The sequence below is a fragment of the Lysinibacillus composti genome (assembly GCF_016908465.1).
GTDB classification, from domain to species: domain Bacteria; phylum Bacillota; class Bacilli; order Bacillales_A; family Planococcaceae; genus Ureibacillus; species Ureibacillus composti_A.
On the sequence record NZ_JAFBDY010000006.1, the window covers coordinates 115344 to 173014 of the forward strand.

Annotated in this window: 48 protein-coding genes, 2 tRNA genes and 3 pseudogenes (2 of these 53 cut by a window edge); 12 read left to right on the forward strand and 41 right to left on the reverse strand. The window is 34.6% G+C overall.

Annotation, left to right across the window (positions count from 1 at the left end):
• A protein-coding gene (purU, locus tag JOD29_RS08780; protein WP_124764246.1) for a formyltetrahydrofolate deformylase crosses the window boundary here: on the reverse strand, window positions 1-154 show its 5' end (the start). Its footprint begins 740 nt before the window's first position; 154 of the gene's 894 nt are visible here — the first part of the coding sequence; it begins with the start codon at window positions 152-154; its stop codon lies beyond the left edge, outside the window.
• Between the two features lie 197 nt (window positions 155-351).
• Between purU and JOD29_RS08785 the strand changes: the two genes are divergently transcribed.
• Window positions 352-424, forward strand: a tRNA-Val gene (locus JOD29_RS08785).
• A gap of 491 nt (window positions 425-915) precedes the next feature.
• Here the strand turns inward: JOD29_RS08785 and JOD29_RS08790 are convergent.
• From JOD29_RS08790 to JOD29_RS08845, 12 genes and pseudogenes are all read right to left on the reverse strand, one after another.
• Window positions 916-1875: a C-terminal binding protein gene (locus JOD29_RS08790; protein WP_124764247.1), complete on the reverse strand. Its 960-nt coding sequence runs from the start codon at window positions 1873-1875 to the stop codon at window positions 916-918.
• A 217-nt stretch (window positions 1876-2092) separates the two neighbouring features.
• Window positions 2093-2306: pseudogene (locus JOD29_RS08795) on the reverse strand (aldehyde dehydrogenase family protein); the annotation flags it as partial.
• Window positions 2307-2406: 100 nt separating this feature from the next.
• Window positions 2407-3306, reverse strand: a complete 900-nt coding sequence (locus JOD29_RS08800; protein WP_124764248.1) for a fumarylacetoacetate hydrolase family protein — start codon at window positions 3304-3306, stop codon at window positions 2407-2409.
• 81 nt (window positions 3307-3387) lie between these two features.
• Window positions 3388-4386 (reverse strand): ABC transporter permease, encoded by a 999-nt coding sequence (locus JOD29_RS08805; protein WP_124764249.1) that lies wholly within the window; start codon window positions 4384-4386, stop codon window positions 3388-3390.
• Entirely contained in the window at window positions 4383-5900 is a 1518-nt protein-coding gene (locus tag JOD29_RS08810; RefSeq protein WP_124764250.1) for a sugar ABC transporter ATP-binding protein, read from the reverse strand. Before JOD29_RS08810 ends, JOD29_RS08805 begins: the two co-directional genes overlap by 4 nt.
• 59 nt (window positions 5901-5959) lie before the next feature.
• Window positions 5960-7093, reverse strand: a complete 1134-nt coding sequence (locus JOD29_RS08815; protein ID WP_124764251.1) for a sugar ABC transporter substrate-binding protein — start codon at window positions 7091-7093, stop codon at window positions 5960-5962.
• A 67-nt stretch (window positions 7094-7160) separates the two neighbouring features.
• On the reverse strand, window positions 7161-8573 hold the full coding sequence (locus tag JOD29_RS08820) for an aldehyde dehydrogenase family protein (protein ID WP_124764252.1): 1413 nt from the start codon (window positions 8571-8573) through the stop codon (window positions 7161-7163).
• Between the two features lie 47 nt (window positions 8574-8620).
• Window positions 8621-9802 carry a zinc-binding dehydrogenase gene (locus JOD29_RS08825; protein ID WP_124764253.1) on the reverse strand — a complete coding sequence of 394 codons (1182 nt, stop codon included), beginning with the start codon at window positions 9800-9802 and terminating at the stop codon, window positions 8621-8623.
• A 21-nt stretch (window positions 9803-9823) separates the two neighbouring features.
• The gene (locus JOD29_RS08830; protein WP_158610545.1) at window positions 9824-10900 is read right to left on the reverse strand and encodes a zinc-dependent alcohol dehydrogenase; all 1077 of its coding nucleotides are present in this window, start codon (window positions 10898-10900) and stop codon (window positions 9824-9826) included.
• Window positions 10901-11167: 267 nt separating this feature from the next.
• On the reverse strand, window positions 11168-12703 hold the full coding sequence (locus tag JOD29_RS08835; protein WP_158610546.1) for a response regulator transcription factor: 1536 nt from the start codon (window positions 12701-12703) through the stop codon (window positions 11168-11170).
• Window positions 12693-14474 (reverse strand): sensor histidine kinase, encoded by a 1782-nt coding sequence (locus JOD29_RS08840; protein ID WP_124764256.1) that lies wholly within the window; start codon window positions 14472-14474, stop codon window positions 12693-12695. Before JOD29_RS08840 ends, JOD29_RS08835 begins: the two co-directional genes overlap by 11 nt.
• 18 nt (window positions 14475-14492) lie before the next feature.
• Window positions 14493-15617 (reverse strand): sugar ABC transporter substrate-binding protein, encoded by a 1125-nt coding sequence (locus JOD29_RS08845; RefSeq protein WP_124764257.1) that lies wholly within the window; start codon window positions 15615-15617, stop codon window positions 14493-14495.
• Window positions 15618-15926: 309 nt separating this feature from the next.
• On the opposite strand from JOD29_RS08845, the gene JOD29_RS08850 reads away from it, so the two are divergent.
• Window positions 15927-16088: a hypothetical protein gene (locus tag JOD29_RS08850; protein WP_205101649.1), complete on the forward strand. Its 162-nt coding sequence runs from the start codon at window positions 15927-15929 to the stop codon at window positions 16086-16088.
• 1202 nt (window positions 16089-17290) lie between these two features.
• Complete coding sequence (locus JOD29_RS08855; RefSeq protein ID WP_124764320.1) at window positions 17291-18448, forward strand: pyridoxal-phosphate-dependent aminotransferase family protein; 1158 nt, start codon at window positions 17291-17293, stop codon at window positions 18446-18448.
• A gap of 1169 nt (window positions 18449-19617) precedes the next feature.
• Here the strand turns inward: JOD29_RS08855 and JOD29_RS08860 are convergent.
• Together JOD29_RS08860 and JOD29_RS20805 are read right to left on the reverse strand one after the other, a co-directional pair.
• Window positions 19618-20286, reverse strand: a complete 669-nt coding sequence (locus JOD29_RS08860) for a MerR family transcriptional regulator (RefSeq protein ID WP_124764258.1) — start codon at window positions 20284-20286, stop codon at window positions 19618-19620.
• A gap of 566 nt (window positions 20287-20852) precedes the next feature.
• Window positions 20853-20927, reverse strand: a pseudogene (locus JOD29_RS20805) (BBE domain-containing protein); the annotation flags it as partial.
• A gap of 208 nt (window positions 20928-21135) precedes the next feature.
• Between JOD29_RS20805 and JOD29_RS08870 the strand changes: the two are divergent.
• Window positions 21136-21360 carry an ABC transporter gene (locus tag JOD29_RS08870; RefSeq protein ID WP_124764259.1) on the forward strand — a complete coding sequence of 75 codons (225 nt, stop codon included), beginning with the start codon at window positions 21136-21138 and terminating at the stop codon, window positions 21358-21360.
• 381 nt (window positions 21361-21741) lie between these two features.
• Here JOD29_RS08870 and JOD29_RS08875 read toward each other — a convergent pair.
• Together JOD29_RS08875 and JOD29_RS08880 are read right to left on the reverse strand one after the other, a co-directional pair.
• Window positions 21742-21815 (reverse strand) — tRNA-Arg (locus JOD29_RS08875).
• A 189-nt stretch (window positions 21816-22004) separates the two neighbouring features.
• Window positions 22005-22910 (reverse strand): LysR family transcriptional regulator, encoded by a 906-nt coding sequence (locus JOD29_RS08880; protein ID WP_124764260.1) that lies wholly within the window; start codon window positions 22908-22910, stop codon window positions 22005-22007.
• A 129-nt stretch (window positions 22911-23039) separates the two neighbouring features.
• On the opposite strand from JOD29_RS08880, the gene JOD29_RS08885 reads away from it, so the two are divergent.
• The 3 genes from JOD29_RS08885 (at window position 23040) to JOD29_RS08895 (ending at window position 25512) form a co-directional block, all read left to right on the forward strand.
• Window positions 23040-24080, forward strand: a complete 1041-nt coding sequence (locus JOD29_RS08885; protein ID WP_124764261.1) for a YeiH family protein — start codon at window positions 23040-23042, stop codon at window positions 24078-24080.
• A gap of 237 nt (window positions 24081-24317) precedes the next feature.
• Window positions 24318-24833: a PadR family transcriptional regulator gene (locus JOD29_RS08890; protein ID WP_124764262.1), complete on the forward strand. Its 516-nt coding sequence runs from the start codon at window positions 24318-24320 to the stop codon at window positions 24831-24833.
• Between the two features lie 358 nt (window positions 24834-25191).
• Complete coding sequence (locus JOD29_RS08895) at window positions 25192-25512, forward strand: heme oxygenase (RefSeq protein WP_124764263.1); 321 nt, start codon at window positions 25192-25194, stop codon at window positions 25510-25512.
• A gap of 142 nt (window positions 25513-25654) precedes the next feature.
• Here the strand turns inward: JOD29_RS08895 and JOD29_RS08900 are convergent, their stop codons facing one another.
• The 4 genes from JOD29_RS08900 to JOD29_RS08915 all read right to left on the reverse strand — a co-directional run bounded on the left by JOD29_RS08900 (window position 25655) and on the right by JOD29_RS08915 (window position 28828).
• Window positions 25655-26233 carry a dienelactone hydrolase family protein gene (locus JOD29_RS08900; protein ID WP_124764264.1) on the reverse strand — a complete coding sequence of 193 codons (579 nt, stop codon included), beginning with the start codon at window positions 26231-26233 and terminating at the stop codon, window positions 25655-25657.
• Between the two features lie 338 nt (window positions 26234-26571).
• The gene (locus JOD29_RS08905) at window positions 26572-27294 is read right to left on the reverse strand and encodes an amino acid ABC transporter ATP-binding protein (protein ID WP_124764265.1); all 723 of its coding nucleotides are present in this window, start codon (window positions 27292-27294) and stop codon (window positions 26572-26574) included.
• Complete coding sequence (locus JOD29_RS08910) at window positions 27291-27998, reverse strand: amino acid ABC transporter permease (RefSeq protein ID WP_124764266.1); 708 nt, start codon at window positions 27996-27998, stop codon at window positions 27291-27293. The genes JOD29_RS08905 and JOD29_RS08910 overlap by 4 nt, the downstream gene beginning before the upstream one ends.
• 20 nt (window positions 27999-28018) lie before the next feature.
• Window positions 28019-28828, reverse strand: coding sequence for a basic amino acid ABC transporter substrate-binding protein (locus JOD29_RS08915; RefSeq protein WP_124764267.1), 810 nt, complete (start codon window positions 28826-28828; stop codon window positions 28019-28021).
• A gap of 483 nt (window positions 28829-29311) precedes the next feature.
• Between JOD29_RS08915 and JOD29_RS08920 the strand changes: the two genes are divergently transcribed.
• Window positions 29312-29689 carry a PH domain-containing protein gene (locus tag JOD29_RS08920; RefSeq protein ID WP_124764268.1) on the forward strand — a complete coding sequence of 126 codons (378 nt, stop codon included), beginning with the start codon at window positions 29312-29314 and terminating at the stop codon, window positions 29687-29689.
• 138 nt (window positions 29690-29827) lie between these two features.
• Here the strand turns inward: JOD29_RS08920 and JOD29_RS08925 are convergent, their stop codons facing one another.
• The 15 genes and pseudogenes from JOD29_RS08925 to JOD29_RS08995 all read right to left on the reverse strand — a co-directional run bounded on the left by JOD29_RS08925 (window position 29828) and on the right by JOD29_RS08995 (window position 48667).
• A complete protein-coding gene (locus JOD29_RS08925; protein ID WP_124764269.1) occupies window positions 29828-30022 on the reverse strand; it encodes a Fur-regulated basic protein FbpA in 195 nt (64 codons plus the stop codon).
• A 128-nt stretch (window positions 30023-30150) separates the two neighbouring features.
• A complete protein-coding gene (locus tag JOD29_RS08930; protein ID WP_124764270.1) occupies window positions 30151-31338 on the reverse strand; it encodes an acyl-CoA dehydrogenase family protein in 1188 nt (395 codons plus the stop codon).
• Window positions 31335-32678, reverse strand: a complete 1344-nt coding sequence (locus JOD29_RS08935) for an LLM class flavin-dependent oxidoreductase (protein ID WP_124764271.1) — start codon at window positions 32676-32678, stop codon at window positions 31335-31337. The genes JOD29_RS08930 and JOD29_RS08935 overlap by 4 nt, the downstream gene beginning before the upstream one ends.
• Before the next feature lie 37 nt (window positions 32679-32715).
• Window positions 32716-33572, reverse strand: a pseudogene (locus JOD29_RS08940) (MetQ/NlpA family ABC transporter substrate-binding protein).
• Between the two features lie 16 nt (window positions 33573-33588).
• Window positions 33589-34242, reverse strand: coding sequence for a methionine ABC transporter permease (locus JOD29_RS08945; protein WP_124764272.1), 654 nt, complete (start codon window positions 34240-34242; stop codon window positions 33589-33591).
• Window positions 34184-35263, reverse strand: a complete 1080-nt coding sequence (locus JOD29_RS08950; RefSeq protein WP_124764273.1) for a methionine ABC transporter ATP-binding protein — start codon at window positions 35261-35263, stop codon at window positions 34184-34186. The genes JOD29_RS08945 and JOD29_RS08950 overlap by 59 nt, the downstream gene beginning before the upstream one ends.
• Window positions 35264-35287: 24 nt before the next feature.
• Complete coding sequence (locus JOD29_RS08955) at window positions 35288-36127, reverse strand: MetQ/NlpA family ABC transporter substrate-binding protein (RefSeq protein ID WP_124764274.1); 840 nt, start codon at window positions 36125-36127, stop codon at window positions 35288-35290.
• 170 nt (window positions 36128-36297) lie between these two features.
• Window positions 36298-37296 (reverse strand): PLP-dependent cysteine synthase family protein, encoded by a 999-nt coding sequence (locus JOD29_RS08960; RefSeq protein ID WP_124764275.1) that lies wholly within the window; start codon window positions 37294-37296, stop codon window positions 36298-36300.
• Between the two features lie 286 nt (window positions 37297-37582).
• Window positions 37583-38104, reverse strand: a complete 522-nt coding sequence (locus JOD29_RS08965; protein WP_124764276.1) for a GNAT family N-acetyltransferase — start codon at window positions 38102-38104, stop codon at window positions 37583-37585.
• A 392-nt stretch (window positions 38105-38496) separates the two neighbouring features.
• Complete coding sequence (locus JOD29_RS08970; RefSeq protein WP_124764277.1) at window positions 38497-39066, reverse strand: M15 family metallopeptidase; 570 nt, start codon at window positions 39064-39066, stop codon at window positions 38497-38499.
• A gap of 66 nt (window positions 39067-39132) precedes the next feature.
• Window positions 39133-42342 carry a DEAD/DEAH box helicase gene (locus JOD29_RS08975; protein WP_124764278.1) on the reverse strand — a complete coding sequence of 1070 codons (3210 nt, stop codon included), beginning with the start codon at window positions 42340-42342 and terminating at the stop codon, window positions 39133-39135.
• 253 nt (window positions 42343-42595) lie between these two features.
• Window positions 42596-43810, reverse strand: coding sequence for a CaiB/BaiF CoA transferase family protein (locus JOD29_RS08980; RefSeq protein ID WP_124764279.1), 1215 nt, complete (start codon window positions 43808-43810; stop codon window positions 42596-42598).
• A 43-nt stretch (window positions 43811-43853) separates the two neighbouring features.
• A complete protein-coding gene (locus JOD29_RS08985; RefSeq protein ID WP_124764280.1) occupies window positions 43854-44762 on the reverse strand; it encodes a hydroxymethylglutaryl-CoA lyase in 909 nt (302 codons plus the stop codon).
• A 79-nt stretch (window positions 44763-44841) separates the two neighbouring features.
• Window positions 44842-46140 (reverse strand): CitMHS family transporter, encoded by a 1299-nt coding sequence (locus JOD29_RS08990; RefSeq protein ID WP_124764281.1) that lies wholly within the window; start codon window positions 46138-46140, stop codon window positions 44842-44844.
• A gap of 367 nt (window positions 46141-46507) precedes the next feature.
• Entirely contained in the window at window positions 46508-48667 is a 2160-nt protein-coding gene (locus JOD29_RS08995) for a YhgE/Pip domain-containing protein (RefSeq protein WP_124764282.1), read from the reverse strand.
• Window positions 48668-48706: 39 nt separating this feature from the next.
• Between JOD29_RS08995 and JOD29_RS09000 the strand changes: the two genes are divergently transcribed.
• A complete protein-coding gene (locus JOD29_RS09000) occupies window positions 48707-48850 on the forward strand; it encodes a hypothetical protein (protein WP_205101652.1) in 144 nt (47 codons plus the stop codon).
• A 109-nt stretch (window positions 48851-48959) separates the two neighbouring features.
• Here JOD29_RS09000 and JOD29_RS09005 read toward each other — a convergent pair whose 3' ends face one another.
• From JOD29_RS09005 to JOD29_RS09015, 3 genes are all read right to left on the reverse strand, one after another.
• The gene (locus JOD29_RS09005; RefSeq protein ID WP_124764283.1) at window positions 48960-50225 is read right to left on the reverse strand and encodes a murein hydrolase activator EnvC family protein; all 1266 of its coding nucleotides are present in this window, start codon (window positions 50223-50225) and stop codon (window positions 48960-48962) included.
• Window positions 50226-50737: 512 nt separating this feature from the next.
• A complete protein-coding gene (locus tag JOD29_RS09010) occupies window positions 50738-51256 on the reverse strand; it encodes a VanZ family protein (RefSeq protein ID WP_124764284.1) in 519 nt (172 codons plus the stop codon).
• A gap of 78 nt (window positions 51257-51334) precedes the next feature.
• Window positions 51335-51952 (reverse strand): FMN-binding negative transcriptional regulator, encoded by a 618-nt coding sequence (locus JOD29_RS09015; RefSeq protein WP_124764285.1) that lies wholly within the window; start codon window positions 51950-51952, stop codon window positions 51335-51337.
• Between the two features lie 108 nt (window positions 51953-52060).
• Here JOD29_RS09015 and pdxR point away from each other — a divergent pair, with 108 nt between their 5' ends.
• Window positions 52061-53440 carry a MocR-like pyridoxine biosynthesis transcription factor PdxR gene (pdxR, locus tag JOD29_RS09020; protein WP_124764286.1) on the forward strand — a complete coding sequence of 460 codons (1380 nt, stop codon included), beginning with the start codon at window positions 52061-52063 and terminating at the stop codon, window positions 53438-53440.
• A gap of 269 nt (window positions 53441-53709) precedes the next feature.
• Here pdxR and JOD29_RS09025 read toward each other — a convergent pair whose 3' ends face one another.
• Together JOD29_RS09025 and JOD29_RS09030 are read right to left on the reverse strand one after the other, a co-directional pair.
• Window positions 53710-55290, reverse strand: coding sequence for an FAD-dependent oxidoreductase (locus tag JOD29_RS09025; RefSeq protein WP_124764287.1), 1581 nt, complete (start codon window positions 55288-55290; stop codon window positions 53710-53712).
• Window positions 55291-55488: 198 nt separating this feature from the next.
• Entirely contained in the window at window positions 55489-56262 is a 774-nt protein-coding gene (locus JOD29_RS09030) for a TSUP family transporter (protein ID WP_124764322.1), read from the reverse strand.
• 121 nt (window positions 56263-56383) lie between these two features.
• Between JOD29_RS09030 and JOD29_RS09035 the strand changes: the two genes are divergently transcribed.
• Both JOD29_RS09035 and JOD29_RS09040 read left to right on the forward strand, forming a co-directional pair.
• Window positions 56384-57181: a TrmB family transcriptional regulator gene (locus JOD29_RS09035; protein WP_124764288.1), complete on the forward strand. Its 798-nt coding sequence runs from the start codon at window positions 56384-56386 to the stop codon at window positions 57179-57181.
• 429 nt (window positions 57182-57610) lie between these two features.
• Window positions 57611-57671 carry the 5' end (the start) of a TerC family protein gene (locus tag JOD29_RS09040; RefSeq protein ID WP_124764289.1) on the forward strand. The gene runs 740 nt beyond the window's last position, so only the first 61 of its 801 coding nucleotides appear in the window; it begins with the start codon at window positions 57611-57613; its stop codon lies beyond the right edge, outside the window.

Here is a 57671-nt window from a genome sequence, read left to right on the forward strand (position 1 = left end):
TGGAATATTGGCTAGACTCAAGTATATTCGCTTCATATTTAAATAAAAATGTCGATAACACCGACACAATCCCCGGTTTATCGGGACATTTCACTAATAAGCGGGCCCGATTTTGTAAATTCACATTCTGCTCTTTTGGTAAAGTTTTTAACATCTTATGTACTCCCCTACTTTATTCTCTTGGTCTACCATTATCTAATATTTCGAAATAATCAGCAAGTAGTTTAAGGAAATTAACATAGATGAGTGGAGAATATTTAAATTACTATTTTTAGTAAAATCAAAAAAATTATGCAGAAACCGCTTCCATTTTTACCTTATTTATGGTAATCTTAATTTAAGAATTATCACGGTCTTGTAGCTCAGCTGGGAGAGCATCACGTCGACAACGTGGGGGTCGCAGGTTCGAGCCCTGTCGAGACCATACATTTAAAAAGTCTAGAAACATTTATATATTAATGTTTCTAGACTTTTTTCTATTGTTCGATTTATATATCAATTTATCCGTTTGTCCTCAATAAAATTTCCAATTATCTATCGCTTTTTTGAATATCATGATGGAAAATAACAGCAATTTCATTATCACTATTCTGCAGTTTATGTGCATAAACTTCTATAGTGATTCTAGAATTAGCATTACCTAAATGTTTCGAAATTATAACAATATCTACACCTTCGTCAATCAGAATGGACGCATGTGTGTGACAAAACTTCTTTTTACGCTATTAGAAAGCGTTCAATTTTTTCCATATTAATGGATACTTGATCTTTAATAAGTTCCTCCATGTACCTAAAAAATAAATTCTTAAATTTTGATTACTTGGATTAACTAAACAAAACTTGTGTACATAATTGACTACGAAAAGATATAAGTTTCATTTTTTACTTTCAAACTTTCTATAACTGTTTTTAAATTTATGTTAAGGCGTATGGAGTAACTTCTCCTTTTAAAACTTGAGTAATATTTGAAGCAGCCTTAGTTCTCAACTCAATCATTGCTTCTTCCGAATACCATGCACTATGAGGTGTTATTATCACATTGTCCATTTCTAATAATCGACTAGTGTTCTTAATAGGCTCTTCCTCTACTACATCAAGTGCTGCCCCAGCAATCTTTCCTTTCGAAAGGGCATCTGCTAGTGCAGGCTCATCAACGATTGGCCCCCGTGCAGTATTAATGATAACTGCATTAGATTTCATTTTGGCCAGACGCTCTTCATTGATTAAGTGGTAAGTATCTTTAATAAGAGGAACATGAATAGAAAGAAAATCAGCAACCTGAATAATTTCTTCTAGATCCATTTTTTGTACCCCTTCTTTTTCCATATCTTTTTCTGAAACAAATGGGTCATAAGCGGCAATTTTAAAACCTAGTGGACGTGCTTTTTCAATTAAACGACGAGGAATTCGGCCAAATCCTAGTACTCCTAAAGTTTGATTATTGAATCGATGAATTGGAACTCCTGCTTTAAAGTCCCAGTTTCCTTTTTTCACTTCATTATTTAATAATGTTACTTTTCGGGCACAGGATAATAGAAGTGCTAATGCATGATTAGAAACTTCCTCCATTCCATAATCAGGTACATTTGCGACAATAATTCCTTTCTCTTTTGCAGCATCTAAATCAACCGTATTAACACCTACACCATAACGAGAAATAACTTTACATTTTGTTAATGAATCAATTACTCGTCTGCTAAGTGGTGCATATTGATTTAATATGGCATCCACATCTTTGGCACGTTTAATAACTTCATCTTCAGATTTGCACTGAGCTTTTATAAAATCAATAGAAATCCCTGATTCTTCAAACACTTTTTCCTCGTACTCTAAATGTTCAAATTCATAGTCTGTAAGTAAAACTTTAAATTCCATCAGTTTTCTCCCCCCTGTTTGATTCTACAATGATTTAATTATCTTAAAATCGTAATTATCTTCTAATAGATGTTGCTGATACATTTGGAATTCTAAGTCCTGATGCACCTAATTTAATTCTCGAGATTCATTCATTAAATATCCCCTGCATTTAATTGATTTTTATACCCTATCAAATAGGGGGAGTCTAAACCAAGTTCTCCCCCATCTAATCGTATTAACCTTTAATAAAGACTGTTTTAATAGCGGTATAGAATTCCTTAGCTGCTTCACCTTGTTCTCTACCACCAGTACTTGATGCCTTCATTCCACCTAATGGCGCTTGTAATTCCACTCCTGCACTCTCGAAGTCCAATGCATGGACCAAATATTTCCTCTTGAGCGATTGTCATTTTAGAATTCCCATCTTCAAAAATTGTTGGTGTAACATATTAACCATGGTCATATTACCTACCAGTCAGTTCTTAACCGCCAAAGACAAGGGAAGCTCCCTCTTTTTACCAATTTCAATTTAGTTTTTTATTCAGTTCATTAATTTCCACTTACTACTGCTGTTTTTTGAGCCATTACAGGGTTATTTAATACACCAATTCCAGGTATCTCAATTTCAATTCGATCATTATGTGCAAGGGTAAAATCATTTGGAGGAACAACACACGTTCCTGTTAATAATACGGTACCATCAAAAATTTCATTATCACGAGTTAAAAACGAAACAAGTTCATCTAACTTTCGTTTTAATTGACTAACTTTTGCATTTCCTTCAAAAAACTTCTCTTCATTTCTAAAAATTCTGCAAGTAATTTCAAGTTCATAAGGATTTTCTACCGCATCAGCTAGAAGAATTGCTGGTCCAATTGAGCAAGAGTTTTTCCATACCTTTGCCTGAGGTAAGTAAAGCGGGTTTTCCCCTTCAATATCACGACAACTCATATCGTTACCAGCAATATAACCGAGTACAGTTCCTTCTGAATCAATGACTAATCCAAGTTCTGGTTCAGGAATTTGCCAATTTGAATCGGAGCGTAAATATACAGGATCATTAGGACCAACTGTTCTAGCAGCTGTTGACTTCAAGAAGATTTCTGGACGTTCAGCATCGTAAACTTTATCGTAGAAGGTTTTACTATCTAATTTTCCTTGTGTCGCTTCATAGTTACGAGCTTCTTTACTTTTTTCGTAAGTGACACCAGCTGCCCAAACTTCAGGTGCATCGATTGGAGTAGTAAGCGTTAATTGCTCCAATTGTTGTTCATTTTTATTTTCACTGACAATGTCGGAAACAACTTGTAATGCCGTTTTCCCCTGTTGTTGAGCATGTTCGATTAGTGAGAGAAAGTTATCAAAAGGTAAATCAAATGCTTTGTTTTCATTTGTAACAGCAGCTAATAGTTTTTGGTTTTGAATATCAATATAACGAATAATTCTCATGGTTTTTTTCCTCCTAAAATATCAAATCTTAATTCTATGAATTTTTAATATTCTAAAAATAAAAATATAGATTTGTTTAAATTAATATTTTAAATATCTTGTTTTCGTAGCATCAATCATAACTGCAATAAAAATCATTGCTCCTCCAGCCATCGTGACAAAATATGATGAAATTCCAAGAACTTGTAATCCGATTTGAATAACAGTTAGTAGCAATACGCCCCCAAGAACTCCAGAAATATTTCCACGACCCCCTGATAAACTAACCCCACCAATAACTGCGGCTGCTAAAGTGTACATTAAAAGATCTGACCCAAATGTCATTGTTACAGCACCCATATATGCTGATAATAAGTATCCAGAAAAACCAGCTAGGGCTCCAGAAACTGCAAATGCATATATTTTAATGCGATCTACATTAATTCCACTAACATGAGCGCTTGTTGGATTTCCTCCAGTGGCAAATAAACTTCTACCAAAAATAGTCTTCTTCCAGATAAAATAAATAACTAAATAAACGAGTAAAAATGGTATAGGTAGTACAGGGATGCCAAAAATTGACCCCTTTCCTATCCATGTAAATGCATCTGGGAAATTTATAATTGAGCGTCCTTGTGTTAATGCCATTAATGCTCCCTCTAAAATTAAGCCCATTGCTAAAGTTTCAATTAAAGCTGCAGCCTTAAATTTAGCTATTAAAATACCATTAATAATCCCGATTAATAATCCAAATAAAACAATAATGATTATCGCTAAAAACCAATTAAGACCTCTATTCATCAAGAACGTACCTATACCAGCACTAAAAGCTAATACACCTGTAATTGATAAATCGATTTCACCTATAATAAGAACATGTGCCAAACCAGCAGTTAAAACACCTAGCACAGCTGTCTGAACTAGAATATTTTGTAAAATTGAAGGTGAAAAGAAAATAGGATTTACAATCCCCATAATTAAGATTGCTAATATCAAAAGTAACCAAACAATATTATTTGATAGTAAACTTACTATATTGCTACTTTTTAATGATTGTTTTGTTTTTGGGGTTGATGTTTCTAAGTTTACTTTTGTGCTCAATTTAATACACCTTCCTTCAAATCTTTCAAGTCTCTAATTTGCATAACATCCTCAGCTGTTAATCCGTCATTTACCTTATCCACGATTAATTTTCCATCTTCAAAAAAGAGTAAACGATCTGAAATTCTCAAGAGTTCATTAAAATCATTCGTTAAATATAAGACGCTAAGTCCTCGTTCCTTTGTCAAATGATCTATTAAGGCAAGGATTTCTTCACGGCTCTTTATATCAATCCCAACAGTAGGTTCATCCAAAATAAGTACTTCGGGAAGGGCACTTAAGGCTTTAGATATAACTACTTTTTGTTGGTTACCACCACTTAAGTTACCAACAGATTCATTAATTGAACTTGCACGGACAGCTAAGGTTTTAAAATATTCATTTGCGTTTTCTATTTCTTTTGTTTTGTTTATGAAACCAAACATTTTTTTTAGCCTGCTTGTTAGTATTGACATACTAATATTTTCTTTAATTGATAGTAGTTGAACGACGCCCTCTTTATGTCGATCGAAAGAGACATAAATAATTTTTTGATTTACTGCTGTTTTTGGATCTTTAGGTATAGAAAATTCTCTACCATTTAATGTGATTTGCCCTTTTGAGATTGTATTTAACCCACTCAAAGCTCTGCATATTTCTCTTGCCCCCGATCCAGGGAAGCCAACTACACCTAATACCTCTCCCCGCCCCAGTGTAAATGAGATATTATCCATTCCCTTTCCTGAGACCCCGTTCACCTCGAGTGAAACCTTTTTGGTCTTTAATTTTTCCTCTGAGGAACGTTCCAACAATTTTACACTTTCCCCAACAATTAATTTTGATAGCGTTGCTTCATCTATTTCACCTTTTTTATAACCTGTGTAGCTACGCCCGTCTCGATTAACGGTAATGGTATCGCATAATCTCAATATCTCTTCTAAATAATGAGAGATTAGTATAAAGCTAGTGCCCTGTTGACGTTGTGCTTCTATAAATTTAAATAAACTGTCCCTTTCTTCTGATGATAATGCAGTTGTTGGCTCATCAAGGATTACTAATTTTGCTTTACTGAATAGTGCTCTTACTACATTAAGCTTTCTTTGATTTACTAATGATAAATCTCTTACTTTCATTCTTGGATCAAAATCCAACCCATAGTCATGAAGAACCTTTTCAGCATTTTCATATATTTTCTTCCAATCAACCATGCCCAGTGTATCTTTTGGCCATGTTCCTAAAATTATATTTTCTGCAACTGTGAATTCCGGAATTATTGCAGCATGCTGAGGTACAACATAAATACCAACATTTTGTCTTTCTATAACTGATAACTTATTAATGTTTTTATCTTCGAAGATAATATCTCCTTCATAGTCATCAATTACGCCCGAAATAATCCTAACCAATGTTGTTTTACCTGCTCCATTCATGCCAACTAACGCATGAATTTCACTTTTTCCAACTTCCAGATTATTGTCTGTTAATACAATTTTACTTCCAAAACTTTTATTTACGTTTGAAACTTTTAATAACATAGTTTCACACCCCTATTATAAAAGGTAAGGAGACTCTCCCCTTACCTCCTTAAATAAAATCAATAACGTAGACCATATTCGTCCCAAGCAATGTTTGCCCAGTGCGATGGATCATCATAGTTGCTTGCATCAATTACATATGGATCAATAACCATTTGTGGACCAACGTCACCTTCTATAATTTCAGCTGTTTTCCAATAGTATTTATCATTTTCGTAGGTTGTTCCAACCGGAATTTCTTTCCCTTGTAATGTATACTTAGCCAACATTTCTACAAGAATTTCACCATATGCTACTCCATCTTGGCTAATAGTTGCATCATAATAACCTTCTTCAATACGTTGGAGTGCAATTGGTTCAGCATCAATTGTTACAAAGATAACATGGCCTTCTTCCCCAACCTTTTTAAGGCTATCTTTCTGTTTCAATGCTTCGTATAGCCCCATAGCTGGGCTATCACTTGGTGCATGAACTGCATCAATAAACTTATGTTTAGATAGTGCGTTAAGTAAAGCATCTTGTGTTAAACGCATGTCGCCTTCTCCAGGCATATCGATATATTCAATATTAGGGTACTTTTTCATTACAGCTTCAAAACCTTCTTTACGGTCTCTCCATGCGGAACTAGACATGGCACCGTAAGCATTTAAAACTTTGCCTTTTGGCTCGCCATACTTTTCTTCAAGACGTTTTATAATTTCTTGTGCAGCCATTTCGCCCGCTTTATAGTTATCGAAGGAAACTGTAAAGCCAACATCCCCACCCGTTGTCGGAGTATCCATAACACCAACCGGGATACCTGCATTTGTTGCATTGTCAATTGCAGTAACAAGTCCCTCACTATCATTAGGGTCTGTAATAATTGCTAATGGTTTTTTTGCAATAAAGTTTGTAAACTGATTCATTTGTTTAGAAGAGTCAAAATCAGCTACCGCAGACTCAAAATCCCACCCAAACTCTTCGGTCTTTTTCTTAGCTGCTTCTTGCATAGCAACAAAAATATAATAGTCTAAGCTCTTATGGGCTAATGCAATTGTGCCTTCACTTGGTAATGTTCCTTCAGTCTGATTAGTCTTTTCAGAACTAGAAGATGTATTAACGGTACTAGTGCCTTCACTGCTACAAGCAGCTAATATAACTGATAATGTCAATAGGAAAAATAAAATTGACGTTAACTTCTTTGATTTATTCATTATCTAGTCTCCTTTTGAGTTTTTAGAAAAAGAGTGATTTGAAAACTTCAAACCACTCTTTTTCTTCTTAATTCATTACTCCACGTAATACGATACTTTTAATTTGCGTTAATTCTTCTAACGTGTAATTTGTTCCTTCACGGCCAATTCCACTCTTTTTGTAACCACCAAATGCACTGCACACTGGGCGATAACATGTACCACCATTAAGAGAAACAATACCTGCTTGAATACGATTACCAGCTTGTATTGCCTTATTCATATCACTAGTAAATATTGATGAATTTAGTCCGTAGATTGTGTTGTTTACTAGTTCAATACCTTCTTCAAATGTTTCAAATGAAATGATTGGGAAGACTGGACCAAATACTTCCATATCTTTAGCAATATCCATATCCTTTGTTACATTTGTTAGGACTGTTGGCTCCATAAATGCCTCATTTCGCTTTCCTCCGAAAGCTAATTTGGCTCCTTGATTGACTGTGTGCTTAATTTGTTCCTCTACATGAATAGCTGCCTCTACATTCACCAATGGTCCTACATCTGTACCTTCTTCAAGTTGATTTCCTACTTTTTTCTGAGATAGTTTTTCAATTAATTTAGTTTTAAATTCTTCGTAAACGGATGATTGAACAATCAGTCTTTTATTTGCACAGCATACTTGACCATTTGCTAGCAAACGCCCATCAATAGCATGGTCCACCGCCATCTCAATATCTCCATCTTCACATACCATTAAGGCATCATTAGCTCCAAGTTCAAGGAATACTCGTGATAAGTTTTTAGCTCCACTTTGATAAATTGACGTACCTGTTTCAGTACTACCTGTAAAGCTAATAGCATCTACCAATGGACTACTTGTTAAATAAGCACCAACATCTTCGCCATATCCCGGTAAAACTTGGATTACATTTTTAGGAACTCCTGCATTATGGAGCAATTCAACCAATTTAATAATTGTTAATGGATCATCCTCTGGTGGCTTAACAACTATCGCATTTCCAGCTGCTAAAGCAGCACCAGCCTTTTGTGCAAATAACTCAACTGGAAAGTTAAAAGGGAGAATACCTACGATAACTCCTAGAGGTTCTCTTTTAGTAATCATCAAATCAGACTCTAAACCTTCTTGAATGTCTAACGGAATTGTTTGACCAAAAAGACGCTTTGATTCTTGTGCAAATTCAGTGAATATCTTAGCTGCAACTTCTATTTCTCCAAGACCTTGAGCTAAGATTTTCCCATTTTCGGCACTTAGTAATTTTCCAAGTTCCTCATTATTTTCTCGCAAAGATTTTACAAAGTTTTCAAGAATCTCCACACGTTTATATGTTGGAGTTGCTGCCCAAACTTTTGCCCCTTCTCGTGCATTCTCTAATGCACGTTTAGCATCTTCAACAGTTGCAGCAGGAATTGTTTCAATGATCTCCATCGTAGCCATGTTACGTACCTCAATAACCTTATTTACTGTAGCTTGTGTCATAAGAAATTCCTCCTTAAAATTTTGATTATTTTTCAAAATAGCTGAAATCACTCAAAGTCTTTCCATGGATCAATTGCAATTTTAATGACTTGTTCTTGACCGTCTAAAGTGTAGCCTTTTTGACTCATGGAACGAATTGCATCTTCAATTCTATTTAAAGGGAGCTTGTGTGATATAAGCTCTTCATAAGGAAGTTCCATATTTTCTAAGATTGATAGAGTCATTTGCATATGTTCAACATCGCTTCCCCAAACTCCACGAATGTTTGCATTTTTTCTGAGGATATGCCAATGTGGGTTCATTTCAACACTACCAACATCAGTGAAATGTCCTAATTCAACGTATTCCCCGCTATCTGAAAGATAAGTTAAGCCTTCTGGTAAGGCCCCTGGGAAACCAGCACATTCTACTACCATATCAGGACCACGGCCACCTTTTGTTTCTGCTTTGACCAATTTGATTCTTTCCTCAGGATCTCTAACTTCCTCAATATCAATAACTATATCTGCACCCATTTTCTGCGCTAATTCAAGTCTCCGTTTTGGACCACCTACAGCGATTACTTTTGCTGCACCCGAACGTTTTGCAAATGCAATAGCACCTAGACCAATAGCTCCAGTTCCTTGAACAAGCACTGTACTTCCAAACCTCACTCCACCAGCGCGTTGGAAGCCATGTATACAAATGGAAAGAGGTTCAGTTAAAACTGCAATTTCCGGATCAAGGTCTGTTTTGAAAAATGCTGTATTTTTATTTTTAATATGAACATATTGGCTAAATCCACCGGATAATAAATATGGATCTTTATTTGGTAAGAATCCATAAGCTTTAGTATTTGTGCAGCGAGTCGGTGTTTTAGCAATTTGACAATAGTAACACTCTCCACAGCTAGCACCAGGGACGATAACAACACGGTCGCCTTTTTTCACAGCGACCCCGTTGCTGTCATACAATTTTTCGGAGCCTAATTTTTCAATGATTCCACAAAATTCATGTCCTAGAACAATAGGGTATTCAATTGTATCTAGATGACCGTGATAGATATGAACATCTGTTCCACAGACCCCAGCATATTCAGTTCGTAAAATGAATTCGCCTTCCTTCGGTTCAGGAACTTCAAATTCAACAATGTTGAATTTACCTTCTACCCCATCAAGTACTGCTGCTTTTGAAATTAGTTTCTTATCAGAACTTTCAACTACTTGTCTAGACGATGAAGTTAATGCCATACAAATTACCTCCAATTGATTTTAAATTTTTATAGCCACTTTTATTGCATTTTCTGTTCGATTTGCAGAGTAACTTAATGCCAGCTCTACCTCATCTAAAGAAAATTCATGTGTAATCATTTTTTCGATTGGGAATTGACCGTTCGCAATAATGTTAATTGCTCCCTGATAGGACCATGCGCTTAAGAAAGAGGTGTAAACTTTTAATTCTTTGAAAGTCATTTGTAGGTCTGTTTCAATCTGAACGGTTTTATTCCCTGTTAGCCCTACAAAGTTTACTTTCCCACCTACTCGGGCATAGTCCATACTATCTCTTTGTGCTTTTGGTGTTCCGGCGGTTTCGAATACAATATTCGCTCCTCGTCCTTGTGTTATGCTAAGGACTCCTTCAAGAACGTTTTCACTGCGATAATCAATCACATAGTCTGCACCAAATTCCTTACCTAAGGATAATCTTTCTTCTCTGGATCCCACCAATATTATTGGGTAAGCCCCTGCTGATTTGGCAGCAACAACCGTTAGCAATCCAATCGGTCCTGCTCCTACTATTACAATGCTATCTCCCAAATTTGGTTTAGTATTATTAACTGCTCGTACAGCTACAGCTAATGGTTCTGTAAGTACAGCTCTCTTCAATGGAACATGTTCTGGTATACGATGAACAAGTGCATTTTTTGGTACGTATAAATACTCAGACCAACCTCCAAAAAGAGTACCCTCTCGATTAGAACTTATGTTACATCCATATTGTCTACCTTCATCTCTATCCTTTTCACATAAGTTATATAGACCTGATCTACATGAATAACATTCACCACAAGGCAAAATCATTTCTACGGCTACGCGATCACCCAGATTTACATTATGGATTAATGATGCATTTGACCCTAACGCCTCAACCCTTCCAATGAATTCATGTCCCGGGATAAGAGGATAAGGTTCGCCCCAATCACCCTGATAGATATGTAGATCAGATCCACAAACACCACACATTTCAACTTTCACTAATAGATCTTTATCTCCAATTTCAGGTATTGGAAGGGCTTTCATTTCAATTTTTAATTTGTCCGTAATTACTGCTACCTTAGCTTTACTCATCCCAACCTCCTTAAGGTAATATTGAAGATGTACTTCAGTGTACATTTCAATATTAAGGCAATTCAGAATATAAAGAGTTGGTTATTTTTTTCTGAATGGTGGATTATTTTTTCAATTTTGTTATCTTTATTTTAGGAGATTATAATTATGGTGGATTATTTTTAAATATGGTGGAATATTTTTGAAATAGTTGAATTCTTAAAGGGAAAATAAAAAATCTTACCCGTAAGGATTCTCAGGTAAGATTTTTGTTAAAATATTTAAAAGTCAATTAACTTTATAAGCATTTGGTGATATCCCAGTAATTCGCTTAAATTGCTTACTGAAATATTTTGGATCATTAAATCCAACCTTGTTAGCAACTTCGAAAACTTTTAAATTTGAGGTATTTAAAAGTTGTTTCGCCTTTTCTATTCGTAAATCATTTAAATATTCGATAAAACTTTTTCCTGTTACTTTTTTAAAGATAGTACTTAAATAACTTTGACTTAGGCCTACTTCAGCAGATAAATCATCCAATGTTATTTCCTTAAAATAATTCGTTTCAATGAAGGAAACCGCTTGTATGACCACTTGATTCATTCCGCCCATAAATAAAACACGGTTTTGCTCTAAATCTTCTATTCCTTGATAAAACCATTCCTTTAAATCTTTGAAAAATAATATTCTGTTAACTTTTTCTTTATAGTCGATACTGTTTTTGCCCCAACTTGAACTAAATAGATTGCTATTAGACTGTAGGGAAATCATTATTGTTTCAACCATTGTAATAACATTTAATTTTACGGTTTCTGGATCGAGACAGATTGATTTATATGTCTCAAAATTTTCATCACATGCTTTTTTTACCTTTTCCCAATTCCTAAGAATTGTTAATTCATTTAACTGCCTAATATTAATTGGGGAGTTTTGAGGATGAGGATTCAAAGAAAGTTGGTCAATATTCAGGATCGCCCCATAACCATAATAAAACCAATGTCTATTTGAATTACCTGTTAATAACTCATTTTTAGAATAAAGGGAATCAATATTATCACACCTAGAGTAATAAATACTTAGTTCTTTTGAAACTTCTTTCAGTTTAGGCGATATCTGATTTATAACTAACTCCTGCCATTGTAGTACCAACATCTGACTAGTTTTCTTTGGAATTGAGATTATAGTATATAATGCTTGTGATTCTAATTGAAAGGTAAGTGATAATTCATCCTTAAAGGTAGTATTAAAATATTCCTTTAGACTGTTAATTTGGCAATCTAATTGGCTAACTTTAATCTTTATAAGTAAAAAGGGTTTATTTAACCATTTTAATTCATTATCAATTAATATTTCTTCAGGTGGGGTTCCATTTAATATTGAAGACACTTGATTTTCTTGAATTAATAAGGCAGATTTCTTTGCATTTATCTCAAGTTTTTTATAGGATTCTAGATTTATCCTTTCATTTTTAATTTCATTTGAAATTTTTAATAGTTGCTTCTCTAAGTTACCATCTTCTAAATCTGTTTTTAATAGATAACCGGACGCCCCCAATTGAAGAGCCTCTTGCACAAACTCAAAATCATTATAACAAGTTAATAAGACAACTTTTATCTGTTGAAAACTCTCCTTCACCTTTCTTGTCAATTCAATCCCATCCATCAACGGCATACGAATATCCGTAATTAAAACATCAATATTATGATTGTTTACGATATTAAATGCATCTTCTCCATTAGTTGCTTCGAAAGCAACATCCATATCGTAGTCCTCCCAATTAATTAATGCTTTTAGTCCTTTACGAACTATTAATTCATCGTCCACTATTAACACCTTTAGCAAGATCTTCATCATCCTCCCCTTGTTCAAAGGTAATCGGTAAATTAATAAAAATAGTTGTTCCTTTTCCCTCTTCACTTGAGATATGAAGTCCATAAATTGAGCCAAAATATAATTTGATTTTATCTTCAACATTCTGAATCCCTATTCCACTTGAAGTCTTTCTTTTGCTATCATTTTCTTTCTTTAGAACGGACTCCATCGTTGGAGCTTTGATACCCCTACCATCATCTTGAACTGCAATTTGCATAAAATTATCTTTACTAGAAGCTTCTATAGAAATTTCTCCTTTCCCATCTGCGAAAGCATGGAAAAATATATTTTCTACTAATGGCTGCAAAATAAATCGAGGGACTCTAGCGGAAAGCAATTGATTATCTATTTTATATTTGACTTGAAAGCAATCAGGATAACGTTGATTTTGTATTTTTAAATAAAAATCTAATATTTCTAGTTCCTGTTCTAACGTGTGTAAAGTATTTATGGAACTTAAACTTGCCCTTAATAATTTTATTAAACTTGTTAACATTTCGCTTATATCAGGGACTCTATGAATTTTAGCTATCCATTGGACTGAATTTAGAGTATTGTACAAAAAATGCGGATTAATTTGGTATTGTAATGATTGCATTTCTATTTGTTTTTTCTTTTTTTCATTTTCTGAAATCCGTTCCATTAGTCTTTTAATTTCTTCAACCATTTTGTTAAAACTTAATCCTATTTTACCGATTTCATCAATTGAACCCACATTTGGACTTAAATTAAAGTTACCTTTCTCAACGTTCATAATATCTCGCTGAAGTTTTTTTAGTGGCTTGAAGATTGAGTTCGATAAAAGCAAAGCCATTACGAATGAAATCACTATAAATATACCTAATAACCAAAATACAATTTCTTTGATATCACTAAAACTTTCATTAATTTTACTCTCGGGAATAAGTGCTGCTATTTTCCATCCACTAATAAAATTTATATCGTAAATAAAATGGTTATTTTCTTTTAATTTTTCGATTATTACATTATTGCTAACATATGCCTTATTAAGGCTATATTGATTTTTAGACTCCCGAAATAAAGATTCATCCGTGCTATATATAATTTCTCCAAATTTGTCTATAACAAGGAGAGTACCTAATCTTGTAAGGTCAGGTCTTGCAAAGAGCTTTTCGAATTCTTCTTTTTTCATATCAATTAAAATCACTATTTTTTCTTTATTATTAATTTCAAACGGGTAAACTAATGAAATAACTCCTTTAGTTTGACTTGTGCTAATATAATCATTTAAATGTGGCCCAACCCATGTGCTTTCACCAGAATAGTTTAGTGCATCATTAAACCAATCTTTTGAAAGGAGAACATTCCAATCTATATTTTCCACTGTTGAAATGGTATGATTTTCCATATGCACAGAAATATTTTCGATAAACGGCCGATTTGCTTTCTGCTTTATAATAAATTGCCTAATTTCTTCAATATCAAGATTTACTCTCTTAACATTCATCTCTGTGATTTGGTAATAAATGGTGTCATTTAAAAGATCCATATCTTTCATATAATAATTAATATTTTGATTTACCTGGTTAACAACGCTTTGTGATAATTCAAGCATTTGTCCTTCAACTGTTGTCTTGGTTTGATAATATGGTATATATCCCACTAATATTAACGGCAACATGCTGGTAAGAAGGAAGTAAAAAAGCAATCGTACTTTGATACTTTTTTTAAAAAATAAAGTAAAAGCTTTAATTTGTGACATCCCTTTCAAGCTTTTGTATTAAAGGTGTTTTAGACCCCATTCATAATAAGCAACATTTGCCCAATGCCTATCATCATCTACATTATTTTTATCTATTATAAAAGGAGGTATCATTAATTTAGCTCCAACATTGGTACTTTTGTATTTTGCATTATTCCAGTAATATCGCTTATTAGAATAGTTCTCTGTTGGAAATGGTTTATTGTTTAATACATAATCAACAAGAATTTCAACACATATTTCCCCATATGCTATTGGATCTTGTGAAATACTTGCATCTAGAATTCCTTCTTTAATCCATTTATGTGCAATTGGTTCCCCATCAATAGTCACAAAAATGATATGATTAGGACTACCAACTGGTTCTAATTTTTGGTTTGCTATTAAAGCTTCATAAATACCACGTGCAGGAGTTTCGGATGGGGCATGGATAGCATCAAGTTGAGGATAGTTTAAGATTACTTCATTTGTAACATCATACATTTTTGTAATATCACCGTTTGTTCCCTTACTTATCAATTTGATTTTCTTGTACTTCTGTATCAGATCCTCGAATCCTTCCTTTCGTAATCTCCATGCTTCACTATTTAAATCTGCGTAACAGTTTAAAATGACCCCACGTGGCTCTCCATATTTTTTAGTTAATAACTTTACTATTTTTTTTGCAGCTAATTCTCCTCCTAAATAATTATCAAACACAACTGAAATGGGAACGCTTCCATTTTCTAATGGCGTATCAATTACTCCAATAGGAATTTTCTGATTCCATCGAGAGTCTAATAATTCAGAAAGATTAAGGTGACTTGAAACAGGATCACATATAATTGCCGTTGGTTTATTTCTAATAGAAGCAAACTGCTTACTTTGTTTAGTAGAATTCATGTTTGCAATTTCAAAAATAAACTCGTAGCCCCTTTCTTTTACAGCTCTTTGTACAGCCTCTTGTTGTACTACAAAAAAGGAATAACCAAGACTTTTACCCGAAAAAAAAATAAGTCCATTTGTAGGTTTTATTTGCTTTTTTTCAAACTGATAATGTTCACATGAAGTTAGAATATTATTACCTAAAATAAACAAAGCACCCAGCAGACTTAGTTTTGAAACCTTTTTCAAAAACTCTCTTCGAGTAACTTTTTCGTCCATAATCCCCCTCCAAACATTCAAATAGAAATTGGAATATTACTAGTTTTGAAATAACTTAATACTATTACTTTTATTACAAAGAATTCTCTTATTCTGAAAATTCTAATTCTTGGTAATATTATAGGGAATTATTAATACTATTTCAATAACTATCGAATCTTGTTTAACTTTTAAAGAAACCTTAGAAAGTACGCTTCGAAAATAAGTTCTTTATTGCAAAAGCATAATTATGAGTAAAACAAAAAATTCTGTTGGCCATCGTGTTTTTTTAAATAAGTTATAGAACTATATAAATAAAAAAGCCTATCGTTGTCATTAGATCAAGCTGCAGCAAAGAAGCTTCTTGAATCTGATATAGACAATATAAAAGGTTTAGCAGATATATCGTATATATCAAATGTTGAATATACTAAGCTTTTAGAGGAAGTTAAAAAACAACAGACGGAATTTAATCTAGGACAAATCCAGTAATTACTAGAGCAACTGCAACAAAAAATATAAAAAACAGCATCTAGAAATGAAATAATACACTTTAAAATTACTTTAAAAGAATCGATGTGGAAACACGGAATTCTTAACTCTTTTACCTGTTTACTACAGATGTAACAGAAAAAAAAAGAGTAAAACAGACTACCTGTTTACTCTTTTGTCCGCAGAATTATTTTTTTAGTATTGAACTTATTTAAACTGAGCTGATTTTCGCCATTCTAAAAAACCCTATTTAATCAGTCTTATCTATCCTATTTGAACTCATTTAAACTCAAATTATTTATTACAATAAATTCGACAACGTGGGGGTCGCAGGTTCGAGCCCTGTCGAGACCATACATTTAAAAAGTCTAGAAACATTTATATATTAATGTTTCTAGACTTTTTTCTATTGTTCGATTTATCTTGTATTGCGCTCGTTGCTGAATAAGCTAAAATTCAGTACAGAGGTATCTCATTTGTGATCTGTAATTGTACCTAATTTTCTCCCCATTTATGCATGGTAAGATTGGAAAGTGTAAGTTCTATAGTAGGATTTCCGAAATATCTATCGTTACCTCTGTATCATTTAGAATTAAATACAATCCGAAGTCATCCCCATCAGAATAATTAAGTACAGAAGTACCAGATTCGTAAACTTTAAAAGTATGGCCACGGTAAGTTGCATAAGCATTAGCTTTAAAATTGTAAGTAAAACCACCCTGAACGCGTTTATGCTCAGTTGCAGAACTAACGTTGCGACATGCAAATTATATTTTCCACTTGTTCGAAAATACACTTGATATTGAGTAGTATCTCGAACAATCACATCAAATACATACATCTGATTATCTCCATCATCGTAAAGAACTTTTCCTTCGTTACTTCTAAGATCACTTAAATCAATCGTTACGAAATATTCACCGTTTATACGTTCTAATTCAAGGTAATAATCATCAACGTTATGATCAATATCTCTAAGATCATAAAACCATAAATTAATAGAGCCAGTAATCCAACACAGAAGTATGACGAATGGAATGCCTAATAATATCGTTTTTAAAACTTATCAGCTAATTTTCACAATAGTTTAGGTATTCTCAAATTATACCGATAACTTATTAGATTTATTTATGTGCGAAAGTTGCGAAAATTAAGATATAATGAAACTGTGTTATGAAATACTAATAAATGGAGGGAATCGTATGTATCCAAATATTCTAAGACATCCCGGACCAACTCCAATTCCTAAAAAAGTGCAGCTAGCTATGGCCCAGGATATGATTAGCCATCGCACAGAAGAGTTTGTTCGCTTATATCAAGAAACAATACAACGTGTAAAACCTATTTTCGGTACAAAACAAGATATTTTGCTTCTGCCCTCAGGTGGTACGGCTGCATTAGAAGCAGCAGCGGTCAATACGGTTTCATCGGGAGAAGAAGTAGTGGTTATCACAGTAGGGGCTTTTGGCGATTATTTCGTTTCCATTTGTGAGAAGTATGGCTTCATTGTACATAAGCTTGAAAAGAAATGGGGCGAGGCTTGTACAGAGGAAGACTTGATTGAATTTCTGAAACCTTTATCCAATATTAAGGCCGTTTTTGCTACTTATAATGAAACATCAACTGGAATCCTAAACCCTATCGACAAATTGGCAAATGTGGTGCGTACATATACAAATGCTCTCTTCGTCGTCGATGGGGTGAGCTGTATTGGTGGAGCTCCTGCTGAAATGGACGAATGGGGCATTGATATTTTAGTTACTGGGTCACAAAAAGCTATGATGTTACCTCCGGGTCTTTCACTGTTAAGCGTCAGCGAAAGAGCTTGGGAAGTGATAGAAACGAATCGTACACCTGCCTACTATTTAAATTTATTAAGCTATCGGGAGTGGGCTACAAAAGGAATGACACCAAACACGCCGACGATTTCTCTGATCATGGGACTGTCAGCTGTATGTGATTTAATTGATGAGGAAGGCGGATTCTCCAAAACGGTTGAACGGCATCAATTAATGAAAAATATGGTTCGTGAAGCCATGAAGGCACTTTCTATTGGGTTGTTGACAAGTGATGAATATGCCTCGCCAACGATTACCGCTATTCGCACACCTGAAGGATTGGAGCTTTCCGCCTTTTTGCCACATTTAAAGAAGAAATATCACCTTGATCTTGCCGGTGGTCTCGGTCATCTGCAGGGAAATATTTTCCGATTTGGGCATATGGGCTATTGCTTCCCTAGTGATATCCTCCAAGCGGTTTCTTTAATCGAAGCAGGTTTACAGGATTTTGCCTATCCATTTGAACCAGGGGCAGGAGTAAAAGCAGCACAAAACGTTTTCCTGTCTGACCTAAGAAAATAAGAGTAGTACGTGGAGTTAGATTGCTTCTAGTCAATTGAACGTGACAATAATTGATTAAAAAATGAACAATTTCTTGTGACAATGAATCCATCTAAGCCCTACAGGCAAAGATGGATTCATTGTCTGGTTCTGGTGTAAGAAAAGCAAAAGCGCCTTGCTAAGGCTAAGCAAAGAGCAAATAAACTGTACTACTCCACTTTTTCGACTTATTATAAGGAAAGAAATTCAATATTAATAAACAGCATGTATAATATAAAAAAAAACTTGCCCTCTTCCTAAAGCTACTTTATGGAACAAATGAGTTACGTTCCGTTTACGTCAAACTTTAAGTGAAACACTTCATTTCTTGATATATAAAAAAAGAAATATCAACAATCGGGTTATTCTGAGTACTAGCAATTGGAGGATTAGGGGTAAGATTAAATTCAGAAAAAGAACACGCTGAAGCGGCTACAACAAAATATGTTTATTCTTAGGCTAATTTGCTATCGATTAGCGAAAATTCAACTGTAGCTTACGAAGAATATAATTTTACCTACCAATGAATCAAAGCACGACCATTCTGGTGAAGTTGTGCCATATACAAGAACAAGCTTGTCAGGGCGAGCCAGAAGAAGTCGTCAACTTGTAAAGCCACTTTGAAACGTGATACTTGGAGAAATGGTCAAGGGGATGGCAAAACATATTATTCAACTATTGACATTACAGTTGACTTTAAAATTAGCCCAGAAGTTGGTATCAGATTACTTACACGTATAAAGTAGGCTGTGTAGATTACGCAGCTGTGGAATTCGACGAAAAAAAGTAATAGAACGAGAACTTGAGTAAGTAATTTTTTTAAAGAAACGGCTCTATTCGAGTCGTTTTTATTTTTGCATTCTTGTGTGCTTCACCGTCTCATCTTACAATTAAATGAATTATAAATTAGGAGATGATTATATTAAAGATTAATTACTAAACATCACTAAAACCACTAGCTTGGTCACTGGCGTAATCTTGTTATATGGATCGATATTTTATATGTATTTGTTCAAGTGTTCCCTTATGGCGAATAGTTGCATGAACAGACGAGGATAGCCCGAGAGAATGCTGAGATACGAAAGGAACTACTGAAAGAACTTGGATTGGTAGAAGATTGAAAGGTCCACCAATGCTCTTTAATGGTCTTACTATTTTTTTAGAAAAGAGAAAAGTCCTTTTTCCTTTTCCTTCTTTTGTTCTTCATATTCTGTAATTTGTTGTTCGTGTTGTCGAAAGTTAATTCGATTAAGCGTATTCATAATGGCATTGTTTTGTTGTTCTACACGGTCTAGTTGTCGAGTGGAAAGTGATACAGGTTCATTTGCCTTTTCAATAAGATAACTCATCATATTCCCAAGCTCATTCTTTAATGTTTCATTTTGTTCCATTAATAATTCATTTTGTTTTCGTTGTGCTTGGATCAGTTCTAGTAATTGTGTATTTTGCTGTTCAATTCCAGCGACATGTGTAACTAATATTTCCATCGAGTTTGCTAATTCATTATATTTTCCTTGGTCGACTACTCGAGGAGTTAGGGTTTCTGTAGGTTGCCAATCATTTGTAACGGTCTCTACTTCAAATCCTGGAGATGTCAACAGTTGTGCTGCTTCATTTAATTTGACACCACGATTTTTATTTAATAAGATTAATGCTTTAATTATTTCAATATCTCGGTCTGAATATTCACGATGACTCCGAGCATTTCGTTTAACTTTATATCCATTTTTCTCCAAAACAGATATATAATAGTTTATCTTTTGTTTGCTGATACCAACCTGTTGTGCAACCGCTGCAGTTGCATATGTATTACTAGCCATACACTTTGATGCTCCTTTACCTTGCTGTATATGTATTTGTATCAAGTATATCACTATTTCCCCATAATTGTTCTACTCTAACAGAATTTTCAAGCATATAATGATCATCAATATACTTACCGGCCATCCATTCGTTACATCAATTCTTAAACTATTGATGTCAGTTAAAATTCCTCTCTTTCCAGTGAGTATGCATACAATATACCCTCCAACAACTACTGTACCTACAACACTGGTAACGACTAATTTTATACTCCTTTTTAATAAATATAATCCTAATCTTAAAGTCAATTAGCCCTCAGCATTATTACTGTGTTGGAACCAGTCCCAATAGGATTCATAAACCGCGTCATGTAAAAATCCTACATTTAAAAAGTCTAGAAACATTTATATAATCAATGTTTCTAGACTTTTTCTATTGTTCAAATTTAGAGTAATTTCTTCAATTTCTCCGTTTGACCGCAATAAAATTTCCAATTATTTATCACTTTTTTGAATATCATGATAGAAAATATCATCAATTAAAACTTTTAGTGGAGTTCACCATTCCAATACTAGTAAAAACATCATTCGGTCGCTTCAATTGTATGGTTATTTCGAAATGTATTAGTTGGGGCATATTGCTTTTTCACTTGCATTAGACGATCTAGATATACCTCTCAACTATTTCTGAATAGGACCATTGTAATATATTTTTGTCTATTCCGAACAAATCAATGTCTGTTATTTCATTGTCATCAATTTCACCATGACTATAATTAGCCTTAAATTTTTCCGTAAAGAACCTAACAATATTTCATTCATCTGCATACTATATCATTGAACACTCTTTGAAATGGAGGTGTTTCTATGAGTTTTCAATTTGGCATTTCTGGAATTTTCCTTGGATTTCTCACAGGTGTGATATGGCTGCTGCTAGCATTATCGGGGTTCATTACTGAGTTTTTTGGATTACTCGGTATAGGAGGAGTTCTTGCTAATATTCTAAACATCCTAGTTGCGTTAATTGGCTTCCTAGCTTTTGTTTTGTTTGGATTATACCTATTCAAGAAAGCGTGGCACTATTGCAAGTAGGTATAAAGTAAGTGGGAGGCTAATGAATCATTATAGTCTTGGCAACAATCATCTTGTTGAGGTCTTGCTCACAGTCTTTGAATAGCACCCGAAACCTGTTCAACTAAAAAGTTGAACAGGTTTTTCTTTATTTTCAAAATAGAATTTCCAAAGCTGCGTTTGGTAATCTTTTATTAAAGTATATTTTTCAACAATATTATAGTGAGTATGATCTACTTCATTTATCTCTGCAGAAATAATTCATCAAGATTCATTTGCCCCCCCTATCCTTTTGTTAATCGACATTCCTTCTTTACCTTTTCTATCTTTTACTAGTCTGCTATAAACAAAAAAATACCTCAACCCTAAATGGATTTGAGGTATTTCTTCTTTAAATATATACGTCCCAGGAGGGATTCGAACCCCCGACCGTACGCTTAGAAGGCGTATGCTCTATCCAGCTGAGCTACTGAGACAACAACGTTTCTTTGAATTTAAGTATTCGATCGATAACATACTTAGACCGAAATTATCTTCGAGCTATATAATAACACTTATTGCGCCTTTTTTAAATAGTAGATTTATAACTTATTCACATTTCCCAGTCATAGTAAGTTGTTTATTTCGCCTATCTCTCGATTTAGTTGAATTGAATACTGGAATTCTTATAGTTTTCTTAACAAATCAGAAATTACATCATGTTCCTTCAATAGTTCTAAAAATACGCTTAACGCTTTCGTTTGGAACGGAGATCTTAAGACAATTGAAAATTTCCTTTTCATAGGAAGTTGTTCTATTTTAATAACTTTTAAAGTCCCTATTGAACACTCTTTTCGAACCGCCCAGTAAGATAGCAGACTAATACCAAGACCTGCTTCTACAGATTCTTTAATTAGTTGTGTACTTCCAAACTCCAATTTTCTTTTTGGAGTGAATCCACACAACCTGAACATTTTTTCAGTTACTTCTCTCGTTCCAGAGCCGTTTTCCCTAACAATCCACATCTCATCCTCTAATTCAGATAGGTTAATTTCGCCATTTTTTTGCACTAATCTATGTTTTGGGGAAGCGACCAGATACAAAGAATCTTCTGCAAATGGTTCAATTGATAAATTTTTATCATGGAATTCCCCTTCTATAATTCCTACATCTAGTTGGTGCCCCAAAACTAAATTTGCTATCTCTTTTGTGTTTCCAATCATAATAGTTGGTGTAATCATTGGATATTCTCCCTGCATTTTTGCAATAACATGCGGCAATACATATTCTCCAAATGTATAACTGGCACCAATTGAAAGAGGTCCACTCGTCTTGTTGGTAAGATCATCTATCAAGTAATGCATTTTTGAATGCAGACTTAATATCTCCTTTGCATGATGATAGACAATCTCTCCAGCTTGAGTTAAGCATACAAATTTATTGTTACGCTCCAACAACTTGATTCCCATAGCCCCTTCAAAAGATTGAATATATTGGCTAACAGCAGGTTGAGTCATATGTAGTTTTTCTGCTGCACGTGAAAAGTTTCCCAACTCTGCTACCGTTACAAAGACATTTAACTGTTGGTCCATTTTTATCAATCTCCTTAAAGTTCATTTTTACTATAAGTAATTACTTATTATAAGTATTATAAATAATTATTTTTCTTATGGATAAAAAAGGTTTAGTCTGAGATTGTAATATATAAAGATGGTGTTGGGATGGAAGCGCAATATGTAAATAAAGAACCTAGCCAATTCCCCAAAAAATCCTCATCTTTGGGATTATGGATTGGTGGAATTGGCTTTACCTTTTTGATTGCCTTACTGGGATATTTATTAGCAAAAGTACCTGTATTTGGTAATATCGGCCAATTAGCATCGGCAATTCTAATTGCTGTCTTGTATCGACAGTTTTTAGGTTATCCTGAACTCTTACGTTCTGGCATAACATTTTCTTCAAAAAAATTATTACGCTTCGCCATTATTTTGTATGGACTAAAACTCAATATAGATACCGTCTTGCAGGATGGTTTGGGCTTACTTGTTCGGGATATGGGGGTAATTATCTTTGCAATCTTGGTAACGATTTGGCTAGCCCGAAAATTTAAAGCAGATAAAAATATATCGCTTCTTTTGGGAATAGGTACAGGGGTTTGTGGTGCAGCAGCCATAGCAGCGGTTGCTCCAATTATTAAATCAAAAGATGAAGATACCGCCATTAGTGTTGGGATTATTGCTCTTGTTGGTACGATTTTTTCGATAACTTATACAATATTACGTCCTCTTTTACCGTTATCAGATATAGAATATGGCACATGGTCAGGAATTAGTTTACATGAAATTGCTCATGTAGCACTAGCTACAGCACCAGGCGGACAAGATGCATTAGCATTTGGTTTACTTGCAAAATTGGGTCGAGTGTTTTTACTTGTTCCACTGTGCTTTCTTTTAATGTATATCATGAAAAGAAAAGGATCTAGGGACGAAGGTTCAGAAGCAAAGGTTGAATTTCCTTGGTTTTTAATAGGATTCATTATCATGAGTATTATTGGAAGCTATGTGATTGGTGAAACCATTCCAGTATCAATCGAATTTATGAATGGAATTTCCCAACTCACTACATGGTGTTTAACAGCGGCAATGGTCGGACTCGGATTAAATATAAGCCTTCGGGAACTCCATTCAAAAGCATTAAAACCATTAATTGCAATGGGGATTACATCAATCTTACTTTCTGTCTTGGCCTATTTTATTGTATAAAAAATAAATGAATTATTATCCAAATTGGATAAAAAAGTAAAGCAGGTACCCTATCTAAGAGTACCTGCTTTCTATAAGTATAAATTAAATGCCCCTGCCAAGGATGTTAATTATAACATATTAATTAGATAGTATAAAGATGATGGGGTGCTTCAATTTAATAACAAACACTCAATTGACTACAAATAGAATTTACGAGAGAATATATATAGATTGCGGAAAGAAAGGAGGATTTCTGTGGAACATCGCTCACTAATTCTGCTTGGTTTATTAATGGGACAAAGTCAACACGGATATCAGATCAATGAATTCATCGAAAGAAACTTAAGTACAGTTACAGATATGAAAAAACCAACTGCTTATGCTACTTTGGATAAACTAAATCAAAAAGGTTTTATTGATATTCAGCTAGAGCAAGAAGGAAATAGACCCACTCGTAAAGTGTACTCTATAAATGAAAGCGGCCGAAACTATTTTTATAAATTACTATTGAATAACCTATCTTCTGCTGAAAGTGTTAATTACCAAGGAGATATTGGGTTAATGTTTAGTGATCTTCTTCCTATGGAAAAGGTAATTCCAGCGTTGAAAGAACGATTAAAGAAAAACCAGCATCAATTAGATCTATTTAAACAAACACCGGCACATGGAATACGAACAGGCGTTAATCTTGCAGTTGAACATAAAATAATAATGTTAGAAGCAGAAGTTGCCTTTCTTGAAAAAACTATAAACAATCTCCAGTTCAATTAAATATTTATCCCTACGATCATTTTTTTATTATGATGAAAATAAAAAAATGATCTAATTTTACCCTTATAGTCACAGTTGACTAATCAACGAAAAACTATTACACTTTAAAAGTAACAGATGACAAATTATTTTATTTCAAATGAAGGGTGTGTGAAAAGACGATTACATACTCCAATCGAATGAAGACAAGAAATAATGAGTCATTTTTGGTACCGACGACAAACGAATGCAAGTAAATTGCGATCGATAAAGTGTATCGTATGGATGACGGCAGATAGAATCATAATGATTGTATAAGTCACGAAAGATTGAAAACTGTTTCTTTTAGTGAAAATGAAAACTTAGGAGGTACAATAACATGATTATTGTAACAAATAGAATTAAAACAAAATTAGGTTTTGCTTCAAAAATGGCTCCAATGTTCACAAGACCAGGAGCGTTACAAAAAATGGAGGGTTTTGTAAAAGTAGAAGTTTCAATTACTAAAAATCTCACAGAATATGATGAAATGAATGTAAATATGTATTGGAACACTTTGGAAGACTTTACTCGTTGGAAAAATAGCGATGCTTTTAAAGAAGCACATACAGGTCCAAATAACACTGGTCAGGAATCTCCAATCTTGGGAAGTGAAATTATCATTTCAGAGGTTGCTTCTACTTTAGAGCTAAATGCATAATTACTTACAAACCCCTACTATTAACTAGTAGGGGTTTTATTTGTTAGGAACATTAATAGGAACTGTATGAGTTAATTTATATCTCTTCATACAGAGTGCTTCTAGATAAATTTAGTCATTCCCAAAGTGGGTTTGGAACTTATTAATCAAATAAATATTCTGATAGGTCATTAGTTGTGTGTTTATTGTATTTCGATGAGTATGGATCAGCAAAACCATGTTTGCCTTCAACAATTTTGACAAATACATGGGGATATGTAGAAATCCTTGTTTTTAAATCAATAGGATTAAAAGATTTTTCTTGCTCGCCAAATATTAAAATCGTTTCCGCATTCGGTACTACGTCTGTATATTGACGAATTCGAGAACCATAAAAGCCAACTACTTTATGTAATGAAGGGTTATTACTGCAAAGCCAAGCAATCGTGGCACCAATACTAAAGCCGATCATACGTATATGTGAATATTTATTTGATAAATTGTTGATTAAAGCATTTACGTCATATTGGGCTTTTTCAAATCCTACGTTTGTCATAAAATTTTGATACGCAAGGTCTTCCTCTTCGTATGGAAATGGTGTAATTCTCTGTAATAAATTCGGCACATATACATCAAACCCTTTTTGATAAAATGCATTTGCATAATGTTTTATATGTGAATTTATTCCATAAATTTCATGAAGTAAAATAACACATTGATTGGAATTTTGTTTCAATTCCATGAATTATATCTCCTTTTTTAATGTTTATTATAAATGTTTTTAAATGGCTGTTGATCTTTCTTTTTACACACTAATAAAGTAAAACAAAAAAGTAAACAGAACACCTGTTTACTCTCTTGCCCACAGATTTATTTTATTATATCAACTGGGTTGAACTCATTTCATCTCCGCTTTTTTCGCAAAAAAATTCACAACGTGTAAGTCACAGGTTCGAATCCTGGCAAGACCATTTCAATGATCTACAAACATTGGTTGGTATATCAATGCTTGTAGACCTTTTTTATATATGTTCAAAATTCATTTATCTTTATTCAGTCTAAAGTTGTCCTACAAATCTGTTAAAGAACTTTACCTAGAAATGCCTTTGTGCGATCATTTTGTGGGCTACCGAATACATCTTCCGGATTTCCCTCTTCGATAATATACCCTCCATCCATGAATATAACACGATCTGCTACTTCACGAGCAAACCCCATCTCATGGGTTACAACGACCATTGTCATCCCCTCAAAGGCAAGCTGCTTCATAACATCTAGCACTTCTTTCACCATTTCAGGATCAAGGGCAGAAGTCGGTTCATCAAATAACATCACTTTCGGTTTCATAGCAAGAGCACGTGCGATGGCCACTCGTTGTTGTTGACCACCTGATAATTGTTCTGGATAATTATGTGCCTTTTCCCGTAGCCCGACTTTATCCAAAAGTTCAAAAGCAAGTGATTCTGCTTTACCTTTTTGCACTTTTCGAACTTGGATTGGAGCCATCGTAATATTATCCAAGACGGACATGTGAGGAAATAAATTAAACTGTTGGAATACCATGCCTACCTCTGTGCGAATCTCATTAATATCTGTTTTCGGATCGTTTACTTTAACATTTTCAATATAAATTGCCCCATCTGTGACTTCTTCAAGTAAATTGATACATCTTAAAAACGTACTTTTTCCAGAACCTGATGGGCCGATGACACAAACTACTTCTTTTTCTTTAATTTCATAGTCTATTCCTTTTAAAACTTCTAATTTTCCATAAGTTTTGTGTAAGTTTTCTACTTTTATCATGTCAAACTCCGCCCTTCTCGCTTCCTTCGCGGATTGTAACCATTACTAAAACGCCTTTCAACGTATGCAACTAATTTTGTTACAAGATAAGTCAATAGTAAGTAAAGTACTGCTGCTACTAAATAGGGTTCCCAGAAGCGATTATAGGCACCAGCCACAATCTTAGCAGCATATAAAATATCACTTGCCGCAATAACTGTTACCAGAGAAGAGTCTTTTAATAATGCAATAAATTCGTTTCCTAGTGGCGGAATCATTCGACGGAATGCTTGTGGTAAAATAATTTTCCGCATTGCTTTGCTATGGGTTAAACCAAGTGAACGAGCAGCCTCCATTTGGCCTTTATCGATTGATTGAATTCCAGCACGAATAATTTCTGCATTATAAGCGGCGCTATTCAATAACAAAGCCAAGATACCCGACACCATAAAACCATATGATTGTCCAAAAATCGTAGGTATAACTGCTAAGTGTATTATTAAGATTTGAACTAACATTGGCGTCCCACGGAAAAGATCTACATATAATTTAGAGGGCCAATAAAGCCATTTCTTTTTGGACGTTTCGCCTAATCCTATTAGGACTCCTAGTATGATACCTCCAGCATATCCTGAGACCGTTAAAACAATTGTTATCCAAATGCCACGTAAAAACATTTCACGGTAGTTCCAGATAATGTCCCAACGCAAATCCAATAAGTCCATCTGAAACACTCTCCAATCAGCTATTCGAGTTCTTGTCCTGTAATTTCAGCCAATTTCCCATTTTCTTTAATTTTTTGTAGACCTTCATTTAATAGATTTAGAAGTTCTTCATTCCCTTTTTTCACCATAAAGCCATAATATTCTTTTTCAAAGGAGTCATCTTCTATCGTTTTAAGTTTTGCTTCAGGGTTATTTTTGATATATTCAAATACAACTGCATTATCCCCGATCGCTGCATCTGTAGTGCCGTTTAATACTTCTTGAATCGCAATAGGTACACTTTCGTATCCTAAAATATTAGGATTCGTTTCACCTACTAAATCTTTCGCAGCCATATGCCCCGTTGAGTTAATTTGAACTGATATTTTCTTATCTTTTACATCTTCAGCAGAAGTAATTGGTGAATCTTCTTTTACAACTAGTAGTTGCGTTGCTTCATAATAAGGTTCAGTAAAATCAAATGTCTCTTTACGTTCGTCTGTAATGGTAATTCCTGATGCCCCCAAATCTATTTCACCATTTTTTACTTGTGGAAATATTGGCTCCCAACCAACCGCGCGCACTTCCGTTTCGAAACCGACCTCTTCCCCCATTGCATTTAAAACATCTACATCAATTCCAACCACATTTCCTTGATCATCCATATAGTTAAATGGAGCAAAAGAAGATTCCGAACCTGCTACTAATTTCTTAACTTCCTCTGTATTAGAGGTAGAACCCGACGAACTAGTAGTAGAGGTTGTAGATGAATCAGTACCACAAGCTCCTAAAATAATTGATGCTGTCAATAAAGGCAGCATCATTGAAAATAAACGCTTTTTCTTTAACATATTTAATCCCCCAATCTAATCATTTAAAGTTAGTAGTTATCTTACCTACTATTTTCATATATTCAATTTCTATAGTTTATTAATAGTTCTTATTGTTTATAACAAAAGATGCATATTAAACTTTTGATATATTTAATATTAATTAGTAAAAAAATAGCCTATGAGAAATTTATTCAACGCCAAATAGCGTATCCATAAATTCCCCAAGGCTGGTTATATTTGTCTTGATACAGTATTTATCGACCTAGAAATGCTGATAAGAATTTCTAAGATTTATTTCTCAAAACTAATTCCATCAAAAAAAATGCTATTTTAATATTCATACATTTATATTTCAGATTCCCAATAAGTAGGTATACTTCCACTCAGAAAAGCCATAATACAAGATTAAGAATTCTAATTATCAGTGACTGTATTTTCATTCTACTTCTTTCATATATTTTCCATTGGAGTTGAATGAACAGATTTAAGGAGGAAAAGGATATGGGGTTTTTTGATGGATTAATGGGGAACGCGTCTGAAGTGAATTTAAGTGAATTAAAGGAAGAGTTAAAAAATGTACTCACGAGGTCAGAAAATATTGAACATGCATTTAGAGTGATCCGTGATATGTTTGTTTTTACTAATAAACGATTAATACTAATTGATAAACAAGGAATGACTGGAAAGAAGACGGAATATCTTTCAATCCCTTATAAAAGCATTACATACTTCTCTATAGAAACTGCTGGAACATTTGATTTGGATGCGGAATTAAAGATATGGATTTCCGGTAGTCAAATGCCTATAGAAAAGACCTTTAATAAAACAACAAACATTTATAATGTTCAAAGTGTTTTAGCGGAAAATGTTTTGAAATAACTTGAAGATTTTCATTACTAAAATTAGAGACCAGGCTAAACACCTGGTCTTTTCTTTTTACCCATTACACTAAAGTAACAATGGTAAATGCGTAATACCATTTCCTATCATTTTTGTATGATGAGTTTTTAGCCTTCATTATTTATACAAAATCGCCCCAATATTACAATGTGGATGACTTTGGGAATGAAGTCTTTTAAATTCGTATTCCAGTTCTGATAAAGTTAGATTCCAAAGACGCTTATCGTCCTTTTGGTAAACGTTAAAGATGATTAGTTTATTAATTAGATTTTTTCTTCTATCTTCCACCGCTTTCCGAAGAATTTCTCCCATTTGAAACACTCCTTTTATTTACATACGCCTGGAAATCGCAATATACACACTTGAACCAAAAGACGTATTTGGTTAAAAAAAGGGTATGAATGATTTTTTCACATTCATACCATTAACACCTTTTGCCATTATTGAAGCACCTGTTCTTTTTTATCGAACAGCACTGATTGGGCTAATTGTGTGATCACTACATCATCAAATGGAGGATTGTATGCTCCACATTGCACATCTCTGAACAATCGTTCTAATTTATTCGATTTAGATAAGCTTCTTCCTCCAACAATTTTCATCGCTTTCGTCACGATTTCGATAGCGTAGTTACAGATTTGGTATTTCGCGATATTTACTTCATTACCAAGAGCTTCTTTTTTATGGGGTTCTAGTTCTACTTGTGCAGCAATACTATATAAAATTCGTCGAGCTGTTTGATAAAGTACTTCAATTTCCCCAACTTTTTGTTGAATATGTGGTGCATGACTAATTCGATTGCCGAGACTATGTGAGAACGTATTGTTTGCAAACTCAATCGCATAGTCTCTTGCAGCGCCTGCAATGCCTAAGTAGACAGCTGGAACTTCTAACGAATACACCCGACCATGGGCTGAGAAACGATTAATCTCATTGGAACGATGACGAGAAAGTAGTGCTTTTTCAGGTACAAATACATCTCGAAAAATAAGATCATGACTTCCTGTCGCTCTCATTCCTAATGAATCCCAAGTATTAATGACTTCAATTTGTTCACTTTTTGTCATTAAAAACTCTGCGATCACATCTTCATCTTCTAAGTAAGCAATAATGGTAAATTGTTTTAATATAGGTGCTAGAGAAGCAAAGGCTTTTTCACCATTAATTTTATATCCACCAGGTACTTTACGAGCAATGGTTCCAGGAATGGCCCCTCTCGCAATATTGCCCTTACCGCGCTCGCTACTAAGAATATTTAACACTGAACCTTCTTCAATCGTTTTTTTAGAAAGTTCAGCTAAAATCGGTTCTGGCCAACATTTTGATTCACGAACATTGATAAAGGTTAACAAATGCCAACCTACTGAAAGTGCTGTTGATGCATCCCCTTTTGCCAATTGCTCTTGAACAAGCAACATTTCATAAAGAGAAATTTCATCGCCACCGTACCTTTTAGGAACCGTTAATTTTAAATACCCGGCTTCTTGTAGGATCTTAAAATGTTCAAAAGGAAATTCTCCAATTTGATCATAATAGGGTGCTGTTTTTTCGAGTTCTTTTGCAATGTTTTTCGCAAAGTCTACTAGCTGTTGCTCTCTTTCGTTTCGAATAAATATGTCCTTTGTCATTTTGTCACCTTAGTTCTCGCAAATTGATTCACTCGTTTTTCAAGACCTAAATGATCTCGTAATGTGTTACCTGTATAATCTTTGCGATAAATTCCACGCTCCTGTAAGATTGGCACCACTTTTTCTACAAATGCCTCTAAATCCCGTGGGAGTAGTGGAAATTGAAGCATAAAGCCGTCGCAAGCTTTCTCTTTAAACCAACGCTCCATTTCATCTGCCACTTGTTCTGCAGACCCGACAAATGCGTCCCTTTTTCCTACATTAAATAAACGACTGTAAAGATCACCAACTTTTAAGTTTTCACGCTTAATGATCTCCATCAATTCATTAAAATTACTTTGAATGCTATTTACTTTTGGATATTCAACTTCAATGGCTGGTGTATCTAAAGAATACTTTGAAAAGTCAACATTCCCCATATACCCTGATACAAATTTTAAGGCTTTATATGGATCTAGTAGATTTTGCAATTCATTAAAGCGCTGGATGGCTTCTTCTTCTGTATCTGCCACGACAGGTGAAATACCATGGAAAACAACGAGTTCATTTTCATCACGACCATGTTGTGCTAATTGAGTTTTTACTGAGCGATAATGTTCTTTTGCTGTTTCAATACTATCCCAATGTACAAATACTGCATTGGCTACACGTGTCGATAATTTTTGTCCCGGTTTTGACGCACCAGCTACAACAATAACGGGATGACCTTGAGGTGAACGTGCAATATTTAGCGGTCCTTTTATAGAGAAGTGTTCACCTTTATAATTAGCTTCATGTACTTTCTCCTGATCATAGAAAATCCCCTTCTCTTTATCATATAAAAACGCATCATCTTCCCATGAATTCCATAACGCTTGAATCACATCTGCAAATTCCTCCGCACGTTCGTAGCGCTTGTCATGTTCCACATGTTTATCTCGACTAAAGTTTAAAGCGGTTTGACCTGTTGCATCGGCTGTTGTCACTAAATTCCAGGCAACACGACCATTACTAATATGGTCAACTGACATTAGTTGACGTGCTAACACATAAGGTTCGCTGTACGTTGTAGATGCCGTCGCTCCAAGACCAATTTTTTCGGTAGCAGCCGCTAGTGCGGTAATCTGAATAAGTGGATCAAAGCGATTTAAAATATGAGGGTGGGATTCATGATTGATCGCTAAACTATCTGCTACAAAGGCTATATCAAATTTCCCTTTTTCTGCAATTTGCGCAGCTTTCTGAAGTGCTTTAATATCGATACTAGCATCCGCTTGCCCCTCTGGATGGCGCCATGCCGCAACATGCATACCGGCACCAATTAAATATAATGACAGTTTTATTTCCCTTTCATTTGACATTTCTAATCATTCCTTCACATAAAATTTGACCAATGAACTAATCGTTATATGAATAAACTTCTTTCCAAGTAGACAATTCTTCTAGAGTTAACTTCACAGGAATGTAGTTTCCACTATATGTTTCTTCTATAAATTTTGATGTTTCTTCATTCTGATAGATTTCCACTATTTTTTGATAAACTTCATTGTCAGCGTCTTCAGCATTTGTTGCGATAATATTGATGAAAGGTTTTGCTGTATCACTCTCGTGGATAATTGCATCTTTTAAATAAAGTCCTGCTTGAACTGCAACCCCATTATTAATAATGGCAAAGTTGTATCTTCCATTACACGTGGTGTTGTCGCGCCATCAACTGGAACGATTTTTAAATTTTTAGGATTTTCTTTAATTCGGTCTTCTCCGCCATTTCCATCAAAATCGTCAGAAACAGTAAGAATTCCGTTTTCTTGTAGTAACAATAACGCTCGACCCCAGTTTGAAGGGTCACTTGGAACTGCAATCGTTGCTCCATCTTTCAGATCATCTAATGAATCATGTTTACTTGAATATAAACCTAAAGGTGCAATAATCGTTGTGCCAATTGGTACGATATCTGTACCATTATTTGTATTAAATAAATCTAAATAAGCAACATGTTGGAAAGCATTAATATCTATATCTCCATCTGCTAAAGTTTGATTTGGATCTACTTGTGCAGATAGAGTCACTAGTTCAAGATTGATGCCTTCTTTTTCAGCTTGTTCCGCAATAAATTCCCATGTTTTAACTTCCGAACTACGAATCCCTACTTTTACATTTGTACTTTCTTCACCCTGAGCCTTATTCGTTCCATTACATGCTGTTAACAAAACAGTTGTAAGTGCTAAAATTAAAAGTAAATGCCATTTTTTCAATTTAATAACCTCTTTTCTATGAACTATGTCTAAAATGTCTTTCTAATCTGTTTCCAATTGTTTGAATGAGTTGTACGAATGCTACAAGTAAAATAACTGTTACTAAAATAGTCATCTCATCAAAACGTTGATAACCATAAGTAATCGCCACATCTCCTAGTCCCCCTCCGCCAACAGCTCCTGCCATAGCAGTAGCACCAATGAGTCCGATTGTTGCGGTAGTAACACTTAAAATTAATGAAGGAAATGCTTCTGGGATTAAAAATTTTCGTATAATTTGCCAAGGAGTAGCCCCCATTGCTTTTGCTGCCTCAATAATGCCTTCATCAACTTCTAATAAGGAGTTTTCTATTAATCTCGAAATATACGGCCCAATATGTAGAACTAAAGGCACGATAGCAGCTGTTGTTCCGATGGCAGTTCCCACAATTAGACGAGTAAATGGAATAATTGCAACGAGTAAAATAATAAAAGGTATAGATCTGAATATATTGACAATAGGATTCACAATGCCAAATACCCAGCGATTCTCTAAAATATGTCCTTTTCTAGTAACAACTAGGGTGATCCCTAAGATTAATCCTAGAGTTGCTCCAAAGAACAACCCTATACTAACCATATATAGGGTTTCCCAAATCGCTCCCAGAATAATTTCGCGGCTTACATCCATTTGCTAGAACCTCCTCTATTTGTACATTTCTATTTTTAATAAACTGGACTACTTTTTCTGTTTCAGTATCTGCACCGACAATTTCAATGATTAAATTTCCAAAAGGTATTTTCTGAAGTTCTGTAATATTTCCGAATAAAACATTGATATCCACACTAAATTTTTTAACTACTTCTGATACAATTGGTTGGCCAACATCTACTCCAATAAACTTTAATTTAAAAATTCGTTCATTTGGATTTGCAACTTGTAATTGCTCATAAATGGATTGAGGAATTTCATCACGAACGACCGATTGTACGAAGTCTCGTGTCGTTTTTGTTTTAGGTGCCGAAAAAATTTCTAAAACATTGCCAGTTTCAATTATTTGACCATTTTCCATAACGGCAACGCGATTACAAATTTCTCGAATCACTTCCATCTCATGGGTAATAATTAAAATCGTAATGTTGTACTCAATATTTACACGCTTTAGTAATTCCAATATCGATTTTGTCGTTTGTGGATCAAGTGCTGATGTTGCTTCATCACAAAGTAAGATTTTCGGATTTGTTACTAACGCCCTCGCAATCCCGACCCTTTGTTTCTGCCCACCTGATAATTGATCGATATAAGCAGTTGTTTTACTTTCTAACCCTACAAACTTTAATACTTCATTGACACGTTTTTCAATTTCCCGTTTGTTTACTCCACTAAGGGTTAATGGCATTGCCACGTTATCGAAAACAGTTTTGGAAGAAAGTAGATTGAAATGTTGAAAGATCATTCCGATATTTTTCTTTTCTTCTCGTAATTGTCGTTTACTGAGAGTCGTTAAGTCTTTCCCATCGACAATTACTTTACCTTCAGTTGGAGTTTCTAATAGATTTACTGTTCTTATTAGCGTACTTTTCCCCGCACCACTAAACCCAATGACACCAAAAATGTCACCTTTATTAACTTTCAAATCTATATGATCCAACGCTTTTATTATTTTTTTATCTAATCGATATTGTTTCGATGTTCCTATAAACTCAATCATTGTTAAACCTCCTTTTGACAAGTGTTAAAATACAGGAACGACAGCCCCTTCGTATTCAGATTCAAAAAATTCTTTCGCCTTTTCACTTGTTAACCATTTCACAACTGTTTGAATAGCTTCATCATCTTTTCTTTCTGGCAATGCGGAAATAATGTTTACATATGGCGAATTCGCATCTTCAATAATCAATGCATCTTCAAGTGGATTGAACCCACCTTCTAGTGCATAATTAGTGTTTATGGCAGCTACATCCACATCTTCAAGAGAGCGATTTAACAAAGCAGCATCTACAGCAATAAATTCAAGTTCTTTGTCGTTTTCTACAATATCCTCAACCATGTAATCCCCTTCTTTAATAGGGTCAAGTTTGATGATTCCATTTTCGTCAAAAAGTAATAATGCACGAGAGAAATTCACAACATCCTTTGGTACAGCTACTTTTGCACCTTGTGGTAAATCGTTAATATCAGTAATTGTTTTAGAATAAACTCCAAAAGGTTCAATATGAATGCCTGCAACATTGACAAGATTTAATCCTGCTTCTTTATTAATTTGCTCCATGTAAGGGACGTGTTGGAAATAGTTAAAATCAAGTTCACCTTCAGCAGTTAATTGGTTTGTTTGAATGCCATCATTTCCAGTGATTATCTCTAATTGCACGCCATCTTTTTCTAAATCAGGCGCTAAATATTCAAGTACTTCTGCATGGGGGACAGATGAAGCACCGACTTTTAGTACGGTTACCTCTTGCTCTTCTTTTGACTCAGTAGATGTTGAAGCAGTGGTAGTTGTTTCTGTATTACTGCAAGCTGCTAATAAGATGAAGGTAAAAATTGATATGGCAATTAGTAAATGTTTTTTCATATAAGTCTCATCCTTTTCATTGTTTATTTACCAAAATTAAATTTAATTAATTTCTCCTACAGAGGGGGATGATTCGGATATCCACTCCCCCCACAACATATTTCTTATATTATTTATAGTTTTACTAGGATTTAGATTAAAATGGATTTAAATAATGTGATACAAGATCATTACTCAAATAAATCAGTTGATAAATACCTTAACCCTGTATCAGGAAGTATTGCGACAATTTTCTTCCCTTTATTTTCAGGTCGTTTGGCTAATTGTGTGGCAGCCCATATCGCAGCTCCAGAGGACGTCCCTACTAATATTCCATCTGATTTGGCAACTGCTCTTGCTGCTTCATTCGCCTGGCTCGTTTCAACTTCAATTACTTCATCAATCACTTCTTTGTTCACGTTTACTGGAACTCTTTTTTCTTCCACATCTGAGAATCGATGAACACCTGTAATCTCTGGTATATCTGGATTTTCAACCGTTGGAATTGAGTTAGTAGCAGGCTCAACTCCTACAATTTTAATAGTAGAGTTTTTTGATTTTAGAAATGCACCAGCACCACTTAAAGTACCACCAGTCCCTACTGTTGCCACTAAAATATCCACTTCACCATCTGTATCTTCCCAAATTTCAGGACCTGTTGTTTCAAAGTGAATTCTCGGATTTGCTTCGTTCTCCAGTTGATGTAAAAAGATTGAATTTTGTTGCTTTGATATTACTTTTTCCTTTAATACATTAATAACTTCCACAAAGTCGCCATCTGATTCTTCAATTGTCTGCAAAATTTCAGGTACGTCAGAAAATGGAACAACTTCTGCACCAAGTGCACGAATGGCTTTTGTTCGCTCTACACTTACATTGTCTTGTATATATATTTTTAATTTATACCCTTTCGCTGCTGCTATAGCTGCAAGGCCAATTCCTGTATTTCCACTTGTTGTTTCGATGATGGAATCCCCTTCTTTTAGTAACCCTTTTTGTTCTGCATCTTCAATCATTGCTTTAGCAATTCGATCTTTTACACTATTAGCCGGATTTAAGTACTCCAATTTCACAATTATCTCTGCTTCTAATTGATGTTGTTTTTCATAATTCACGATTTCTAACAATGGTGTTTTTCCAACAAGTTCGATAATCGACTTCTTAATTTTGTTTGAAGTGATTTTACTCATTTCATTTCCCCCTTAAAATTAACCCCTCTGCCATTACCTACATAACCAATAAGAATAGTAGGTGTTATAAACACATTTAACACCAATTAGAATATTTTGGCAATAGTTTTTCAATTTTGAATTGATAGAAATTTCCAATCACTAGAAATGGATGTCGGCGGTTATGTTTCAAACATACTTTCTCATTCCTAAAAATCAATCAACAATAGATTTTCCCATTAAAAAATCCTTTCTCATTTAGGTTGATGATCAGTCTAAACCTAATAGAAAGGATTCTTATTTCATCTTATATCTCAAGTACTAAGACATTACTTGGAATGCGGTAGCAACGAGTGTTTGGTTTTAAGTTCAATTCAATTTCAGCATCTCGTTCAAATCCAAATTTCTCGTATAAACGAATAGCGGAGGTCATAATTTCCCCTGTAAACAAATACATATATTCTTCATCTTTTTCATAAGTGTAATGAATGCCTACCTCTAATAAACTACGTGCAATTCCCAATCCTCGATGATTTGGTGAGACAGCTAAGTAGCGAAGTAAAGTATAATTAACACCATATTGGGATCCTTTATAAGCTGTGTCACTACTCGCATATAGACTTGCAGATCCAACAATTTCGCCATTGTATTTTGCAACAAAGATTTCTTCTACCTCTGGATCTTCTACGGCACCTTTAATGTCAGCTAAATATTTTTCCCAAAAGTTTGGATCAGTATAACTACCTTGATATTGCAAATAACTCTTAACAAGCAATTCGCGGACTCCTTCTTTATCCTGTGGTTGTAATTTCTCTACTGTTAATGACATATGATTGCCTCCTTAAATTGATCCTTATCAAATAACCTACTTAACAAATAAGGTTAGTTCGTGTTGTTAAAAATTTAACATTAAGTAGAATAATTTGGCAATAACAATTAAACTTTGTACTAATAGAAATTTTTAATCATTAGAAAAAGAAGAACAATAGTAGTTTAATAAACTCTATGTTTAAAAAATGAGGCTGTCTTAAAATAGACAGCCTCTTTAGAAAAGTTTAGGGTAGAATAGCGTGTGCGTGAATGTGCATGATACCATTGAAATGAAAGAATCATTAAAATTGACACACGACATCATTTTCAATCTTCCAGGAACACATTTTTCTCAATTCGCTAATATGATTAGAACTCCAAAGTAAATAATCAGGGAGATAAATAACTTTGTTATGGAGACTCAGGAGGTCGCTCTCCTCGTTGTAAATCATAGATACTTAGGCCGAAATCCATTTGTAAATGAGGGTAATCCTTAAATTTAGGCCAATCTCCCCCCCACTTGAAACCAAGGGATTTTGCTATGATGACAACTTCCGTCCAATCCGCTACACCATTCCCATTCCCATCATAATTCATATCCCAAATGACATCTCCTGTTGGGGTTTTGATTGCAAAATCAACGGCAAGGCCGAAATTATGATAAGACTCTCCACCTTTTGCATGTGTCACAATATTCCCCTCCACCGAGCGTCCAATCTCATATAGCCGATCTTGATCTTCCGCGCTTCGGAAACTATCCGTAATCACGATTGTAATTCCTGAATTAGCAGACCGTTGTATTAGTTCATCTGCCTTTTCCTGCACAATAGGATGAGTGTTTGTTGGCGCGGGAGCATCTTCATTTATCTCTGGTTCAAAAGGAAGTTCTAACTGTGTTAGGTATCGATTATAGAAAATGATAATGAGTAAAACTAAGAAAATAAATAATATAAATAAATTACTAATCCAATTAATCTTCAAAACTTTTTTGCTTTCATCTCCATTTACGTATATTTTTTCACTTGTAAACGCATTCTTAGGAAATCTCTAAATCATGAGGATTTCCCGAATTTCTTCTTCGGTTAAAGTGATTGATGTTTTTTCATCAAATTCAATGATATCTGCTATTAGATTTTTCTTTTTTTCCTGTAGTTCGTTCATTTTTTCCTCAATCGTGCCACGTGCTAACAGTTTAATAACTTGAACTGTATTTTTCTGACCCATTCTATGTGCACGGCTCATCGCTTGATCTTCTACAGCTGGGTTCCACCACAAATCATATAAAATCACGGTGTCTGCCCCAGTTAAATTAAGACCAGTTCCTCCTGCTTTTAATGAAATTAAAAATAAATCACGCTCTCCATCGTTGAATCGATTGCATAGCTCAACACGTTTTTCTGAAGGCGTATGGCCATCAAGATAGAAATATGGTTGATTTCTTATTGTGAGTTCTCGTCCAATAAGCTCCAACATCTTTGTGAATTGTGAAAAAATCAACACTCTTTTACCTGAATGTTTGGATTCCTCAAGTATTTGAAGAAGCTGCTCAAATTTTGCTGAACCACCTTTATACCCTTCTACAAACAAGCCGGGGTGACAACAAATTTGGCGTAATCTCGTTAATCCCGCTAAAATACGAATACGATTTTCCCGAAAACTCTCTTTATCCAAGTGTTTCAATGCATCATATCTTAGTTTCGCTAAAAAAGCGGCATATAGTTTCTTTTGTTCAGGAAGCAACTCAGAAAATCCAAGTTCTTCATTTTTGCCTGGTAACTCCGCAAGTACTTCTTCTTTTAAGCGTCGAAGTAAAAATGGACGTACTCTTTTGGAGATAGATTTTCTTGTTAAGAAACTATATTCCTCTAGCCCCTGAAATAGTTGAGGAAACACAACATGATAAATTGACCATAATTCTTCTGCTCTATTTTCAACAGGTGTTCCAGTCAATGCAAAACGGTGATCTGCTTTTATTTTTTTCACCGCCCGCGCAGTTTGAGTTACTGGATTTTTAAATGCTTGTGCTTCATCAAAAAAAACAGTATGAAACGTTTGCTTCTCATACCAGGCTAAATCACGACGTATTAATGGATACGAAGTAATAAGCACAGATATGTCACTATCATCTAGAGACTTCAAAAGCTCTTTTCGTGCGGATAGCTCCCCATCAATGACGATGGCTTGAAGTTCAGGAGCAAATGCCATTATTTCATGCAACCAGTTGTATGTTAAAGAAGAAGGACACACAATCAAAACCTGTTGCTTCCTAGCCTTAATGTTTTCTAATTCAGAAACAATGAACGCAATACTTTGCACAGTTTTCCCAAGTCCCATATCATCTGCTAATACACCACCAAATCCATAGCTAGCAAGGGACTTCATCCATTTAAAACCTTGTATTTGATAGTCTCTTAAAACCTCTTCTAAACTTGTTGGAATTTCAAAATCCAATGTTTCTGGATGAAGTAATCGGTCGATTAATTGTCGGAATGATTCCTCAGGCGAAAATACCTCACTCTCATCGATTAATTCAAGAAATTTTAAACTCTCTAATATAGGCATATTGAACGTAGTTTCGATATCATCATCCTGAATTGGAGCAGTCAGTAAGAACCTACGTATTTCTTCCATTTCCTTTAAATTAAGGGATAATAATGAGTCATTGGGTAGACGATAATATTTTCGCTTAACTTGAATTGCTTGTAAGATCTCCTTTACTTGTTCATCTGAAATACCGTCCATCTTAAATTTAAATTCCAACCAATCTGTACGTTCTTTTTTCAGTTTTACAACAATTTTAGGAAATACATCTTTTTTGACGAGTCGATTGCGAACAGCTGTTGTCGCGTAAATTTGTGCAAGTGGTTGAAGTGTTGGAACCACATCATTTAAAAAGTCAAATTCCAACTCTTCATTTTGCATAAAGTATCCCCCATCAGTTTTCATAAACCCACTAGTATCCAAGATTTCTAGAATTTCTTGTTCTTTCTTATAATCTCTTAAAATCATTGGACCTATTGGATGTTCACTTTTTTCTAGGGGTTGAATCACCACATGATCATATTGAAATTCGAGACCAACCAACAGTCTATTTTTCAGGCGATCCAAGTAAATCTTGGCAACAAGTGGTGTTCTCCTCATTTCCTCAATTAACTGTTCTGACAGATTAACATGGCTAATTTTTCTCAAACTTGGTACCACTTTGTTAAGAAATATATCTATTTGTTCACGAGGAATCGGTACTGTGTTCATATCAGGTGTTACAAGCATTTCCTGCAGCTCATCTAACCGTTCATAATCATCGCCATCCAATTGATAGACTTTCCCCTCACTTAATACAGCATTATATGCACTAAAAAGTAGCATTTTTTCGAAACCTTTAGCGGTCATTTGAAATTCTTTATTAAGTGATTCTACAAAAATTTGTAGAGGAGGGGCTCCTTCTACTAGATGTAGATGCTGAGTTTGTTCACGTTGATCAACCAATATAGAGTTCGCTTTAGTAAGTAGCGGCATGAGTTCACCCCATGTAGAAGGTGGAATAAGTAATACGTCTTCTCCGATTGTTTTAGCTGTGTCCTTTGATAAAGCATTGTGATACACCATCTCATCACGGACCACTTTTATTAGATATTGCAGCACTACGTCGTCTTGTTTGTCAAAACAATGCTCATTGGGATCAAAATTTAGTTTACATGACAATGTACATTGTTTACCCAATTTTACATGTTGTAGAAATGAACGAATTGGTGAGATCTTCGTTTGATCGATGTAAAGTTGGACACCAAACAAATATTGACCATTTCTAATTAAACAAGGTTTTAGGACAAACTGAACTTCTAATACTTTTCTATTTTCAAAATGAAGTTGATGACGACTTTTCCTAATAGGTTCGTCCTGGAAAAGTGTCATAAAGCTATTTGATAATTGGTGCTCATTTGATTGTTCCACTTGCGCATCAGTTTGACTTTTTTCATATTTCTTCTTATCAACAATCGCTAGTAACACAGCCGCAACATGTTGACAATTCTTACTAAAACCTGCCAGAGTTGGACAACTACAGGACGCTTCGATACTACCTGAGACACTTTTGATTGTGACACGGAAGTCTTCTGCAGCCTTAACAGTAGCTATACATTGTTCCGCGTTATAGTCATGAATGTTTACTTTATTTGCACGATAATAAGATTCGCCTCTTTTGAAGGAGACGGAGCCACACATTTCTTTAATAATTTTATGACTGACTTTGATCTCCATGTATTCCGCTCCTTCCTTGCCATTAACACAAAAATGATCGTTCTTTTTATCACTAATGCTTATTTTATCACGTATTTTAGAGTCAATCGACAGATAGGTTACTGATTAATTTTACTAAGTGCAATTGATAAGGTTTTTTATATTATTTTATTTATAATAAACAAATAAAAAGAGAGTAAACAGATTGCTGTATACTCTCTTAATTTAAGATTATTTAGTTTTTGCGACTTTCTAAAATCCAAATTCTTATAGCTTAAATAACTCCATTCGCTTTATAAGTTTCTAGCTCATCTTCACTTAATTCTAGAAGATTTGTATATATTTCTTCATTGTGCTCACCAATGGATGGACCACTCCAGTTGATTTTTCCTGGTGTTTTACTTAGTTTTGGCACAATACCTGGCATATGTACCGTCCCCATGTCCGGATCTTCAATTGCTTGAATCATTTCTCTATCGTGGTAATGAGGGTCATTTGAAATATCCTCCATGTTGTAAACAGGACCCGCTGGAACTCCGTATTCGTCCATTAAATTAAGCACATCTTGTGCATCGTTTTGCAGAACCCATTCCCCGATTAAATCTTCAAGTTCTGTTTGGTTTTTCCCACGTGCTGTATGATTATTGAACTTCGGATCTTCCAACCATTCTGGATGTCCTATTGCTTGAGCAAGGCGTATAAATAATTGATCGGAATTAGCTGCAACAATAACTAATTTTCCGTCTTTTGTATTATATAAATTGGAAGGGGCTACGCCTGGAAGAATGGAACCTGTTCGTTCTTTTATAACTCCATACTTGTAGTATTCTCCAATTCCGTTTTCCATTACAGCAAATACCGCTTCATATAAAGCGACATCGATCTCTTGCCCTTCACTTTCATTATTCTTCACTTGGCTAAATAAGGCCATAATCGTCCCTAACGCCCCATATAACGCGGCTAATGAATCACCGATACTAACGCCAATTCTAGGTGGTACTTGCCCTGGAAAACCAGTTACATAGCGTAGTCCTCCCATTGCTTCCCCAACACTTCCAAAACCTGCCTTGCCGCTATATGTGCCTGTTTGCCCAAAGCCTGAAATTCTAGCCATAATAATCTTTTTATTTATTTTTTTAAGATCTTCGTAACCTAAATTTAGTTTATCCAGGGAACCAGGACGAAGGTTTTCTACGACAACATCTGCTTTACTCACTAACTTTTTAGCAAGGTGCTGTCCTTCTTCTGATTTTAAATTTAAGGTAATACATTTTTTGTTTCGTGCTTGTGTTGCCCACCAAACAGATTTATCGCCTTCTGTTTTACTGCCCCATTTACGAATGTTGTCGCCTTGACCTGGAACCTCTATTTTAATAACCTCAGCTCCGAAGTCTGCTAGTATTCTAGTTAAAAAAGGTGCAGCAATAAAATTTCCAAATTCAAGTACTTTTACTCCTCTTAACGGTCCTTGTGTATTTGAGTGTTCCAAAATAATTCCTCTCCTCTAAATCTAGATGTAAGTATGTGCTCAATTAGGCAGTGTGAGTGTCGCTACTTTTTCCTGCTTTCATGATTTGACCACTTAATGTTTTTTCTAGTTCTTTCTCTAGTCCTCTTGATGCTAAAATTAGTTTATCAACGTCAATTCCAGTATCGTATCCCATTTGTTCTAGCATATGGACAGTATCTTCAGTACAAATATTGCCAGTTGCACCTGGGGCAAAAGGACATCCACCAATTCCGCCTAACGCAGCATCAAAATGCGTTACACCGCCTCTAATACCTGCAATGACATTTGCTAGACCCATTCCTCTTGTATTATGTAAGTGGAGGCCTACTTTTAAATTAGGCCACTTTGATTTCACAGCATAACAAGTCTCTTCAACTTGTTTTGGATTAGCCATACCCGTTGTATCGGCAAGATTAATAGAATTAGGATTATATTCAACGATTCGTTCAATGATAGGGAAAAGCTTTTCTTTTGTATACAAGCCTTCAAATGGACAACCAAAAGCAGTACTAATCGCAATATTGATTGGGATTTGTTCTTGTAACACACTTTCTCCCATTAATAGTTTTTGAACAAATTGAATGCTTTCATCTACTGTTTGATTTGCATTTTTACGATTATGGGTCTCACTTAAAGAAAAGACGAGATTGATTTCATCTGCTTTTGCTTTTTGTGCTCGATCCACGCCTCTTTCATTTAATGCGATTGCACTATATGTCACATCTGACCTTCTAGGTATCTTTGAAAATAGTTCTTCCGCATCTGCCATTTGAGGGACATATTTCGGATGAACAAACGATGTTAGCTCAATGTTTTTAATGCCAGCATCAATTAAGCTATTTATTAAATCCAATTTGTAAGAAATAGACGGTATTTTGCTTTCCATTTGAAAACCGTCACGTGTAACCACTTCATTAATATGAATCTTCATAATATCCTCCAACTCTACTTCTACTACTTTGTTCAATTTCACTATTTAACTATAACATTTTCTAAAAATTCTATCAATTTCAGATTGTGATATGTCCTAAACCAATCCCAATTAAAATAAATAGTACTAAAATCCCGACTGCCCATTTTAATGCATATTTTTGAACTGCAACCAAATTCACTTTAGTTAGTTCCGTTAATAAATACATTGCTCCAACTAGTGGTCCGATAAAGCCAAATGGCGAACTATAGAGAGAAGCAATAGCAATTTCTTGAGCACTGATTCCATATGATGCAGCCGTTTCAGCTAAAATGGGGATAATCCCGAAGTAGTAAGCATCAGGACCGATAAAGAAGATCACTGCAGGACCAACTATAGCTACGACTAGACTCATGAACGGGCCAAAACCATCTGGAATAATAGAAATTAAACTTTGTGCCATCGATTCAGACATTCCAGTCCCTTTCAAAATTCCTGAAAAAACGCCAGCAGCAAGAATAATGCTCGTCACATTTAAAGCATTGGATGCATGTCGTGAAAGTACTTCTTTTTGTAGTTTTATTGAAGGGAAATTAATGAGTAATGCTAGTGCTGTACCAAAAACAAATAACACGATGGAAGGAATCCATTCTAAAACTAATGCAACCATAATAATCATGGTTAACACTAAATTCACCCAAATTAACCAAGTGCGCTTTTGTTCCGAATCTACAATAGTTGTAGCTGCCATTTGAGCATCCGCTTTATGAAGTAAGTTAGAATAAACACCTAATCTTGCCCGTTCTTTTCTTCCGATAAAATAAGCTACAATCACAATATAAACTATTCCAGCAATCATTCCTGGTAATACGGAAACGAATAAAGAAGTCGGGTCAAGATTTAATACGGAGGCAACCCTTCCAACTGGACCTCCCCAAGGAACTAGTGTTGTAATCCCAATTTGCAAAGCAGTAAGCGCTGCTAGAATGATTGGTTTGATCCCTAACTTTAAATAAATAGGAAGAAAAGCACTAATACAAATCATGATAGTAGATGACCCATCTCCATCAAAACCAACAATTCCTGCTAACACAGCAGAGCCTACGATGACTTTTAATGGGTCGCCTTTAGCTAATTGAACAATTTTATTTGTTAGCGGATCAAATAAACCTACATCAATCATGATGGCAAAATACAAGATAGCAAATAAAATTAATAGTGCAGTAGGAGCTGTATTAACAATTCCCTCTTTCATTAATGTTCCTAACTCTAAACCAAAACCACCTATTACACCAAAAATGATTGGGATAATAATTAACCCAATAAAAGGTGAAACACGATTTGTTAGAATTAAGTACAAGAATGAAATAATCATTAGAAATCCTAAAATACTCAACATACCATAAATCCCCCTATCATTTCCCCGAAGTACCGGCATCTCTTACATTTTCAAAGATTAGATACCAACCAACTTAAGATTTGTAACTACTGATTAGATTTTAACCGTCGATTGAATGTTAGTAACTTTCTGAAATTTACGTTAATTCCAATGATAAAATTTACCATGGACATTTTCAAGATAAACTTTAGTGGATTAAAGTTTTAAAGCAATAAATAGGTAAAAAGGTATATAAAATATTTATTTTTGTAATGTTAATCTTGAGTTAAAGTAAATGTAGTTGAAAAATACATATGTATAATGAAATAAAAAAAGAGTAAATTCTACACACTCGTAGAAATCACTCTTTTTTCCAACTATATTCCGACTAATGAAAAAGACCTGATTGCTTTCCTTTATTTCTTAATCGTTCGGTAAATTTATTTATTGGGCCCTTTAGGAATCCAATCATTAGTGCTATAACACCAAAGACTAAGATGAATAATATGTCGTGATATACACGACCTAAAACTCTTCCTGCAGTCGCTTCACGTAAAAGGTCAATAGCATAAGTAAAAGGTAAAAAAGGGTTAATGAGCTGAAAAAATGTTGGTAGTAATACGGCTGGATATGTTCCTCCAGAACCTGCAATTTGAAGTACTAATAACACAATAGAAAGCGCTTTTCCTACATTACCGAAAACTGAAACTAGTGTGTAGACGATGATAATAAATACGCAACTACATAGTATGCAGAACAAAATAAACCAAAATGGCTCGATAATATCTACTTTAAGTAGCCATATGTTTCCCAAAGAAACAATAACTGCTTGCAAAATTCCAATTGTGATAAAAGTAAACATACGCCCGAAATAAATCTGCCGTCTGGAATAGTTTTCATTTGGATGTACTTCAGTAGATAATAACGATATTAATAATAATCCCCCTACCCATGTTGCTAACACTGTATAAAACGGAGTCATTCCTGTTCCATAGTTGGCGATTGGGAACATTTTATGTTCATTTAAAAGGACTGGCTCTTTAAAGAATTGTTCTTCTGCGATAGGGTTATTTTGCAGAAGTTTAATAATTTCACTTAAATCTGTATCTTTTTGAATGAATCGAATCTGGTTTGTTAACCCTATTATTTTGTCTCGAATTATAGGATAGTCACTAGATAACGTTGCTAGTACTTCTCTTCCTTTTAATAAGTTCGTTTCTGTACGATTTAACATTTTTGAAACTTCGGGTATCGTTTGTTGAACTTGTGTTAAGATTGATTTTGCACTTGCTAAAGTATTTTTAACTTCCGTTACTTTATTTTTTAAAACTGGCTGTAATTCAGTAAAAGAATTTAAGAATTTTTCTATTTGTTCATTTGCCTCTTTTCTATTCTCTTGAAGCATTGCAATTTTTTCATTTAGTTCTGGCTGCCTATTATTGATGATTGAATCTAGTTGAGTTGACTGCTCCGTTATATTTTGCAATGCATTTTTAATGTCACTCAATTTCATTAATACATCATTAAGTATTACATTGTCAGTATTATCTTCATTTTGGTTAATATTAGTTGATTGTTGCAAAAGTTGAATATTATTTGTAATATTATCAACCAATTGGAAAAGGTCAATTACAGTGGAGTCAATACGATCCGTCTCCTGTGTACCATTTGAAAAATTGGTATCAAAGTTATCCAATACTTCATTAAGCTCTGACAGCCTTGTTTTTAATTGGTCAATATCCTGATTAATGGTTGGGGTTATATTATTAACACGTTGCTCAATTCGTTCTAGGAATTCACTTGTCTCGTCAATCATTTGTAATCCCTTTGTGGAGTCTTCTTCTACACGAGGGATCATTTGTTGTGCATCTTGGATTAAGCCCTCAGCACGGTCTGCATCGTCAATTGTTTGATTAACAATCTGATAAATTTCAGGTAATTCCTTTTCTAAAGTAAAAAGATACTCTTCAAGTCTTTCAATGGCAGGTAAGTTTTCTTCTAACTTAATACCTAAATCATTAAATATTGAAAATATGATTCCATTCACCAATGAAATAAATTGACTGCTTATTTTTTGAACAATTATACTTGCACCCTTTTCAGTAATTTTAGGTGCGATTGCATTAATTTTTTCATTTACGTAGTACTCAATTTCTGCTTTTTGTGGTTCATCATTCAGTACGGTACCTAACTTTTTTGAAAAATCCTTAGGAATAATAATAACTGCAAAATAGTCCCCGTATTCTAAGTTCTTCATTGCCACTTTATACTCTACAAATTGCCAATTCATAGATTTATTTTCTTTTAACGAACTAACAATTTGATCTCCGACGTGGAGTTCTTCGTTCTGTACGACAGCCCCTTGATCTTCATTTACAATGCCAATGGGAATTTGATCGGTTTGACCATAAGGATTCCAAGAGGCCTTAATGTTTAACCATGCATACAGTGAAGGCAATAGAATGAGTCCCCCAATTAGTATTGCTGCGACCCAATTTGTAGTAATTTGCTTTATATCAAATAAGTATATTTTCCAACTAGTTTTCATCTAATCATCCTTATTCATTCCTTTGGGTAATTTCTCCATATGGTTTATGCATTATCGCAATTAGCATCACCAGGAAAGATGTATTTTATACTAAAAATGCTGTCTGATTATGCAATAATTGGAATGAGTATGATGAATGAGGAAATGAATTTCGGAACAATTTTACCGTTTTTTTATAGCTAATTCGGGGCAGACCAAAATATTGACAGCCCTAAAAGATGTGCTTTCTTAAAAAATAAAAAATGCATCTCCTAGTTCATTCATTACTAGAAGATGCATTTTTTATTTTCATTTAATTAAACGGTACATAACGTAATGGGTTTACGGATGTAGATCCACGCCAATCCCATGAACCGATGTGCAATTCAAAGTGAAGGTGTGGTCCTGTAGAGTTACCAGTGCTACCCATGTTCGCAATTTGTTCACCCTTCGATACTCTTTGTCCCACACTTACATTGTAAGAACTTAAATGTCCGTATAATGTGATAAATGTTTGACCATTGATTGAATGCGTAATCATAACAAGGTTACCAAAACCAGCTAATGGGCCTGCATGTGAAACAATACCATCTGCTGCTGCAACGATTGGTGTACCTACTGAGTTTGCTACATCGACGCCTAAATGCTTACTATTATCAAAAGTACGATATCCGTAATTGGATGTAAACCTACCATATGTAGGCGCAGTCCATGTACCACTTGAAGTTGCAGGAAGTGCTGCTGAACCTGAATTATAGTTTGCATTTTTATTTTGCTCATCTTGTCGTGCAAGGGCAGCGATACGTTTTTGTTCAGCTGTTATTTTTGAAGTTAACTCTTCGCTAATTTGATACATTTCTGCATAACTTGTTTCTAAATTTTTCTTCGATTTTTCTAATTTTGCTTGCTCTGCTTCTAATTCAGTTATTAAAGCTTTTTTATCTACCTTTTGGCTATTCAATTTCGTTTTTAGGGAAACTAATTTTCCCTTATTTGTCTCGAGACTCGCAAGTTTTTCATTTAACTTATTTTCAGTTTCTTCTAACTTAAACTTATCTTCAGCTTGTTCATTGATAATCTCACGGTCTGCATCCATTAAAGTACTTACCGCAGAGAAGCGATCGATGAAATCTACAAAACTATTTGCTCCAAGTAAAACGTCAATATAACTAATAGAACCACTAACTTGAACTGCACGTAAGCGTTCGTCAATTAGCTTTTCACGATTTGCTATTTTATTTTCTAGCTCTTTTATATCACTTTTCAACTCTTCAATTTCTTTGTTTGTTTTGTTGATTTTCGTGTTTACTTCATCAATATTGTTCTCAGTTGAAACAATTTTCTTATTCAGTGTAAGAATTTGTTTTAATAATTTATCTTGTTTTGTTTGATTCGATTGGATTGCATTCTTTTTTTCATTAATTTGTTTATTGATTTCTGACTTTTTTTGTTCAACCTGTTTTTGTTCTTCTTTTAAATTATTCAAGGTACTAGCAGAAGCTTGTGTACCGAATAAAAGTGTTGATAATAATACAACGGAAGACCCAGTCCGAACAAGTTTACTTAATCTATTACTCAATTTATATATCCCCCAAAAGCACTTCCATCTTTTAAGTTCGACAAAAAGCACGGTATATTTCTATTTTTCTACATATCTATTATAACAGTAAAACTTCGATGTAATTTTACAATTACATTTCAATTTGGGGAATTTATACAAAAAGAAAAGAGGTTGGGACAGATCCAAAAAACATCATTTTCTCAAAATGAGAAAATGATGTTTTTTTGCTGTTAATTCTATTGATGAATCCTATTAAAGATCCGGTGAGAGCGGACTAAGCACACAAGTCATAAAGCCACGTTGTACGTGTCTTTACGAATTGTCTTTGTGCTTTGTGTAAGGTCCGCTCACATAAGATTTGTCCTTCTAAACTTTCCGGAAATTGGCGCGGCTTACAGTGGTAGGCCGCGGTTTTTCGGAGAATGGCTAACACTTATTGCTCTCAAACTATAAAATATCAATATTTTATTAAAGATAATAGTGGCTTTCCTAAAAAATTCTACTTATGTCCCATCCTCATAGCGATTATGTCATTCAATTTTACTCTTATTTAAAGTTAACAATCTCAGTACACAAAGTAAAAGATACCCTATTAAACCACCAAACGTATTTGTGATTAAGTCAGTTACATCAAAGATTCTAGTTTCTAATCCGTTCCACCAAACATTTAATAATTGGGAAATTTCTATAAATAAACTAAAACTTAATGTCATTAAAACAGTTTTCATTAACCTTTTTTTCTTGATCAATGGATAAATAATTCCAAAAGGTATCATCATAATCACGTTTAAAACAATTTCTCTTAATGCCCCATCGTAATTTAAAATTAAATCTCTGAAAGGAGTAAAATTTGCAGTTTCCATGAACCGATTGTTTGTGCCACTAAAAGGTATCGTAACCGGCATAAGTGTTACAAAGAAAACCATTACTACATAAACATACATTAATGTTTTACTAATTAATGCCTTTTTTGAGTCTTTTGACCATTTTTTGTAAAAGAAAGTGTTATATATTAGTGCTAAAAATAAAAAATCAATAAAATAAGCCAATCTTAAATCTCCTCAAAACTCTATCATACTTCATGCATATTTATTAAATATAACAAATAAAGCGAGGAAAAGTTCCAATTATTTATTATTTACTAGATTTTTCTTCATAAGAGATGCGATTTGAAGACTGTCCTGGTCGGTGCTTTTTTCCAACTCTTGTATTACTAGCTCTTGTCGTTCGACAGGATGGTTTTGACTTAATTTCGCTTTTGCTTCAATTCTTGTGATGTTTATTTTGAATGCGACAATCCCTTTTCTCATTCCTTCAATATACTTTGAATCTACATCTTTATAATTGTATGAGCTTACAGGAGATTCATATTTGTTTACCATCTCAGATAAAGAATCTAAAATAACTGTTTGATCTTCAACTATTTCTAATTCTCCAAATACATGTACCGATACATAATTCCAAGTGGGAACAGCTTTACTTGTCTCATACCAAGAAGGCGAAATATAACAGTGGGGCCCTTGGAACACGACAAGGACTTGCTGATTATTAATATCCTTCCATTGTTCGTTTTGACGTGCAAAATGACCGGATAAAGCATTTTCTGTTTTATTTAATATGAGTGGTAGATGGGTTGCATGTGGTTCACCGTTATGCACCGAAAATAAAGTGGCAAAGCTGTACTGTTCGATCATTTCATAAATAAATTCGTCATCATTAATTTGAAAATGCTTTGGGATATACATTTAATACTCTCCTCCTTGAATTCCACTTAATATGGAAAATTTTATAATGTTTTCTGACATTTAAAAAGGTACAATTATAAACAAATAGACATGTCAGAGGTGGTCGAGATGAAGAATATCATTTTTGCTTTAAACGATGACTCTCCGAAATATAAGCAAATTTATCTACATTTTAGAACTTTCATTGAAAAAGGAGATCTTTCAGTGAATGATCCTCTCCCTTCCATCCGACAACTTGCAGATTCTCTTCAGGTTAGTCGCAATACAACACTTAGTGCATATGAGCAACTTGTTGCAGAGGGCTATATTCGTGGAGAAGGACGAAGAGGTTATTTTGTTAATGAACTAGACCCCGTACTTTTTCAACATCACTTAAATCCCACTGAAATTAAAAAGACAGGGGTGGGAAAACAACTCCTAATTGATTTTAAGGCAGGAGCCGTGGATCAAGTGCATTTTCCACTGAAAATTTGGAGGAAAATCTCAAATCAAGTTTTGACAATTGAGGATACTTTCCGATATGGACATCCATTTGGTGAAGAATGCTTGCGTGAACAAATTGCCACTTATTTACTTCAATCTCGTGGGGTGAAAACAGATCCGAGTGCTATTATCATCGGGAGTAGTACTCAACAAATGTTGATTTACCTTGGACAAATTTTAAAAGGTGAATTCTCTAGCGTGATTGTAGAAGATCCAGGTTATGATGGTGCTAGGGATGCTTTTCAATTCCACCGGTTTACTCTTGAATCTTTACCAGTACGCGAAACAGGAGCTGACTTTTCAACATTAGAACAAATGGAGTCAAGGTTAATCTATGTCACCCCTTCCCATCAAAGCCCAATCGGTGTAAGCTTGTCAATTCAAGAAAGACAAATGCTTATTCAATGGGCGAACATGGGGCAAGGATATATACTTGAGGACGATTATGATAGTGAATTCCGATACACTCAAAAGCCTTTTCCATCGCTCGCTTCAATCGATTCTACAAGGGTGATCTATTTAGGAAATTTCTCAAAGTCCTTTTTACCAGGAATCCGTTTATGTTATATGGTGCTACCTCAGCCACTTTTAAATGATTATCAAAATCAATTTCTTCATTTTGAGAGTACGACTTCACTGCTCAGCCAACTGACCATGGCGAAATTTATGGAAGAGGGAGAATGGAATCGCCACATAAAAAGAATGCGGCTTGTTTATAAGCGAAAAATGCAATGCATCGTTACTGAGTTAAAAAATCAATTTGTACAACAACTTACTATAATCGGAGAGCAATCAGGCTTGTATATATTAGTAAAAGTACATTTAAATCATTCAGAAGAATGGTTAATAGAGCGCGCTTCTCTTTATGGCGTCAAAGTCTATCCTACATCCATTTACTTCATCAAAAATCATTCAGATGAACCAATATTAAAACTTGGATTTAGCAATTTAACCTGCGAGGAAATCCAACAAGGTGTGAAACTTTTGAAAGAAGCTTGGTTATAGGTTAGTAGTGTTAAGTTATGGGTCGTTTTGTTGTGAGGGTGACTTCGCACCTTATGTTGTAAAAACCGCACGTATTCACTTTATAGTCGCACGTAAATTTGAGAATCGCACGTATTCACCTTAAGGCAACCCGTAAAGTTAAGAACCACGCTTTATCAGGCACAAAGTCGCACGCAATGACTGCCTGTTTCTCCTTCCTCTAAACTCGAACTTAAAAGGAAAACCCCCTAATTTAGGAAGTTCAAATCCTAATTAGGGGGCTTATTTTTTTAATAACCTGAGTCCTCTGAAGTTAAATTATCCAACATTTTGTAATCATATTTTTGCAATGGCTTTTCTGCAGGACCTTCCAGTACTTCACCTGTATAGGAGAATCTAGAGCCATGGCATGGACAATCCCAAGAACGTTCGCCACTGTTCCACTCAACTTCACATCCGATGTGAGTACACGTTGTATCAACTACGTGCACATTTCCTTCTGTGTCTTTGTAGGCTCCTTTTCGGTGCCCATCAATCAAGATCACTGCACCCTCATCTTTAGACAATTTATCTATATTATTATACGGTAATTCAACTTTTCCTTTAATTAAATGTTTGACCACATCTGCATTTGCCTTAAAGAAATTTTTCAGGCTTGGATGTGCGTAGAAACGCGATGGGGTATATACCACTCGGTAAGGGTTCTTTATATCAAGAATGATATCTCTAAATAATAAAGCGGCGGCAGTGCCATTTGTCATTCCCCATTTTCTATACCCTGTAGCAACTAGCACCTTTGGCTGTCCAGCTGTAATTTCACCGACGTAAGGGATTTTATCTAATGTCACTAAGTCCTGTGCAGACCAACGATACGCAATTTCATTTAACCCAAAAACTTGTTCGCCAAACGTCTCTAAAGCTTTGTAATGTTCCATTGTGTCTTTTCCCTGACCAGTCTTATGACTCTCGCCACCAATGATGATTAATTCTTCGCCATTAATTGTAGTCGAACGTAGGGAACGTGATGGCTCATCGACACTAAGATACATGCCACCAGGGAATTTTTCCTTTGATTTCACTGCAATTATGTATGAACGATCAGCGTACATTCTTGCAGAGTAAAAGCCTAAACCTTCGTAAAATGGGAAGTGGGAGCAAGATAAAACATAATTCCCTGTAACTCGGTGATCGTCACGGGTAAGAACAGCTGGCTTTTCCCCAGTTTCAATATTGACGGCCGTTGTATGTTCAAAAATGAGACCGCCTTTTTCTTTTATGATTCCTACTAAATGGACAAGATATTTTACTGGATGAAACTGTGCCTGATTTTTCATGACAAGTGCTTTTTTGTAGTCGTCAATATTAAAAGGAATATTGTCAACTAACCCACCTTCAATGCCAATCGCCTCATAAGCCTTCGCTTCTTTTTCAAGCTTCGTTACATACTCATTAGTCGTTGCATACAGATATGCGTCTTGCTCACTAAAATCACAATCAATATTATGCTCTTTTACTGTTTTTTTGATAAAATTCAATGCATCTGTATTTGCTTCATAATATAGGCGGGCTGTACTTTTGCCAAAGTTTTGAATGAATTCATCATAAATTAAATCATGTTGAGCAGTGACTTTTGCAGTGGTGTGCCCTGTCGTCCCATTTAACAATCGATCTGCTTCTAATACAGCAACTTTTAATCCTTCATTGACTAATAAATAAGCTGAAGTGAGGCCTGTAATCCCCCCACCTACAATGACAACATCCACTTCAAGATCTTCTTTTAATTGAGGAAACTCCGGTAAATCAATAAAGTCTCTCCAGTAAGGTTCAGGAGTTTGTGGTAATTTCCCACTCGAGTCGTTTTGTTGAACCATAATATACCCTCCATATCAAAATATTGACAATAATGATATAAGGGTCTCCATTTTTCGGTGAAATATTCAATTTGTTTGATGATAGTAAGAGCCTATTCTATTTACCAATTTGATAGAAATTGGATTCGTATTAGGAATGTAAATGACCTATGGACTATCCAACTATCCAGCAGCATTTCGTTCCCGCACACTCTCACTTTACTTAACAAAATAGTCATATGTATTCTTAGCCAACATTAACACAGTAACAGTGATGAATAGTACACGCACATAGTTGCTTCCTCGTTTAATAGCAAATTTCGAACCAACGATTGAACCAACTAGTTGGGCAATCCCCATTGGAATACCATAAGCATAATTAACTTGATCCAATATGATAAACATAATTAATGCTGCGATATTACTACCAAAATTTAAAAATTTAGCATTTCCCGCAGCCTTTAAAAAGTCGAAGCCAATCATTAAAAAGGCAAAAATTAAAAAGGATCCCGTCCCTGGTCCCATAAAGCCATCATAAAAACCAATGGCAAAAATGACCATCATAAAAAAGATGAACCGACGCATGGACAATTTTTTATAAGTTGAGATGCTACCCCAATCTTTCTTAAAAATCGTATAAACTGCAACAGCAGCAAGCATCACAAGCATAAGGGGCTTCAATAATTCAGGATCAATGAGGTGAACGGTCCAAGCCCCGATCATCGAACCGAAAAAAACTAGCGGAAAAAATTTAGAAACTGATTTTAAATCGATTTTACCTGAACGATAAAACATGATTGTACTTGTTAAAGATCCAATTGTACCTGCTAATTTATTTGTTGCAACCGCTGATGCCGGTGGTAATCCGGTGAACATCAATGCTGGTAAGGCAATTAATCCGCCTCCCCCAACAACTGAATCAATAAAAGCTGCTAAAAATCCAAAGACTATTAAAATCATTAATAATTGTGGGTCTAAATCAAATATCTCCATTAACATATAATCAACCTTCCGTTTAGTTACTACTGTGATAGTAACTAAAGATTTTAAAGTTGTAAATAGTTATGATAAATTTAATAATTATAGGTATGAATAGTTATCGGGGGGTTGGGAATTGGAAAATATCGTACATCAACTTAAAAAACTTGGCTTTAATGAATATGAAGCTAAGTGCTATGTTTCTCTTGTTATAATCGGAACGGCTACCGCTTACCAAGTTAGTAAGGATTCGGGAATACCGCGCTCTAGAATATATGAAGTGTTAAATAATCTTGTTGAAAAAGGGATCGTCATAAAAGAAGAAATAAAAGATGACAGTAAGGATAGTGCTCAATATTCGCCATTACCTGTAGAGATTCTTTTGAAAAAGGCCCAAACTGAATGGAGCACTAATTTTGAAGTAATTAGTAACTCATTACGGGAGATTGAAAATACGGAGAATAAGCCTAACAATCGAGTCATGACATTAAAAGACCGTGAAACCATATTGACCTATTGTAAAGTATTACTCAAAAAAGCAAAGAGACGTGTCATTATTTCAATGTGGGACGATATTTATGACGAGTTGGAAGATGAGCTTCATGAAGCAGCTTCTCGTGTATCAGTCCAAGGGATCACACTACATGTAGCAAACCCACCTGAACATGTTGATCGTCATCGAATTACTCCCTTTACTGAAACTCCTACTAGTGAACATTGGTTTATTATATCGATCGATGCAAAAGAAATGATCTATGGGCCTTCCTTTAAAGAACGTAGTGTGGCTTTTTATACAGATGATCCGTTACATATTTATTTATTAGAGGATTATGTTTGGCATGATGTTTTAGTGAATCGCCTAGTCCGACATAGCGAAGACGACGATTTACAGCAATGGATTACAAGTGAACGGAAAGCATTTTTTATGGAATAGAAAAAAAAGCAGATGTTGTCATAAAATATGTAAATATTCGTTGTATCATTGACAAAAGGTGAATGTTAGCATATATTATAAGTAAATAGTTGAATAGTTCTCCTAAAGGGGAGTAGCTTTTACATTAAAGTCGTCACTTCGGAAGATTTTCTTCCCGGCTTTATTGGCAACGAACTTGTTGTTAGCAAGACCTTTACCATATGAGTCTGGTAAAGGTCTTTTATTGTCTTTAAAACCTTTACCAAGTGTTTGGTAAAGGTTTTTTTATTTACAAAAGAACCTAATTCAGACAGACCCATTTGAACGTTCAATCATTTGAATTTCATGAATGGAGTTGAATGAAGAAAAATAGATCACCTAAGTTCGAATGAAAGTCGCATTAGTTTTTGATTTGATTGATCATAAAAGAGAATCCAAGGAGGATTATTATTGGAACTATCATTATTATTTGAATATGGCTGGGTATTGATTTTATTAGTTGCGCTTGAAG

What these genes read in the sequence shown, in the direction of transcription:
- JOD29_RS08790 (WP_124764247.1), bottom strand. Translation starts at nt 1,875, where the DNA reads ATGGAATTTAAAGTTTTACTTACAGACTATGAATTTGAACATTTAGAG.
- JOD29_RS08800 (WP_124764248.1), bottom strand. Translation starts at nt 3,306, where the DNA reads ATGAGAATTATTCGTTATATTGATATTCAAAACCAAAAACTATTAGCT.
- JOD29_RS08810 (WP_124764250.1), bottom strand. Translation starts at nt 5,900, where the DNA reads ATGTTATTAAAAGTTTCAAACGTAAATAAAAGTTTTGGAAGTAAAATT.
- JOD29_RS08815 (WP_124764251.1), bottom strand. Translation starts at nt 7,093, where the DNA reads ATGAATAAATCAAAGAAGTTAACGTCAATTTTATTTTTCCTATTGACA.
- JOD29_RS08820 (WP_124764252.1), bottom strand. Translation starts at nt 8,573, where the DNA reads ATGACACAAGCTACAGTAAATAAGGTTATTGAGGTACGTAACATGGCT.
- JOD29_RS08825 (WP_124764253.1), bottom strand. Translation starts at nt 9,802, where the DNA reads ATGGCATTAACTTCATCGTCTAGACAAGTAGTTGAAAGTTCTGATAAG.
- JOD29_RS08830 (WP_158610545.1), bottom strand. Translation starts at nt 10,900, where the DNA reads ATGAGTAAAGCTAAGGTAGCAGTAATTACGGACAAATTAAAAATTGAA.
- JOD29_RS08840 (WP_124764256.1), bottom strand. Translation starts at nt 14,474, where the DNA reads ATGTCACAAATTAAAGCTTTTACTTTATTTTTTAAAAAAAGTATCAAA.
- JOD29_RS08845 (WP_124764257.1), bottom strand. Translation starts at nt 15,617, where the DNA reads ATGGACGAAAAAGTTACTCGAAGAGAGTTTTTGAAAAAGGTTTCAAAA.
- JOD29_RS08855 (WP_124764320.1), top strand. Translation starts at nt 17,291, where the DNA reads ATGTATCCAAATATTCTAAGACATCCCGGACCAACTCCAATTCCTAAA.
- JOD29_RS08860 (WP_124764258.1), bottom strand. Translation starts at nt 20,286, where the DNA reads ATGGCTAGTAATACATATGCAACTGCAGCGGTTGCACAACAGGTTGGT.
- JOD29_RS08870 (WP_124764259.1), top strand. Translation starts at nt 21,136, where the DNA reads ATGAGTTTTCAATTTGGCATTTCTGGAATTTTCCTTGGATTTCTCACA.
- JOD29_RS08880 (WP_124764260.1), bottom strand. Translation starts at nt 22,910, where the DNA reads ATGGACCAACAGTTAAATGTCTTTGTAACGGTAGCAGAGTTGGGAAAC.
- JOD29_RS08885 (WP_124764261.1), top strand. Translation starts at nt 23,040, where the DNA reads ATGGAAGCGCAATATGTAAATAAAGAACCTAGCCAATTCCCCAAAAAA.
- JOD29_RS08895 (WP_124764263.1), top strand. Translation starts at nt 25,192, where the DNA reads ATGATTATTGTAACAAATAGAATTAAAACAAAATTAGGTTTTGCTTCA.
- JOD29_RS08900 (WP_124764264.1), bottom strand. Translation starts at nt 26,233, where the DNA reads ATGGAATTGAAACAAAATTCCAATCAATGTGTTATTTTACTTCATGAA.
- JOD29_RS08905 (WP_124764265.1), bottom strand. Translation starts at nt 27,294, where the DNA reads ATGATAAAAGTAGAAAACTTACACAAAACTTATGGAAAATTAGAAGTT.
- JOD29_RS08910 (WP_124764266.1), bottom strand. Translation starts at nt 27,998, where the DNA reads ATGGACTTATTGGATTTGCGTTGGGACATTATCTGGAACTACCGTGAA.
- JOD29_RS08915 (WP_124764267.1), bottom strand. Translation starts at nt 28,828, where the DNA reads ATGTTAAAGAAAAAGCGTTTATTTTCAATGATGCTGCCTTTATTGACA.
- JOD29_RS08920 (WP_124764268.1), top strand. Translation starts at nt 29,312, where the DNA reads ATGGGGTTTTTTGATGGATTAATGGGGAACGCGTCTGAAGTGAATTTA.
- JOD29_RS08925 (WP_124764269.1), bottom strand. Translation starts at nt 30,022, where the DNA reads ATGGGAGAAATTCTTCGGAAAGCGGTGGAAGATAGAAGAAAAAATCTA.
- JOD29_RS08930 (WP_124764270.1), bottom strand. Translation starts at nt 31,338, where the DNA reads ATGACAAAGGACATATTTATTCGAAACGAAAGAGAGCAACAGCTAGTA.
- JOD29_RS08935 (WP_124764271.1), bottom strand. Translation starts at nt 32,678, where the DNA reads ATGTCAAATGAAAGGGAAATAAAACTGTCATTATATTTAATTGGTGCC.
- JOD29_RS08945 (WP_124764272.1), bottom strand. Translation starts at nt 34,242, where the DNA reads ATGGATGTAAGCCGCGAAATTATTCTGGGAGCGATTTGGGAAACCCTA.
- JOD29_RS08950 (WP_124764273.1), bottom strand. Translation starts at nt 35,263, where the DNA reads ATGATTGAGTTTATAGGAACATCGAAACAATATCGATTAGATAAAAAA.
- JOD29_RS08955 (WP_124764274.1), bottom strand. Translation starts at nt 36,127, where the DNA reads ATGAAAAAACATTTACTAATTGCCATATCAATTTTTACCTTCATCTTA.
- JOD29_RS08960 (WP_124764275.1), bottom strand. Translation starts at nt 37,296, where the DNA reads ATGAGTAAAATCACTTCAAACAAAATTAAGAAGTCGATTATCGAACTT.
- JOD29_RS08965 (WP_124764276.1), bottom strand. Translation starts at nt 38,104, where the DNA reads ATGTCATTAACAGTAGAGAAATTACAACCACAGGATAAAGAAGGAGTC.
- JOD29_RS08975 (WP_124764278.1), bottom strand. Translation starts at nt 42,342, where the DNA reads ATGGAGATCAAAGTCAGTCATAAAATTATTAAAGAAATGTGTGGCTCC.
- JOD29_RS08985 (WP_124764280.1), bottom strand. Translation starts at nt 44,762, where the DNA reads ATGAAGATTCATATTAATGAAGTGGTTACACGTGACGGTTTTCAAATG.
- JOD29_RS08990 (WP_124764281.1), bottom strand. Translation starts at nt 46,140, where the DNA reads ATGTTGAGTATTTTAGGATTTCTAATGATTATTTCATTCTTGTACTTA.
- JOD29_RS08995 (WP_124764282.1), bottom strand. Translation starts at nt 48,667, where the DNA reads ATGAAAACTAGTTGGAAAATATACTTATTTGATATAAAGCAAATTACT.
- JOD29_RS09000 (WP_205101652.1), top strand. Translation starts at nt 48,707, where the DNA reads ATGGTTTATGCATTATCGCAATTAGCATCACCAGGAAAGATGTATTTT.
- JOD29_RS09015 (WP_124764285.1), bottom strand. Translation starts at nt 51,952, where the DNA reads ATGTATATCCCAAAGCATTTTCAAATTAATGATGACGAATTTATTTAT.
- pdxR (WP_124764286.1), top strand. Translation starts at nt 52,061, where the DNA reads ATGAAGAATATCATTTTTGCTTTAAACGATGACTCTCCGAAATATAAG.
- JOD29_RS09025 (WP_124764287.1), bottom strand. Translation starts at nt 55,290, where the DNA reads ATGGTTCAACAAAACGACTCGAGTGGGAAATTACCACAAACTCCTGAA.
- JOD29_RS09030 (WP_124764322.1), bottom strand. Translation starts at nt 56,262, where the DNA reads ATGGAGATATTTGATTTAGACCCACAATTATTAATGATTTTAATAGTC.